Annotated in this window: 45 protein-coding genes and 1 tRNA gene (1 of these 46 only partly in view); 28 read left to right on the top strand and 18 right to left on the bottom strand. The window is 61.7% G+C overall.

Features of this window, described 5'->3' with window-relative positions:
• The first annotated feature begins 240 nt into the window (after positions 1-240).
• The 6 genes from ACLEJQ_RS23545 to pgaD all read left to right on the top strand — a co-directional run bounded on the left by ACLEJQ_RS23545 (position 241) and on the right by pgaD (position 9,120).
• The gene (locus tag ACLEJQ_RS23545) at positions 241-876 is read left to right on the top strand and encodes an NADH:ubiquinone oxidoreductase subunit N (protein WP_440798954.1); all 636 of its coding nucleotides are present in this window, start codon (positions 241-243) and stop codon (positions 874-876) included.
• Between the two features lie 156 nt (positions 877-1,032).
• Positions 1,033-2,538 carry a YdgA family protein gene (locus ACLEJQ_RS23550; RefSeq protein ID WP_440798956.1) on the top strand — a complete coding sequence of 502 codons (1,506 nt, stop codon included), beginning with the start codon at positions 1,033-1,035 and terminating at the stop codon, positions 2,536-2,538.
• Positions 2,539-2,778: 240 nt separating this feature from the next.
• Complete coding sequence (gene pgaA / locus ACLEJQ_RS23555; protein ID WP_440798958.1) at positions 2,779-5,259, top strand: poly-beta-1,6 N-acetyl-D-glucosamine export porin PgaA; 2,481 nt, start codon at positions 2,779-2,781, stop codon at positions 5,257-5,259.
• 12 nt (positions 5,260-5,271) lie between these two features.
• Positions 5,272-7,269: a poly-beta-1,6-N-acetyl-D-glucosamine N-deacetylase PgaB gene (gene pgaB / locus ACLEJQ_RS23560; RefSeq protein ID WP_440798960.1), complete on the top strand. Its 1,998-nt coding sequence runs from the start codon at positions 5,272-5,274 to the stop codon at positions 7,267-7,269.
• Between the two features lies 1 nt (position 7,270).
• Positions 7,271-8,626, top strand: a complete 1,356-nt coding sequence (gene pgaC, locus ACLEJQ_RS23565; protein WP_440798962.1) for a poly-beta-1,6-N-acetyl-D-glucosamine synthase — start codon at positions 7,271-7,273, stop codon at positions 8,624-8,626.
• Positions 8,623-9,120 (top strand): poly-beta-1,6-N-acetyl-D-glucosamine biosynthesis protein PgaD, encoded by a 498-nt coding sequence (gene pgaD / locus ACLEJQ_RS23570; protein WP_440798964.1) that lies wholly within the window; start codon positions 8,623-8,625, stop codon positions 9,118-9,120. Before pgaC ends, pgaD begins: the two co-directional genes overlap by 4 nt.
• A gap of 185 nt (positions 9,121-9,305) precedes the next feature.
• Here pgaD and ACLEJQ_RS23575 read toward each other — a convergent pair whose 3' ends face one another.
• Positions 9,306-10,838 carry an FAD-dependent oxidoreductase gene (locus tag ACLEJQ_RS23575; RefSeq protein ID WP_440798966.1) on the bottom strand — a complete coding sequence of 511 codons (1,533 nt, stop codon included), beginning with the start codon at positions 10,836-10,838 and terminating at the stop codon, positions 9,306-9,308.
• Between the two features lie 138 nt (positions 10,839-10,976).
• Between ACLEJQ_RS23575 and ACLEJQ_RS23580 the strand changes: the two genes are divergently transcribed.
• From ACLEJQ_RS23580 to ACLEJQ_RS23590, 3 genes are all read left to right on the top strand, one after another.
• Positions 10,977-11,537 carry a YbhB/YbcL family Raf kinase inhibitor-like protein gene (locus ACLEJQ_RS23580; protein ID WP_440798968.1) on the top strand — a complete coding sequence of 187 codons (561 nt, stop codon included), beginning with the start codon at positions 10,977-10,979 and terminating at the stop codon, positions 11,535-11,537.
• A 164-nt stretch (positions 11,538-11,701) separates the two neighbouring features.
• Complete coding sequence (locus tag ACLEJQ_RS23585) at positions 11,702-11,875, top strand: hypothetical protein (protein WP_440798970.1); 174 nt, start codon at positions 11,702-11,704, stop codon at positions 11,873-11,875.
• 38 nt (positions 11,876-11,913) lie between these two features.
• The gene (locus ACLEJQ_RS23590) at positions 11,914-13,227 is read left to right on the top strand and encodes an MFS transporter (protein WP_440798972.1); all 1,314 of its coding nucleotides are present in this window, start codon (positions 11,914-11,916) and stop codon (positions 13,225-13,227) included.
• 25 nt (positions 13,228-13,252) lie between these two features.
• Here ACLEJQ_RS23590 and ACLEJQ_RS23595 read toward each other — a convergent pair whose 3' ends face one another.
• Positions 13,253-14,143, bottom strand: a complete 891-nt coding sequence (locus ACLEJQ_RS23595; protein WP_440798974.1) for a LysR family transcriptional regulator — start codon at positions 14,141-14,143, stop codon at positions 13,253-13,255.
• A 107-nt stretch (positions 14,144-14,250) separates the two neighbouring features.
• Here ACLEJQ_RS23595 and ACLEJQ_RS23600 point away from each other — a divergent pair, with 107 nt between their 5' ends.
• The 4 genes from ACLEJQ_RS23600 to ACLEJQ_RS23615 all read left to right on the top strand — a co-directional run bounded on the left by ACLEJQ_RS23600 (position 14,251) and on the right by ACLEJQ_RS23615 (position 18,498).
• Positions 14,251-15,252 carry a zinc-dependent alcohol dehydrogenase family protein gene (locus ACLEJQ_RS23600; protein ID WP_440798976.1) on the top strand — a complete coding sequence of 334 codons (1,002 nt, stop codon included), beginning with the start codon at positions 14,251-14,253 and terminating at the stop codon, positions 15,250-15,252.
• 202 nt (positions 15,253-15,454) lie between these two features.
• Entirely contained in the window at positions 15,455-17,125 is a 1,671-nt protein-coding gene (locus tag ACLEJQ_RS23605) for a vWA domain-containing protein (RefSeq protein WP_440798978.1), read from the top strand.
• A gap of 168 nt (positions 17,126-17,293) precedes the next feature.
• On the top strand, positions 17,294-17,866 hold the full coding sequence (locus ACLEJQ_RS23610) for an RNA polymerase sigma factor (RefSeq protein WP_440798980.1): 573 nt from the start codon (positions 17,294-17,296) through the stop codon (positions 17,864-17,866).
• Positions 17,863-18,498, top strand: a complete 636-nt coding sequence (locus tag ACLEJQ_RS23615) for a hypothetical protein (RefSeq protein ID WP_440798982.1) — start codon at positions 17,863-17,865, stop codon at positions 18,496-18,498. The genes ACLEJQ_RS23610 and ACLEJQ_RS23615 overlap by 4 nt, the downstream gene beginning before the upstream one ends.
• Before the next feature lie 61 nt (positions 18,499-18,559).
• Here ACLEJQ_RS23615 and ACLEJQ_RS23620 read toward each other — a convergent pair.
• Positions 18,560-18,636, bottom strand: a tRNA-Arg gene (locus tag ACLEJQ_RS23620).
• A gap of 349 nt (positions 18,637-18,985) precedes the next feature.
• Between ACLEJQ_RS23620 and gabD the strand changes: the two genes are divergently transcribed.
• From gabD to ACLEJQ_RS23635, 3 genes are all read left to right on the top strand, one after another.
• Positions 18,986-20,428, top strand: a complete 1,443-nt coding sequence (gene gabD / locus ACLEJQ_RS23625) for an NADP-dependent succinate-semialdehyde dehydrogenase (protein ID WP_440798984.1) — start codon at positions 18,986-18,988, stop codon at positions 20,426-20,428.
• A 174-nt stretch (positions 20,429-20,602) separates the two neighbouring features.
• Positions 20,603-21,880, top strand: coding sequence for a 4-aminobutyrate--2-oxoglutarate transaminase (gene gabT / locus ACLEJQ_RS23630; protein WP_440798986.1), 1,278 nt, complete (start codon positions 20,603-20,605; stop codon positions 21,878-21,880).
• 133 nt (positions 21,881-22,013) lie between these two features.
• A complete protein-coding gene (locus ACLEJQ_RS23635) occupies positions 22,014-23,231 on the top strand; it encodes an HDOD domain-containing protein (protein ID WP_440798988.1) in 1,218 nt (405 codons plus the stop codon).
• Between the two features lie 138 nt (positions 23,232-23,369).
• Here ACLEJQ_RS23635 and ACLEJQ_RS23640 read toward each other — a convergent pair whose 3' ends face one another.
• Together ACLEJQ_RS23640 and desA are read right to left on the bottom strand one after the other, a co-directional pair.
• Positions 23,370-24,359 (bottom strand): GGDEF domain-containing protein, encoded by a 990-nt coding sequence (locus ACLEJQ_RS23640; protein ID WP_440798990.1) that lies wholly within the window; start codon positions 24,357-24,359, stop codon positions 23,370-23,372.
• A gap of 312 nt (positions 24,360-24,671) precedes the next feature.
• Positions 24,672-25,856 carry a delta-9 fatty acid desaturase DesA gene (gene desA, locus ACLEJQ_RS23645; RefSeq protein WP_440798992.1) on the bottom strand — a complete coding sequence of 395 codons (1,185 nt, stop codon included), beginning with the start codon at positions 25,854-25,856 and terminating at the stop codon, positions 24,672-24,674.
• Positions 25,857-26,002: 146 nt separating this feature from the next.
• Here desA and dibA point away from each other — a divergent pair, with 146 nt between their 5' ends.
• Positions 26,003-27,910 carry a phosphodiesterase DibA gene (gene dibA / locus ACLEJQ_RS23650; RefSeq protein ID WP_440798994.1) on the top strand — a complete coding sequence of 636 codons (1,908 nt, stop codon included), beginning with the start codon at positions 26,003-26,005 and terminating at the stop codon, positions 27,908-27,910.
• Between the two features lie 103 nt (positions 27,911-28,013).
• Here the strand turns inward: dibA and ACLEJQ_RS23655 are convergent, their stop codons facing one another.
• Genes ACLEJQ_RS23655 through ACLEJQ_RS23665 form a run of 3 tightly spaced genes read right to left on the bottom strand, consistent with a single transcriptional unit; the run spans position 28,014 to position 30,690 of the window.
• A complete protein-coding gene (locus ACLEJQ_RS23655; RefSeq protein WP_440798996.1) occupies positions 28,014-28,757 on the bottom strand; it encodes a hypothetical protein in 744 nt (247 codons plus the stop codon).
• Positions 28,754-30,160: a PAAR domain-containing protein gene (locus tag ACLEJQ_RS23660; RefSeq protein ID WP_440798998.1), complete on the bottom strand. Its 1,407-nt coding sequence runs from the start codon at positions 30,158-30,160 to the stop codon at positions 28,754-28,756. The genes ACLEJQ_RS23655 and ACLEJQ_RS23660 overlap by 4 nt, the downstream gene beginning before the upstream one ends.
• A complete protein-coding gene (locus tag ACLEJQ_RS23665; RefSeq protein WP_440799000.1) occupies positions 30,157-30,690 on the bottom strand; it encodes a hypothetical protein in 534 nt (177 codons plus the stop codon). Before ACLEJQ_RS23665 ends, ACLEJQ_RS23660 begins: the two co-directional genes overlap by 4 nt.
• A 410-nt stretch (positions 30,691-31,100) precedes the next feature.
• On the opposite strand from ACLEJQ_RS23665, the gene oscA reads away from it, so the two are divergent.
• The 8 genes from oscA (at position 31,101) to ACLEJQ_RS23705 (ending at position 39,728) form a co-directional block, all read left to right on the top strand.
• A complete protein-coding gene (gene oscA / locus ACLEJQ_RS23670) occupies positions 31,101-31,283 on the top strand; it encodes a sulfur starvation response protein OscA (protein WP_042732574.1) in 183 nt (60 codons plus the stop codon).
• Positions 31,284-31,453: 170 nt separating this feature from the next.
• Positions 31,454-32,467 carry a sulfate ABC transporter substrate-binding protein gene (locus ACLEJQ_RS23675; RefSeq protein ID WP_440799003.1) on the top strand — a complete coding sequence of 338 codons (1,014 nt, stop codon included), beginning with the start codon at positions 31,454-31,456 and terminating at the stop codon, positions 32,465-32,467.
• A 193-nt stretch (positions 32,468-32,660) separates the two neighbouring features.
• Positions 32,661-33,479, top strand: a complete 819-nt coding sequence (gene cysT, locus ACLEJQ_RS23680) for a sulfate ABC transporter permease subunit CysT (RefSeq protein ID WP_003186964.1) — start codon at positions 32,661-32,663, stop codon at positions 33,477-33,479.
• A gap of 13 nt (positions 33,480-33,492) precedes the next feature.
• A complete protein-coding gene (gene cysW, locus ACLEJQ_RS23685; RefSeq protein WP_440799005.1) occupies positions 33,493-34,362 on the top strand; it encodes a sulfate ABC transporter permease subunit CysW in 870 nt (289 codons plus the stop codon).
• Between the two features lie 3 nt (positions 34,363-34,365).
• The gene (locus tag ACLEJQ_RS23690; protein WP_440799007.1) at positions 34,366-35,355 is read left to right on the top strand and encodes a sulfate/molybdate ABC transporter ATP-binding protein; all 990 of its coding nucleotides are present in this window, start codon (positions 34,366-34,368) and stop codon (positions 35,353-35,355) included.
• A gap of 286 nt (positions 35,356-35,641) precedes the next feature.
• Complete coding sequence (locus ACLEJQ_RS23695) at positions 35,642-37,003, top strand: cytochrome C (protein ID WP_440799009.1); 1,362 nt, start codon at positions 35,642-35,644, stop codon at positions 37,001-37,003.
• Entirely contained in the window at positions 37,000-37,512 is a 513-nt protein-coding gene (locus ACLEJQ_RS23700; protein WP_440799011.1) for a sorbitol dehydrogenase, read from the top strand. The genes ACLEJQ_RS23695 and ACLEJQ_RS23700 overlap by 4 nt, the downstream gene beginning before the upstream one ends.
• Positions 37,509-39,728 (top strand): GMC family oxidoreductase, encoded by a 2,220-nt coding sequence (locus tag ACLEJQ_RS23705; RefSeq protein WP_440799013.1) that lies wholly within the window; start codon positions 37,509-37,511, stop codon positions 39,726-39,728. Before ACLEJQ_RS23700 ends, ACLEJQ_RS23705 begins: the two co-directional genes overlap by 4 nt.
• Positions 39,729-39,891: 163 nt before the next feature.
• On the opposite strand, the gene ACLEJQ_RS23710 is transcribed toward ACLEJQ_RS23705, so the two are convergent.
• Positions 39,892-40,416, bottom strand: a complete 525-nt coding sequence (locus ACLEJQ_RS23710; protein WP_440799015.1) for an Mpo1 family 2-hydroxy fatty acid dioxygenase — start codon at positions 40,414-40,416, stop codon at positions 39,892-39,894.
• A gap of 86 nt (positions 40,417-40,502) precedes the next feature.
• On the opposite strand from ACLEJQ_RS23710, the gene ACLEJQ_RS23715 reads away from it, so the two are divergent.
• Positions 40,503-41,189: a Crp/Fnr family transcriptional regulator gene (locus ACLEJQ_RS23715; protein ID WP_440799017.1), complete on the top strand. Its 687-nt coding sequence runs from the start codon at positions 40,503-40,505 to the stop codon at positions 41,187-41,189.
• Between the two features lie 232 nt (positions 41,190-41,421).
• Here the strand turns inward: ACLEJQ_RS23715 and ACLEJQ_RS23720 are convergent, their stop codons facing one another.
• The gene (locus tag ACLEJQ_RS23720; protein WP_440799019.1) at positions 41,422-42,426 is read right to left on the bottom strand and encodes an AraC family transcriptional regulator; all 1,005 of its coding nucleotides are present in this window, start codon (positions 42,424-42,426) and stop codon (positions 41,422-41,424) included.
• A gap of 100 nt (positions 42,427-42,526) precedes the next feature.
• On the opposite strand from ACLEJQ_RS23720, the gene ACLEJQ_RS23725 reads away from it, so the two are divergent.
• Positions 42,527-43,600, top strand: a complete 1,074-nt coding sequence (locus tag ACLEJQ_RS23725) for a fatty acid desaturase (RefSeq protein ID WP_440799021.1) — start codon at positions 42,527-42,529, stop codon at positions 43,598-43,600.
• Positions 43,601-43,726: 126 nt separating this feature from the next.
• On the opposite strand, the gene ACLEJQ_RS23730 is transcribed toward ACLEJQ_RS23725, so the two are convergent.
• The 3 genes from ACLEJQ_RS23730 to ACLEJQ_RS23740 all read right to left on the bottom strand — a co-directional run bounded on the left by ACLEJQ_RS23730 (position 43,727) and on the right by ACLEJQ_RS23740 (position 47,808).
• Positions 43,727-46,231 carry a TonB-dependent siderophore receptor gene (locus ACLEJQ_RS23730; RefSeq protein WP_440799023.1) on the bottom strand — a complete coding sequence of 835 codons (2,505 nt, stop codon included), beginning with the start codon at positions 46,229-46,231 and terminating at the stop codon, positions 43,727-43,729.
• Between the two features lie 85 nt (positions 46,232-46,316).
• Positions 46,317-47,318, bottom strand: coding sequence for a FecR domain-containing protein (locus tag ACLEJQ_RS23735; RefSeq protein ID WP_440799025.1), 1,002 nt, complete (start codon positions 47,316-47,318; stop codon positions 46,317-46,319).
• A complete protein-coding gene (locus ACLEJQ_RS23740; protein ID WP_440799027.1) occupies positions 47,308-47,808 on the bottom strand; it encodes a sigma-70 family RNA polymerase sigma factor in 501 nt (166 codons plus the stop codon). Before ACLEJQ_RS23740 ends, ACLEJQ_RS23735 begins: the two co-directional genes overlap by 11 nt.
• Before the next feature lie 250 nt (positions 47,809-48,058).
• Between ACLEJQ_RS23740 and ACLEJQ_RS23745 the strand changes: the two genes are divergently transcribed.
• Positions 48,059-49,939 carry a methyl-accepting chemotaxis protein gene (locus ACLEJQ_RS23745; protein WP_440799029.1) on the top strand — a complete coding sequence of 627 codons (1,881 nt, stop codon included), beginning with the start codon at positions 48,059-48,061 and terminating at the stop codon, positions 49,937-49,939.
• Positions 49,940-50,343: 404 nt separating this feature from the next.
• On the opposite strand, the gene ACLEJQ_RS23750 is transcribed toward ACLEJQ_RS23745, so the two are convergent.
• The 5 genes from ACLEJQ_RS23750 to ACLEJQ_RS23770 all read right to left on the bottom strand — a co-directional run.
• A complete protein-coding gene (locus ACLEJQ_RS23750; RefSeq protein ID WP_440799031.1) occupies positions 50,344-50,808 on the bottom strand; it encodes an SRPBCC family protein in 465 nt (154 codons plus the stop codon).
• 32 nt (positions 50,809-50,840) lie between these two features.
• Entirely contained in the window at positions 50,841-54,365 is a 3,525-nt protein-coding gene (locus ACLEJQ_RS23755; protein ID WP_440799033.1) for an amino acid adenylation domain-containing protein, read from the bottom strand.
• A 10-nt stretch (positions 54,366-54,375) separates the two neighbouring features.
• A complete protein-coding gene (locus ACLEJQ_RS23760; RefSeq protein ID WP_440799035.1) occupies positions 54,376-55,308 on the bottom strand; it encodes a diiron oxygenase in 933 nt (310 codons plus the stop codon).
• Entirely contained in the window at positions 55,305-56,081 is a 777-nt protein-coding gene (locus ACLEJQ_RS23765; RefSeq protein ID WP_440799037.1) for a DUF3050 domain-containing protein, read from the bottom strand. The genes ACLEJQ_RS23760 and ACLEJQ_RS23765 overlap by 4 nt, the downstream gene beginning before the upstream one ends.
• A 684-nt stretch (positions 56,082-56,765) precedes the next feature.
• On the bottom strand, positions 56,766-56,910 hold the end of the coding sequence (locus ACLEJQ_RS23770) for a GntR family transcriptional regulator (RefSeq protein WP_440799039.1). 548 nt of this gene lie beyond the right edge of the window; the window shows 145 of its 693 coding nt (coding positions 549-693); its start codon lies off the right edge, out of view; the stop codon is at positions 56,766-56,768.

The raw sequence follows: 56,910 nt of genomic DNA on the forward strand, positions 1-56,910 counted from the left end.
GCATCGCCGATGGTAGTGTGGGGTTTCCCCATGTGAGAGTAGGTCATCGTCAAGATTGAATTCCCAGAACCCCTGTCTGCCTCAGCAGACAGGGGTTTTGTCGTTTTGGGCCGGTAATCGGATCGCACCTCTGATTGATGGAACTCTGCGGCAAACCGTGACGCCATTGCTATGCTTTGGTAGTCGGGGCACTGGTGAACAGAGGAGCCTGCGACGTCACTGGTCATGGGGATTCCAATAATGAAAAACCCTTATGCTCCCGGCTTCTGGTGCGCCATTGCAGCGCTGATCTTGCTTTCGGCCACCTATTTCTACGGCGTGATGCTCACTCACCAGATCGACAGGGCATTGCTGTTCCTGGACAGCGCAGCCGCCTTGATCGGGGTGATATCCATCGCGGTCGTGGCTTGCGCGACACTTCAAGGCCAACGCATCAAGAAAAAACACCTCGAACAAGGCAAGACCCTGGTGCTGATCTGGGATACCAAGGTGGCTTTGCGGAGGGTCGAAACAGTCTTTGATCGTTATTTCTGGGGCAGTTATTGGCAGCCGGGTCGTACGTTCCAGGAAGTCATGGGGGAACTCACCGGTACGCCGTTAGAAAAAAGCCTTGAGGCCCTGAAAACCCAATGTGCAGCCTTGGACAAGCAAGTAACCCAGGATGGTTGGCACTGGCTGAACAACGCCCGTGAGCTATGCGATGTGGCTAATGCCATGGCCCGAGAGCGTTACCAACTGGACTTTTGCGATTCACGTGCGGATTCACCGGGTTCGGCGGTGATCAATCGTGATTTCGAGGTGCTGGTGTACACCTGGACCGCTCGACTCAAGACTTTCGACCACCAGCTCGATGAGATAGAAGTCGAATATTCGTAGACCACCTCTCAAGAAAACGTTTTCCCCCCTTTAAACATTGGGCGTGCGGGTGTGCCTGATGGTAATCTCGCCCCACTTTACGGCGTCGAGCCACACCCCTTGCGGGTCAGGGAAGACGACGGCTTTCTTCAACCATGGATATCAATCGGGTCACTCATGAATAAATCAGCAAGCGTACTCCTGGGAATCGTAGTGGCGGTCGGTGCAATCAGCGCGGGTGGCGCGTGGTACACCGGCACCAAACTCGAAGGAGTGTTGAAAGACGCTATTGCCGATAGCAACAAACAGATGCAAGTAGCCTTGGCCGGCTCCAACAGCACATCCAGCCTGGAGCTGATTTCCCTGGAGCGTGGCACATTCAGCAGTACTGCTCACTACCGCCTCAAAGGTGAAGGCGAGATGTTCGGTGGCGAGCCGGTTGAGCTGCTGCTCGTTGACCGCATCGAACACGGCCCGCTGCCATTCTCGCGCTTGGTAACGCTCAAGTGGCTGCCAGTCATGGCAACCAGTCACACCGAGCTTGAGCGCAACCCGCTGACCGATAAATGGTTTGCCGCCACCGATGGCAAATCGCCGCTCAAAGGTATCACCAACCTGGGTTATGACGAATCCATCAATGGTACCTACGAGCTGCTGCCGCTGGACACCAAGCTGGATGAGCAATCCCAACTGACGTTCTCCGGCTTGAAAGTCGACCTGGCCGCCAGCGCCCAAGGGCAGAAGGTCAAGGCCGACGGCTATATGGACAGCTTCAAGATCACCACCGTTTCGGAAGAACAGACTCCAGTGCAGGTTGAAGTCAATGGCCTGACCCTGGCCAGCAACCTGAGCAAGAGCACCTATGGTTACTACATGGGTGATAACACCGTGCTGCTGAGCAATACCAAGGCCACGTTTGGTGAGCCCAAGTCGGTATTGAGCCTGAAGAACTTCGAGATGAAGAACAACAGCTCCGAGAACGGTACTAGCGCTTCGGGACGTGCCGACTACAAGATCGGTGAATTGGCGTTCAACGACAAAGTGATCGGTTCTGCGCAGATGGCGGTAAGCCTGAAAAATCTCGATATCCCTGCCACGATGTCGTTGATGCAAATTTACCAGACCAAACTGCAACCTTACGAAAAAGCCGCAGCCGAGGCCGCTGCCGCCGGCGAGCCCGCTCCAGAGTTGAACCTGACCGAAGCCGAAGAAGCACAGGTCAAGGCTGATCTGGAAAAACTCCTGGCTGGCGCTCCTCAGATCGCCCTGGAAAATCTGTCGTTCAATACTGCCAACGGCGAAAGCCGCGCCAACCTGGTCGTTGACCTGGCCAAGCCGCAGTCCATGGACCTGCCGCCGGATGAGCTGGCCCGTCAGCTGCTCGCCCTGCTGGATTTCAACCTCAAGGTTTCCAAGCCGATGCTGGTGGACCTGATGACCGTGCAAGCACAGATGGAAGGCCAGACCGACGCCAAGCTGATCGCCGATCAGGCCACTGCCACCAGCGATATGTTCAGCGCCATGGCCGTCGGTACTCAACTGGCGACCCTGGAAGGCAATGATGTTGTCACCAAATTGCACTACGCCAACAATCAGGTCGACTTCAATGGCCAGAAAATGACCGTCGAGCAATTCTCGCAGTTTGTGATGAACAAACTGGGTGGGGGCGTCGCCATCCAGTAACTTGTCCAGGCAACACCCAAACCCGGTCCGTGCGATGCACTGGCCGGGTTTTTTTATGCCCGTCGTTTTCCCCCCACCAAATCTGAAGAGATTCTGAAGAATTATTGCGTTCCGAAAGATGACCTGTCCGAGAGTGCAAGACTAAGCCCATTAGAGCTTGGCCGGACTCCATGATCCGGCTTCCTGTTTGATGGGCAAGGCGGCACTGCGACCCGGCTGGCCATGTAAGGATACTGACGAATGCCGCGTACTGTGGGTCCCTTTATTCAACGTGGTCTGCGCCCGCTGTTTCGCGCCGCGCTGTGCAGCCAATTGTGCTGGCCGGCGCTGGCGATGGCGGACACTGCTTATGACCAGATGGTGCTTGATGCCCGCGCTGGCCATTACACGCCGGCCTTGAGCGCACTGCGCAAAGTGCCGAGCGCTCAGGCGAGCGCTGCGCAGACCAGCGACCATTTGCAGATCGCCAGCTGGGCCGGCCTCGATGCCGAGGTGGTCCAAGTTTATGAAACCCAAGGACGCCATCGCGACCTGCCGGTGCAGGCATTGGCAGCAACGGCCCGCGCCTATCGCAACCTCAAGCGCTGGGATTCGGCAGCCGAACTGTATCGCCAGGCATTGCTGATCGATTCGCGAAATCCAGACCTGCAACTGGGCCTCGCCTTGACCCAGGCCGATGCTGGCAAGCCCGACGAAGCCGTCAGCCGCGCCCGGGCCCTGGTAGCCGCCAAGCCGGCAGACCCGATGCGGCGTATGGCGCTAGGCTACGCCCTGACGCGCGCCAACAGCCCTCACGAAGCGCTGTTCGAATATGACCAGGCGTTTTACCGCGCCGGCAATCAGCCTGAGGTGGCACGCGAATATGTCATCGCTTTGCAACGGGCCAGGTTGCCCGAGCCAGCGCTGCGCCTGGCGCGTCTAAAGCCAGGGCTGATCGATCGTGGCGTACAACGACGATTGGAAGGCGACGTTGCCGCCGAACGAGTTCGTCTGTCGGACATGGCCAGCCGTAGCGAACAGGAGCGCTTCGTCATTGCCGACCGTGCCCTGGCCGATTACGACAAATTGCTCGCTACCTGGACGCCCGTGGAGGAGGCCCACGGCGACGTGCTGCGCTGGCGTATCGATCGCATGGGCGCCCTCAACGCCCGCGCGCGTCGGGCTGAGGTCATTGCCGAATACCAGAAACTGATCGCCGAAGGCGTGAGCATCCCGACCTATGCCCTGCGCTGGGTGGCGTCTTCCTACCTGGAGCAGCGGGAGCCGGAAATCGCTGTCGATCTGTACCGTCGGGTGTTGACGGCGCCGGATGCCGACCCGGCTGATCGCTTCGAAGACAACACCGCGCTCTACTACGCACTGCTGGAAAGCGAAAAGTCCGAAGAGGCACGAGCGCTGGCCGAAGACATGGCCAAGTCCCAGCGCCCGCGTATCGAACTCAAGGGCCTGCCGATCGGCAACCCCAACGATGAATGGATGGATGCCCAGCAGCTCGCCGCCCAAGCCGGTACCTATGGCGCCGATCTGCCTTCTGCCGAGACTCGCCTGCAAGCGCTCGTCGCTCAAGGCCCCGGCAACACCGGCATGCGCCTGGCCCAGGCCGATCTCTACCAGGCCCGGGACTGGCCGCGCCGCTCGGAAAGCCTGCTCAAGGAAGTCGAGGCCACGATCCCGCGCAACCGCGACCTGGAAATTGCCCAGGCCCGTGCCGCGATGGACTTGCAGGAATGGCGGCAACTGGATGCCCTGACCGATGACGTGGTCGCCCGTTACCCGGAAAATGCCCATGTCAAACGCCTGCAACGCCAGCGCGACGTACACGATATGGCCGAACTGCGCATCGAAGCCTACACCGGGAAAAGCTATGGCGGCGGCAACGGCGACGCCGGCGCGGTCACTGGCAGCCGGGATTTCGGTATCGAAACGTTGCTCTACAGCCCTCCCGTCGACGAGGACTGGCGGCTGTTCGGCGGCGCAGGCTACGCCACCGGTGACTTTGAAGAGGGCACTGGCCATCACCGCTGGCAGCGCCTCGGGGTGGAGCGCCGCACGCGGGACATGACGCTGGAGGCCGAGGTCTCCAATCACGCTTACGGTTCCGGCGACAAGCAAGGCGCCCGCGTGGCCGTGGCCCGGGACATCAACGACCACTGGCAGTACGGCGGCAGCCTGGATTACCTCTCGGCCAACACCCCGTTGCGGGCACTCAACAGCGGCATCCGGGCCAATGGCGGTAGCGGTTTCGTGCGCTGGCGCGCCAACGAAAGTCGCGAGTGGCGGCTGGCCGTCAGCCCGTCCCATTTCAGCGACGGCAACAACCGCCTCGAGACCCTGCTGACGGGCCGTGAAGGCCTTTACAGCGCGCCGCGCCTGCAAGTGGAACTGGGTCTGGAAGTGGGCGCCAGCCGCAACAGCGGGTCCGACGAGGTGCCCTACTTCAATCCCAAGTCGGACTTCAGTGTCATGCCCACGGTTAGCGCGAACCACGTACTGCATCGCCGCTACGAAACCACCTGGAGCCAGCAATTCCAGATCGGTGCCGGCAGCTACAGCCAGCGCGACCACGGTACTGGCGCCATGGGACTGCTCGGCTACGGGCAACGCGTCCTCTGGAACGACGTGCTCGAGGCCGGCGCCGCGCTGAGTTGGCTCAATCGCCCTTACGACGGCGATCGCGAAAGCGATCTGCGCTTGCTTGTCGACCTCACCTACCGCTTCTAGAAGAGTTTGAAGATGCCCGTCATTTCGCGATTCATTCTGCTGCTGGGGGTCTTGCTGATCAGCGCGTGCGCCCAGCAAGCCCCGGCGTTCACGCCGCCCTCGGAGCGTCCTGTAGCGGCTAACGAGGCACCGTGGCCGAAGAACCATGTACTCGGCATTGCCTACCACGATGTCGAAGATCTTGACCCGGACCAGGCACTGGTGGCCGTGCGCACCGAACGGCTGATCGAGCAATTGGCGTGGCTGCGGGAAAACCATTACCAGCCGGTCACCGTGGACCAGATCATCGCTGCCCGCAACGGTGGCCCGGATTTGCCGCCGCGCGCGGTGCTGTTGAGTTTCGACGACGGCTATTCAAGCTTTTACACCCGGGTGATGCCGATCTTGCGCGCCTATAACTGGCCGGCGATCCTGGCCCCGGTCGGCAGTTGGGTCGATACGCCGCAGAACCAGACCGTGGATTTCGCCGGTGTGCCGCGCAAACGCTCCGAGTTCCTGACCTGGGAGCAGGTTCGTGAGGTTGCCCACTCGGGCCTGGTGGAAATCGCCGCTCACACCGATGCCAACCACAAAGGCATACTCGCCAATCCCCAGGGCAACCAGCAGCCTGCGGCGACCACCCGGCGCTACGATCCGGCCACCGGCCGCTACGAAACCGAGGCGGATTTCCAAGCGCGCCTGCGCCAGGATGTCGCGGCCATTTCCGCGAAAATCCGCAAGGTCGCCGGATACAGTCCGCGTGTCTGGGTCTGGCCTTACGGCGAAGCCGACGGCACGGCGTTGCAGGTCATCGGCAGCGAAGGCTACCAGATGGCCCTCACCCTGGAGGACGGCCTCGACAGCCTCGATAACCTGATGAGTGGCCCACGCTTTCTGGTGGCTTCCGATCCGGATGGCGCGCACTTTGCCGAGAGCATCGTCTCCGTGCAGACGATGGACCCGATGCGCGTCGTCCACGTCGATCTGGATTACGTCTATGATCCGGATCCGGTGCAGCAGGAAGCCAACGTCGGCAAACTGATCCAGCGCATTTCCGACCTGGGCGCTAATACCGTGTTCCTGCAGGCCTTCGCTGATCCGCAAGGCGACGGCCTGGTGCATTCGCTGTACTTCCCCAACCGTCACCTGCCCGTACGGGCCGATCTGTTCGACCGGGTGGCGTGGCAATTGCGCACCCGGGCCAACGCCAAGGTCTATGCCTGGATGCCGGTGCTCAGTTTCGCCCTCGACGCCAAGCTTTCGCGGGTACAGCGTTGGGACCCGCGAACCGGCAAGATCGGTGTCGCCCCCGACCAGTACGTGCGCCTGTCGCCGTTCGATCCGAACGTGCGCAAGGTCATCGGCGAAATCTACGAAGACCTGGCGCGGATGAGCTCGTTGGACGGCGTTCTCTATCATGACGACGCGGTGTTTTCCGACTTCGAGGACGCCAGTCCCGCCGCCCTGAAAGTCTATGCCGCCCACGGTCTGCCCACGTCCATTGCGGCCCTGCGCGACGACCCGGCGACGATGCAGCGCTGGACCCGTTTCAAGAGTCGCTACCTGATCGACTTCACCCATGAGTTGACCGCCAAGGTCAGGGCGATTCGCGGCCCGCAAGTGCTGACGGCGCGCAATATCTTCGCCGAGCCGATGCTCAATCCCGAAAGCGAAGCCTGGTTCGCCCAGAATCTCGACGACTTCCTCGGTGCCTACGACTGGACGGCACCGATGGCCATGCCGTTGATGGAAAAACAGCCTCTGGAGCAATCCGGCCCTTGGCTTGAGCGCCTGGTGGACACCGTCAAGGCTCGTCCCGGTGCGCTCAAGCGCACGGTGTTCGAATTGCAGGCGCGGGATTGGGACAGCCAACCGGCCCGCGACATCGACGGCGAACGACTGGCCGATTGGATGGGGCGCCTCAAGCGTAAGGGCGTGACCAGTTTCGGCTACTACCCGGACAACTTCATCGACGACCAGCCTGCCGTCAAGACCGTGCGGCCGGCGCTCTCCAACAAGTGGAATCCTTGACATGCTCGACAGACTGCTCGCCCTGCTGGTGCTGGCGATCGTCCTTGGGGTGCCCCTGGGCCTGATCTTCCTGGTCACTGGGCAATTCCTGATGGACTTCGTGTTCTTTTACCCGCTGTTCATGTCCGGGCTGTGGATCGCCGGTGGCCTGTACTTCTGGCTGCACTGGGAACGCCACTGGCCGTGGAAGGACGACACGCTGCCGCCGTCCCTGGCCGGCGAGCCGCTGATCAGCATCCTGGTCCCGTGTTTCAACGAGGGCGACAACGTCGCCGACACCATCCATGCAGCGCTGGGCCAGCATTACCCGAATATCGAAGTCATTGCGATCAATGATGGCTCCAAGGACAACACCGCCCAGGTGCTCGACCAGTTGGCGGCCCATGACCCGCGCCTTCGCGTACTGCACCTCGCGGAAAATCAGGGCAAGGCGGTGGCCCTGCGCATGGGTGCCATCGCCGCACGCAGCGAATACCTGGTGTGCATCGACGGTGACGCGCTGCTGGCACCCAATACCTGCGCCTATCTGGTAGCCCCCATGCTCGACAACGCCCGCCTCGGCGCGGTGACCGGCAACCCGCGCATCCGCACCCGTTCGACGCTGGTGGGGCGGGTCCAGGTCGGCGAGTTTTCTTCGATCATCGGCCTGATCAAGCGCACCCAGCGGGTGTTCGGACGGATCTTCACCGTCTCCGGCGTGATCGTCGCGTTCCGCCGCACCGCCCTGCATCGGGTCGGCTACTGGAGCCCGGACATGATCACCGAAGACATCGACATCAGCTGGAAGCTGCAATTGGACCACTGGAGCATCTTCTACGAACCCCGGGCGTTGTGCTGGATCCTGATGCCCGAAACCCTGCGCGGCCTGTGGCGGCAGCGGCTGCGTTGGGCCCAGGGCGGCGCCGAAGTGTTGTTCAAGAACATCCGTGGCATCTGGCAATACCGCCATCGCTACCTGTGGCCGCTGTTGTTCGAGTACTGCTTGTCCACCGGCTGGGCGTTCACCTTCCTGTTGTCGGTGATTTTCTGGGGCACGGGCAAGTTCGTCGAGATGCCGGCGGCCATCGCGGTCGACCATCTGATGCCACCGGCCTTCACCGGATTGTTGTTGGCGGCGGTGTGCCTGATGCAGTTCGCGGTGAGCATCCTGATCGACCGTCGCTACGAAAAAGGCCTATGGCACATCATGTTCTGGGTGGTCTGGTATCCGCTGGTGTTCTGGCTGATCAGTCTGTTCACCACCCTGGTGAGTTTTCCCAAAGTGCTGTTCGGGCAGCATCAGAAACGGGCGCGTTGGATCAGCCCGGATCGCGGCATCAAGCCGATCGATGATCAGGAAGAGGAAGTGATCGGATGAAAATTATCAGGACCCGCCAACGACCTTTTCTGGTGGTCATCGATGTGCTGTTCACCGTGTTCGCATGGATCGGCCTGTTGTACCTGCTGATCAACGGCTTGTGGCCGTTGTTCGATAGCCATGCCGGCCCGCGGCTCGGCGGCTCGGCGTTCGAGACCCTCGGCACCTTGCAGATCTACGGCTGGGTGGCACTGGTCAACGCAGTGGTACTGATCGCCTGGGCGCGTTATCAGCAACGCAAGAGCCGCAGCTTCGCCCAGCGCCGACTGCCCGCGCCGGTAGTGGATGATCAAGGCTTGAGCGAAAGCTTTAAATTGACCGATGGGCGCCTGGACACCTTGCGCCAACCCGGCTCGAAGATTATCCACAACAATCAGGAGGGTGACATCAGCCACGTGGTGCCGCATTTCCATGTGCTCAGTCCTGAAATGCAGCCCCCGCCGCTGGCGCCGTTAGAGCGTCCACGAGTCATTCACCTGCCCGCGGATGTGTAGGTGCGATCTTCGCGAGCAAGCCCGCTCCCACATTTTGATCTGCATCGAACATGATATCTGCAACAGCCCCTATCCCCTGTGGGAGCGAGCTTGCTCGCGAAGGCGTCCTGTTGGCCACATTGAAAGTGACTGACCCACCGCTATCGCGAGCAAGCTCGCTCCCACAGGGGATTTGGGGGACAGATCTACGATGAGAAATCCCGAACCAAACGCCAGGCCTGATCCATCGGCAACGGCTGTTTCATGCGCTGGGCCAGTGCCGCCATGGCCCGGCCTTCATCGCAGGCCACGGCGGCCGCGACCAGGCCTTCTTTGCCCAACAGGGCGATAAAGGGCGGATGCTCCGGCGTGCCCTTGAACTGCACCTCGTCCCAATGCTCGGCGTGACCGAGGTAGTCGTAGCGTTTGCCGAAGTGATAGGTCCAGAAAAACGGCACGTCCAGGTAATGCTCATCACCCCCGAGCATGTTCGCGGCGGCGATGCGCGCTTGCTGCTGGGCCAGGCGCCAGTGCTCGATTCGCCGGGGCTGGCCGTTGAGCGGGAAGGTCGCGATATCACCGACGGCCCATACACCATCGGTCACGCGCATGCCGGCGTCGGTCGCCAGCGATTCGTCCTGCTCCCGTGGCAAGTCCGCAAACGGCTCGGTGGCCGGGCGCACGCCAATGCCGACGATGACAAGGTCCGCAGCAAAGCGTTGGCCGTTATCCAGCACCACCGCTTCGACCTTGCCGGTGCCCTCGATCCGCGCCGCTTCACCGTCGGTGTGATAAACCACACCGTTGGCCCGATGCCGAGCCAGAATGGCCTGACCGACGTTCTCACCGAACTGGGCGGCGAACGGTACCGGATGGCGGGCCAGGACGGTCACGCTCAGATCGCGTTTGCGCAAGGCCGAGGCTGCCTCCATGGCGATGAAGCTGTCGCCGATGAGGACTGCCCGCTGCCCCGGTCGGGCCTTGGCAAGGATCCGCCGGGTGTGGGCGATCGAGCGCAGCACGAAGACCTGCGGCAAATCGATGCCAGGCAGGTCCGGCATCCTGGGCACTGCGCCGGTGGCGATGAGCAGTGCGTTGTAGCTCAGGTCCTGGCCGTCGGCGAGTCGGATTCGCCGGGCGTTGGGGTCCAGCCGCGTGACTTCGCCACGGACCCTTTCGATGCGTTGTCGGGTGAAATAACTTTCATCGCGCAGCGGCGGCGTCTCGTCGACCGCCATGTCGCCGGCCAACACATATTTGCTCAGCACCGTGCGGTCGTACCCGGCCTCGGTTTCGCGGTCGATCAGCTGGACCCGCCCGCCGAAGCCTTTATCGCGCAACGCCGCGGCACACGCGGTGCCGGCCGCGCCCGCCCCGATGATGACAAACGTGCGCGGATCGTCGGCCTGGGGGATTTTCTGCGCTGGTAGTGGTTGGTCATCGACCCAGACATCCTCGCCGCGCACCTCGACGTGATAGCGCTGCAGACTGTCGAGGGCCGGGGGCTCGCACAGGGCGCCGTCTTCGGCGCGGAAGCCGGCCTTGTGCCAAGGGCAGATCAGCCGTCCGTGACACACCGCGCCCTTGGCCAGTGGCGCGCCGGCATGTGGGCACTTACCCTGGAAGGCCCGCACTTGACCGCCTGCACGCAGCAGTACGATGGAGGTGTCGTTGATGCTCACTTCAAGGCCGCGGTCCTCGCGCACATCAGCGAAGCGGGCGACGTTATGCATAGGCATGGTCGATCTCCGTCAGGCGTTTCCCGTTGGAGTCGATGGTTCGGAACGAGGTTCAGCGTAATTGTCACTGCAACCGGGTGGGCGCTGCGGCTATAGTTCGCAGGCCGTCCATGGCCTGATCCACATAAGGTGCCCGGTATGACCCGATTGAACTCTCTCGTCCCCTGGCTGGCAGCCGTTGCCCTGGTGCTCTGTGCACAAGGGGCCGCCCGGGCCGAGGACCGTTTCACCCTCAACATTCCTGGCGTGTCGGACGACCGCCTGTTCACCGCGGCGGCTGCCAGTGACGCCAACAATTGTGGCGGCAAGAATATTTCCCCGGCGCTGAGTTGGAACGCCGGCCCGCCCGGTACGCTCAGTTATGCCATCGTCATGCTCGACCCGGACGGCCAGCGCGGTCAGGGTGTCGATCACTGGGTGCATTATGGGATCAAGGCCAGCACTCGGCAGATTCCGGCGGGGGCGGGCACTAAGTCCTCCCTGGAAGGCATGAGCGGTATCAATAGCAAGGACACCCACGGCTACATCGGTCCATGTCCGCCTATTGGTGACAGCGCCCATCACTACCTGATCCAGCTTTTCGCCCTGGACTTGCCGCCGGAAGCCTTGCCGGCCGGCCTGACCCGCGCCCAGCTGATGGAAAAGATCAAAGGCCACGTATTGCGCAACAGCAGCGTTGTTCGCCGCTACCACCGTTGAGAAACCGGTGGGCAAGGGCTGGCGCGGACTCCTGCCCCCACAAATCCCCGTGGCGAGGGAGCTTGCTCCCGCCAGGTTGTCCGGCAACCCCAACCACACCATTGGCATCACGCGTCAAAAGCGAGCACTATCGAGCCCCTGTTCACTCATGCCGGAGGATGACGATGACGCAGAAACCCGACGGCATTGCCCGCCTCCTGAACTGCCCCACCAAGGGTGACGAGATCCGCCGGGCCATTGCCCGAAGCCGTAAGGATTACCTGCCTGCCGACGCGGCCGAAGATGCCGAGCCAGGCCAACCACCGGCCGAGCCTGTGGATAACGACCGCGACGGCTGAGTCGTGGCCCTCCTTCAACTTCATCTGCCCATCTGCCCATGACTGCCAAAACCCATCTGCCAGGCGACCGATTCAGCCGCTCCGATTACAAAACCCTGGGCCTCGCTGCCCTGGGCGGCGCGCTGGAGATCTACGATTTCATCATCTTCGTCTTCTTTGCCCTGACCCTCAGTCAGTTGTTCTTCCCTCCGGAAATGCCCGATTGGCTGCGCTTGCTGCAAAGCTTCGGGATTTTCGCCACCGGTTACCTGGCCCGGCCACTGGGCGGCATCCTCATGGCGCACTTCGCCGATCGCCTGGGGCGCAAGCGAGTGTTCAGCCTGAGTATCCTGATGATGGCCTTGCCCTGCCTGCTCATCGGTGTGATGCCGACCTATGCCCAGATCGGCTATTTCGCCCCGCTGCTGCTTTTGGCGTTGCGCATCCTCCAGGGCGCGGCGGTAGGCGGCGAGGTGCCCAGCGCCTGGGTATTCGTGGCTGAACATGCACCGTTGCATCACCGGGGCTACGCCCTGGGTTTTCTCCAGGCTGGCCTGACCTTTGGTTATTTGCTGGGCGCCTTGACCGCAACCGCGCTGGCGCGGATCTACACGCCTGGGGAAATCCTCGATTACGCCTGGCGCCTGCCGTTCCTGCTGGGCGGGGTGTTTGGTGTGATCGGCGTCTGGTTGCGCCGCTGGCTGAGCGAAACTCCGATTTTCATGGCGCTGCACGCCAATCGCGAAGGCGCCGCCGAGCTGCCGCTGCGCACCGTCCTGCGAGATTACCGACACGCCTTGCTGCCTGCCGTCATCCTGACCTGCGTACTGACCTCCGCCGTGGTGGTATTCGTGGTCATCACCCCGACCGTGATGCAGAAAAGCTTCGGCATGAGCCCCGGCCACACCTTCGCCCTGAGCAGCCTGGGCATTGTCTTCTTGAACATTGGCTGCGTCCTGGCCGGCCTGATTGTCGACCGTATCGGCGCATGGCGCACCGTCCTGCTCTACAGCCTGCTGCTGCCGGTGGGCATTGCGCTGCTCTATGCCAGCCTGATCAGCGGCGGCGCCTGGCTGGGCCTGGCCTACGCCGTGGCCGGCCTGGGCTGCGGCGTGGTCGGCGCGGTGCCGTCGGTGATGGTCAACCTGTTCCCGCCAAAGATCCGCGTGTCCGGCATCTCGTTCACCTACAACATTGCCTATGCACTGTGGGCGAGCATGACGCCGCTGGTGTTGATTGCGCTGGTGCCTTGGAGTCCGTGGGTGTGCGTGGGGTACTGCGTGGTGATGGGGGCAGTCGGGGTAGGGGCGGCGCTGTATTTTCCAGTCCGCCACACAAAAGCAGCGCAGCCTTCATTGGCCTGCGAGTCTTGACCTGGCTGTATAGCCTCGTACCCGGTCAGGTCTGATGGGCCAGGCGTTCGCGCAGGAAGTCGACAAACGCACGGGTTCGGGCCGAGCGCCTTCGGTCGTGGTTGAACACCGCGCTGATGGGCAGGGCCGCCGGCTGGTAATCGAGCAGCAGGGCGGATACGGCTCCCTGGCGCAGATCGGCGGCGAACAACCACTGCGGCGAGAGTGAAATCCCCAGCCCGCTGAGCACCATCTCCCGGATGGCCTCGCTGCTGTTGCTGGTGACATTACCCTTGATGTTCACCCGATGCTGGGCGCCCTCGCGCTCAAATCGCCAGACGTCGTAATGCTCCAACAACGTGAAGCCCAGGCAGTTATGCCCGGCCAGATCGGCCGGCTCAAGCGGCGTGCCGTGTTGTTGCAGGTAAACCGGGGAGGCATATACCTGGCGAGGGCTGTCGCCGAGGGAAACAGCCACCAGCCCTTCGTTTTTCACCGCGCCGATACGAATGGCGACGTCGATGTTTTCCTTGAGTAGATCCTCATTGTGATCGCTCAGCCTCAGGTCGATCAGGACCTTCGGGTGGCGCGCCAGGAAATCACCGATCAACGGTGCGATGCACAATCGCCCGAAACTCACGGGCGCCGCAACGCGCAGGGGCCCGGCAATCGCTTCCTGGCCGCTGGCAAAATTGAGCCGGGCGCTGTCCAGGCTGGCGAGGATTTCCTTGCTTTCGACGTAGAAGCGCTGGCCTTGGTCGGTCAACGCGAGTTGCCGGGTGCTACGGGCAAGCAATGCTCCGCCAAGTTGTCGCTCCAATGCGCGGATCTGCTTGCTCACCGCCGGTTGGCCCAGGTTCATCTCCCTGGCGACAGCCGAGAACGAGCCACGCTCGACCACCCGCACGAATACCTGCATTGCCTCGAACAGATCCATAGGGATTTGGCCTTCGTTTGGAATAAATCCTATCCATTGTTGCTTACTTATCGGAATGCGCCATGACTCGCAATATGAACCTACCCACTCATTGGAGGTTTGCCGTCATGACCCACACTATGTTCGCCGCCGTTGCCGAGACCGCCCAGGCTCCGCTGGTTATCCGCCATCTCTCAAGACCTGTTCCCGGTCAAGGGCAGGTCCTGATCAAGGTGCATGCCGCTGGCATCAATCCGCTTGATACCAAGATCGCGACCGGAGGCGGCGCCCATGCCCGCCAGCCGCTACCGGCAGTGCTGGGTATCGATCTGGCCGGGACGGTGGTCGAGTTGGGCAAAGGGGTAGACGACTTCGCCCCAGGCGATGAGGTATTTGGCATGGCCGGCGGGATCGGCGGGGCTCAAGGCGCCCTGGCCGAATACATCGCCGTCGATGCGCGTTTGATCGCGCTCAAGCCCCGCTCCTTGAGCATGCGCGAAGCAGCGGCGTTGCCGCTGGTGTTCATTACGGCCTGGGAAGGTTTGGTGGATCGCGCCAACGTACGAGCTGGCCAGCGAGTGCTGATCCACGGCGGCGCCGGCGGTGTCGGCCAGATGGCCGTGCAGATCGCCAAGGCTCGTAGTGCCGATGTGTATGCCACGGGTTCGGCCACCAGCCTGGACTTCATCCGTGAACTGGGGGCGATCGCCATCGATTACCGGGCCCAGGATGTCGAGAGCTACGTGCGCCTGCACACCGCTGGCGAGGGTTTCGACATTGTCTATGACACCGTAGGCGGTTCGACCCTGGATGCTTCATTCAATGCGGTGAAGACCTATACCGGTCACGTCTTGAGTTGCCTTGGCTGGGGCCAGCACAGCCTGGCGCCATTGTCGTTCCGGGGCGCGAGTTATTCCGGGGTGTTTACCTTGATGCCACTGTTGACCGGCAAGGGCCGCGAGCACCACGGCCAGATCTTGCGGGAGGCGGCGACTCTGGTCGAAGCCGGGCAATTACGGATCAAGGTCGACCGGCACCGGTTTGGTCTGGCAGACGTCAACGAGGCGTTCGACCTGGTAGCCAAGGGGCGTGGCGAAGGAAAAACGGTGGTGGAAATCGTTGGGTCGTGAGTTGCGATGATTGCCTGGCCATTGCCGATGATCTGCGGGCCATTCCGTCCCGCTAGTCTATCTGCCTGAACCGCCTGGCCTCCTTGAGTGGCCAGGCTCGGTTTTTTAAGTCCATGAAAAAAAAGTTCCGGTCGTTAACCCGAACCATGAAAGTCTCTCGTCGAAGCTTGTGAACGGATCATCCACTCACGAGGTTCAGCCCATGTCCCGCCCGCTTCCATTCCTACGCCCCGCTGCCCAGGGCTTCGCCGTGACCCTGCTGGTGGCGCTGGCCGGTTGTAGCCAGCCGTACGGGGAAACCGCCAAGCCGGGCGAGCCGGTAGCTGCGGCGCCCAGCTCTGAGCTCAAGGGCGAGGTAGCTTATATGGCCCAGCCTGCGGTACAGCGCATGAGTGCGCCGGCACCGATGGCCTCGTCGAAGGTGATGAACGACTCGATCGTTGGGGACTACCGCTCCGAGCCGCGGGAGCAATACGAAAAACTACCGGACAACCCCATCCACAGCGTGGCCGAAACGCCGGTCTCCACCTTCAGCGTCGATGTCGACACCGGCAGCTACGCCAATGTGCGACGTTTCCTCAACCAGGGTAGCCTGCCGCCCGAAGGCGCTGTACGACTGGAGGAAATGGTCAATTACTTTCCTTACAGCTACGCGTTGCCCACCGACGGATCGTCGTTCGGCGTGACCACCGAACTGGCTCCGTCGCCATGGAACCCGCACACCCGTCTGCTGCGCATCGGTATCAAGGCGTCCGACCGTGCGGTGGCGGACCTGGCGCCGGCCAACCTGGTTTTCCTGGTGGACGTGTCCGGGTCCATGAATCGCCGTGAAGGCTTGCCGCTGGTCCAAAGCACGCTGAAGTTGTTAGTGGACCAATTGCGCGACCAGGACCGGGTGTCCCTGGTGGTTTATGCCGGCGAATCACGGGTAGTGCTCAAGCCCACCTCGGGTCGTGACAAGGAGAAGATCCGCAACGCCATCGATCAACTGACCGCTGGGGGGGCTACGGCCGGTGCCTCGGGCATCGAGCTGGCGTACCAGATGGCCCGGGAAAGCTATATCGACAAGGGCATCAACCGCATCCTGCTGGCCACCGACGGCGATTTCAACGTCGGCATCAGTGACTTCGACAGCCTCAAGCAAATGGCAGCGGACCAACGTAAAAGCGGCGTGTCGCTGACGACGTTAGGCTTCGGTGTGGACAACTACAATGAACACCTGATGGAACAACTGGCCGACGCAGGCGACGGCAACTATGCCTACATCGATAATCTGCTCGAAGCGCGCAAGGTGCTGGTCGACCAACTCAGCTCGACCCTGGCGGTGGTGGCGCGGGATGTGAAGTTGCAAGTGGAGTTCAATCCCGCCGAAGTCAGTGAGTATCGCCTGCTGGGATACGAAAATCGTGCGCTGAAGCGGGAGGATTTCAACAACGACAAGGTCGACGCGGGCGAAATCGGCGCCGGGCATACGGTGACGGCGTTGTACGAAGTTGTTCCCAAGGGAGAAAAAGGTTGGCTGGAGCCGTTGCGCTACGCCAGCACGCCCAAGCAGGACGGCAAGGCCGGGGAGCTGGCGATGTTGCGGGTGCGCTACAAGCCTGCCGAGGGCGGCAGCAGCCGGCTGATCGAGCATCCGATCAGCAGCGCGCAGAGCGAAGGCAAGGCCAGCGACGACCTGCGCTTCTCGGCTGCCGTCGCCGCGTTCGCCCAGCAGCTCAAGGGCGATGGACGCTACACTGGCGAGATGACCCTGAAGGACACTGCCCAATTGGCCCGCTCCGCCTGCGGCGAAGACCCGTTCGGGCTGCGCGCCGAGTTTGTGCAGATGGTCGAGCTGGCCCAGAGCCTCAAGCCTGTGGCCAGGCACTGATCCCAAGCACAACGGGGATCAACTGTGGGAGCGAGCCTGCTCGCGATAGCGTCGGATCAGTCGACGACACTGTTGGCTGATCCGACGCCATCGCGAGCAGGCTCGCTCCCACAGTGGGCCCTTGTTGTTTGCAAGACCGTGTTCACACGAAAGGAGTTCGTTCCCCCAATGCCCGCGCCGATGGATCCCCCCAGCGACGAATCATTGCTGGCCCGTTATCGCCACGGCGACGGTGCTGCCTTTGAAGCCCTGTACGCCCGTCATCGGCAGGGGCTTTACCGCTTCCTGCTGTCGCTGAGCAACAAGGCTGAGCTGGCTGAGGAAATCTTCCAGGACACCTGGCTCAGCCTGATCCGAAGCGCCAGCCAGCCACAAGGACGGGCGAGTTTTCGTACGTGGCTGTTCCAGATTGCCCGCAATCGTTTGATCGATCACTGGCGCAAACACCGTGTCCACAACCCGTTGCATGACAGCTACGACGAGCAGCTTCACGTCCAGCCCGATGACCGTGGCAGCCCCGAGCAGCAGTTGAGCCTGAGTCGCGACCAGGCGCGCCTGGACGCTGCGTTGCAGGCGTTGCCCGAGGACCAGCGGGAGGTTTTCCTGCTGCGCCTGCACGGCGATCTTGAGCTGCCGCAGATCGCTGCCCTGACTGGCGTCCCACTGGAAACAGTGAAAAGCCGCTTGCGTTACGCCCAGCAAAAATTGCACCGCCTGCTGGCCGAGGAGGTACCCGCATGATCGACTCCCAACACAATTCGGATCCGGCGGGCGACGCGCTGATCGAACATTTCCGTCAACATGCCCATGGCGAACCGCCCGCGTCGCTGGACGCCTTCATCCTGGCCGCCGCACAGCGCGAAGCCCCGGCGCCCGAACCAAGTCTGTGGCAACGCTGGCTTCAGGCCTGCCAACGGCCGCGTTGGCAAGTGGCATTCGCTACGGTGGCGGGTGTGGCGCTGATGATCGGCCTGGTGCTGCGCTCACCACTGCCCCACGATGAGTCGCCCCGCGACGAGCTGGCCGCGCCGGCCTCACTGGATTATTCCGCCGACCGCCGGGCGCCGGTCATTGTCGCCGCGCCAGCACCCGCCATGCCGGCGCCCGCGCCAATGGCCCGCATGGCGCCCCAGGCTGAGATGGCCTTTGCTCCGGATAACCTCGCCGGCCAACTTCAGGCGGATAAGCCTGCTGCGAAAATGAGCAAACGCACACCCGTCGCGCAGCCGTCGTTGGAGGAAGAATTATCGGATGTCCTGCGCCTGCGCCAAGCGGGGGAGGCCCGGGCGGCAGATGAAAAGCTGCTGGCGCTGCACAAGCGTTTTCCCATGGAGGATTTGCCAGCGCGGTTGGAGGCGTTGCGCAAGCGTTGAGAAAAAACATCGCCCACAAAAAAGCCCCGGGTCTTACGACTCGGGGCTTTTCGACTGTATATGGCGCACCAGGCGGGATTCGAACCCACGACCCCTGCCTTCGGAGGGCAGTACTCTATCCAGCTGAGCTACTGGTGCAACGCGGGCGCCATGATACTCATAAGCATAGCGGGCGTCCATGCTGCTGATTCGCCGGTGTTTTCCTGACCTTCGGCGGGCATGGGCTACGCTGATCAGGAAAAACGGGCAAATCCGGGTTTTTCGTTCTTTTTTTCGAACAGCCTATTGTCCTTCACCCCCATCGGCCCTAGCATTCGTTTGAGATTTCAAACGCTCTTGTCTGGGTGCTGAACCGCACGTCTATGCTTATGTGCGTTATTTCTGTGCTTCAGCCCGGTGAATGATTTCCCTGACGGCAGCCCATAAGGCGCCTTTCTACAACTCTAATTCGCTCCGCGTGCGCGCGGTGCTGTTAAGGAAAGCCGACATGCAGCTTAAAGACACCCAGTTGTTCCGCCAGCAAGCCTTTATCGATGGCGCTTGGGTCGATGCGGACAACGGTCAGACGATCAAGGTCACCAACCCGGCAACGGGCGAAGTGCTGGGCACCGTGCCGAAAATGGGCGCTGCCGAAACCCGTCGTGCAATCGAAGCCGCTGACAAGGCGCTGCCGGCCTGGCGTGCGTTGACCGCCAAGGAGCGCGCCAACAAGCTGCGCCGCTGGTACGAACTGCTGATCGAGAACCAGGACGACCTGGGTCGCCTGATGACCCTGGAACAGGGCAAGCCGCTGGCCGAAGCCAAGGGCGAGATCGCCTACGCCGCATCGTTCATCGAGTGGTTCGCCGAAGAAGCCAAGCGCATCTACGGCGACGTGATTCCCGGCCACCAGCCCGACAAGCGCCTGATCGTGATCAAGCAGCCGATCGGCGTGACCGCAGCCATTACCCCATGGAACTTCCCGGCGGCGATGATTACTCGCAAGGCCGGCCCGGCCCTGGCCGCCGGTTGCACCATGGTCATCAAGCCGGCGTCGCAAACCCCCTTCTCGGCCCTGGCCCTGGTGGAATTGGCGCACCGTGCCGGTATTCCTCAAGGCGTGCTGAGCGTGGTCACCGGCAGCGCCGGCGATATCGGCGGCGAGCTGACCAGCAACCCGATCGTGCGCAAGTTGTCGTTCACCGGCTCCACCGAGATCGGTCGCCAGTTGATGGCCGAATGCGCCAAGGACATCAAGAAAGTCTCTCTGGAACTGGGCGGCAACGCGCCGTTCATCGTGTTCGACGACGCGGACCTGGATAAGGCCGTCGAGGGTGCGATCATCTCCAAGTACCGTAATAACGGCCAGACCTGCGTCTGTGCCAACCGCCTGTACATCCAGGATTCGGTGTATGACGCCTTCGCCGAGAAACTCAAGGCGGCGGTGGCCAAGCTCAAGATCGGCAACGGTCTGGAAGAGGGCACCACCACCGGTCCGCTGATCGATGAGAAAGCCGTGGCCAAGGTCCAGGAGCACATCGCCGATGCGGTCGGCAAAGGGGCGACCGTGCTGACCGGTGGCAAGCCGATGGAAGGCAACTTCTTCGAGCCGACCATCCTGACCAACGTGCCGAAAGACGCCGCTGTGGCGAAGGAAGAAACCTTCGGCCCGCTGGCGCCGCTGTTCCGCTTCAAAGACGAAGCCGAAGTGATCGCGATGTCCAACGACACCGAGTTCGGCCTGGCCTCGTACTTCTATGCCCGCGATCTGGGCCGTGTGTTCCGCGTGGCCGAAGCCCTGGAATACGGCATGGTCGGCGTCAACACCGGGTTGATTTCCAACGAGGTCGCGCCGTTCGGCGGCATTAAGGCTTCGGGCCTGGGCCGTGAGGGCTCCAAGTACGGCATCGAGGATTACCTGGAAATCAAATACCTCTGCCTGGGTATCTGATCCTGCTGCAAGCGCGAAGGGCACGAGAGCGCTGTCCCTTTGCGCCGTTTGAAAATGTAATTTCTCTGCGGTCGGGAACGCCGTGGCAGTCGATCATCGCATGCTGCCGCCGTTGACTTCCCGCCGTGTAATCCTTGACCCACGCCGACCGATGAGCGGCGAATGAGGACTGTAATGAGCAAGACTAACGCTGACCTGATGGCCCGCCGTACCGCCGCTGTTCCACGCGGTGTTGGCCAGATTCACCCGATCTTCGCCGAGTCGGCGAAGAACGCCACGGTAACCGACGTCGAAGGTCGTGAATTCATCGACTTCGCGGGCGGCATCGCCGTGCTGAACACCGGCCACGTACATCCAAAAATCATCGCCGCCGTGACCGAACAGTTGAACAAGCTGACTCACACCTGCTTCCAGGTCCTGGCTTATGAGCCCTACGTGGAACTGTGCGAAAAAATCAACGCCAAGGTGCCGGGCGATTTCGCCAAGAAAACCCTGCTGGTCACCACCGGTTCCGAAGCGGTGGAAAACGCCGTGAAGATCGCTCGCGCCGCCACTGGCCGTGCTGGTGTGATTGCCTTCACCGGTGCCTACCACGGCCGCACCATGATGACCCTGGGCCTGACCGGCAAGGTCGTGCCGTACTCGGCGGGCATGGGCCTGATGCCGGGTGGCATCTTCCGTGCGCTGTACCCGAACGAACTGCATGGCGTGAGCATCGATGATTCGATCGCCAGCATCGAGCGCATCTTCAAGAACGACGCCGAGCCGCGTGACATCGCCGCGATCATCATCGAGCCGGTGCAGGGCGAGGGTGGTTTCTACGTAGCACCGAAGGAGTTCATGAAACGCCTGCGTGCCCTGTGCGACCAGCACGGGATTCTGCTGATCGCTGACGAAGTACAGACCGGCGCCGGCCGTACCGGCACCTTCTTCGCCATGGAGCAGATGGGTGTCGCCCCCGACCTGACCACGTTCGCCAAGTCCATTGCCGGCGGCTTCCCGCTGGCTGGTGTGTGCGGCAAGGCCGAGTACATGGACGCTATCGCGCCGGGTGGCCTGGGCGGCACCTACGCCGGCAGCCCGATCGCTTGCGCTGCTGCGCTGGCGGTAATGGAAGTGTTCGAAGAAGAACACCTGCTGGATCGTTGCAAGGCCGTCGGCGAGCGGCTGGTCACGGGCCTCAAGGCCATCCAGAAGAAATACCCGGTGATCGGTGAAGTCCGTGCCCTGGGGGCGATGATCGCCGTGGAGTTGTTCGAGAATGGCGATTCCCATAAGCCGAACGCCGCTGCGGTCGCTCAGGTCGTGGCCAAGGCGCGTGACAAGGGCTTGATCCTGTTGTCCTGCGGCACCTACGGCAACGTCTTGCGGGTGCTGGTGCCGCTGACCTCTCCGGACGAGCAACTGGACAAAGGCCTGGCGATCATCGAAGAGTGCTTCTCCGAACTCTGATACGGCGAGCTGATTCACAGAAAACCCGCTTCGGCGGGTTTTTTGTTGTTCGCCTGTTTTTCTCGTCGGTTTTGAACTGTCTGGATCGGCCCGCATTGTCTAAGGTGCAAGTATGGCAAGGGAGTGATGCTGTATGACCGCTGTGGATTTACCCGCTGTACCCCGTGTGTTGATCGCCGAGTCCGACCCGGCATCCCGAGAGTTGCTTGAACAGGTGGTGTCGAGCCTGCGCTGTGACGCCCGGGTGGACAGCTGTGGCGAGGGCCGACAGGCTCTGGATCTGCTTGCACAAAATTCCTACGACCTGGTGATTGCCGATTGGGAGCTGCCGGGAGTCAATGGCTTGAGCATCCTGCGAGGCCTGCGCCAGCAGTCTCGGACCCCGGCTTTGCCGTTCATCCTGGTGAGTCGACGCAACGACAGTGCCAGCGTGCGTGAGGTCTTGCCGTTGGCGCCGACGGCCTATCTGACCAAGCCGCTGGACCGTGAAAACCTCATCCAGCGTCTGCAAGGTTTATTGCTGGGTACCGTTGAGGAAGCCACCAACGATGCGCCGGTTCCAGCGCCGGGGTTGAGCCTGTCGGCGTTTCTCGAGCGTCGGCGTAATGTGTCCGAGGGCGCACCGTTGATGACCGATGTGCAAGTGGCGGTTAAACGGGCTCTCAACCCCGGTGGCCTGGACCTGAAACTGCTGGAAGAAGAATTGCGTACCGACCCGCAGGTCACCGCCGTGCTGATCGCGGCGGCCAACAGCGCCGCTCAGCATCAGGGTGGCGGGCGCGTGCAGACCGTGGCTCAGGCCCTTCATCATCTCGGCGCGGGGCAGAGCATGAACCTGATCCTCGGCCTGACACTCAAGCGCTGCGCCCGGCTGAGCGTCCCGTGCCTGGCGGACTATGCCGAACGTTACTGGGAGTTGTCGCTGCACACGGCTGAATACGCCCGGACCATGGCGCGTTTGCTGGATCTGGAGCAGGAGCGTTGCTACTGCGCCGGGCTCCTGCATCGCCTGGGCGACCTGGCTTTGCTACGGTGCCTGGAAGAGTGGAAGCAGGCCGGCGGTGAACTGGATGAACCAGAGGAGGTGGGCAATTCGCTTGAGCGGTACGGCGCTGGTTTCGGCTCGGCATTGCGCACGCGCTGGCGGTTGCCGCTGGAGTTGCGCGAGCTGATTGCGGCGGTCTATAGCCTGGGTGGTGGGGTTTATTCCCGTGAAGCGCTGGTGATGAACATGGCCGCGCAAATGGCACACCTGCCCGCTTATGAAGGTCTGGAGGAACTGGCGCGTGGGCGCACGGCGCGCTTGTTGAAGATCGGGTTGCCGGAATTGACGCGCTTGCGCAGGAAGTGAAGCGACCACCCAGCCCCCTGTGGGAGCGGGCTTGCTCGCGAAGGCGGTGCGCCAGTCTACTCAGCTGTTGAATGTAAGACCGCTTTCGCGAGCAAGCCCGCTCCCACAGGGGGGCGGTGTGTCTCCAGTGCTGATTTTTCAAGCCGCAATAATACGATTCTTACCTTGGCGCTTGGCTTCATACATCGCGGCATCGGCGCGGGCGAACAGGCTGTCGAGGTTCTGGTCGTCGGCGGTGATGCCGGTCAGGCCTTGGCTGACTGTAATGCCGTAGCCCTGCTCGCCGCAGCGGAACGCCAGGCGCTGGATTTCCCGCTGCAACCGTTCGGCCACCTGTAGGGCCATGTCCGGGGCGCAGCCGGGGAAAACCGCCGCGAATTCCTCGCCACCAATCCGCCCGAACAGATCACCACGCCTGAGTACCGAACGGCCGCTTTCGGCGATTTTCTGCAACACGTTATCGCCTTCCTGATGACCGTAGGTGTCGTTGATTACCTTGAAATCATCGATGTCCAGCAATAGGAACGCCATGGGCGTGCCCTGTAAACGTGCCTGTTCGAATTCACGATGGGCGCATTCGAAAAAGTGCCGGCGGTTGCTGCTCTGGGTGAGCACGTCCGTGGTCGCCAGCCGCTGCAGTTCGCTTTCCAGGCGCTTCTTTTCAGTGATGTCCTCGGCAATGCCGACCACGATCACCGGTTGCCCTGGCTCGTCCTTGCGGTTGATGAAGCATTTGTCGCTCAGCCAGCGGATCTGCCCGTCGGCGGCGATGATGCGGTATTCACGGTCCTCGACCGCGCCTTTGACCAACACTTCGGCCAGGCTGCGTTCGGCGTATTCCAGGTCGTCAGGATAGATTGCGTCGCGCCACTCGTTGAAGTCGGCCAGGACCAGACCGGCCGGGCGACCGAAGATTCGCTCATAGGCGGGGCTGACATACAGCACCTGCCGGGTTTCCCAGTTGAATGCCCACAGCACCGCATTGACGCTGACCAGTAAGGAACTGAACAACTGCTCGCGTTCGCTCAGGCGCGCCACTTCGCCTTGGGCGTGCATCAGCGCCATGAGCGTCTGGGCCGCTTCAGGCCAGTGAGGTTGGGATGAATCCTGTAGGTTCTTGTCGACCATCGGCACAAATCTCAAAGAGCGTGCGCTGTTGTGGGTTCGCACGCGCTTTCTCCAAAAACCGCCTGGATGGCGAAGTGCTCTTTGAGATAAAGGATCGCGGGCGAAGTTCCTTTCCAGGCGACGAAGGGCGGGGTCGGATAGTTCCTCAGGGGGAGGCCCGGTCGATGAACCCAGTGGCGAGGGAGCTTGCTCCCGCTGGGCCGCGAAGCGGCTCCAGGATTTTGCGGTTGCTGCGCAACCGAGCGGGAGCAAGCTCCCTCGCCACAAAAAATGCCACTCCATAGCAAGTTGGTTTGCCATGGAGTTCTGCTGTCAGGCAGTAGCAGGCCGCAGCGAGTAGGTCTTGAGCTGATCAGCGAAGTCGCGCAGGGACTGGATGCCGCTGGCCTCGGCTTCGTGGACCCATTCCTTGATGGCGGCGAGCATGTCGTGGCCGTTGCTGCTGGTCTTGACCCAGATCTGTTGCAACGCCAGGCGTTTTTCGTAGATAACTTTCAGGGCCTGGCTGTGTTCCAACATGTTTTGGATGCGCAGGTGATGCCGGTCGTCCAGCAGGCTGGTTTCCCGTGACAGCAGGCGTTTGGCCCGGTGGAACTGGTGGCGCACCGAGTGATCGACCTTTTCCAGCTCCTGCTTGACCAGCGGCGCGATGACCAGCCGGCGATACTGGGCCATGATCTGGAAACGGTTGTTGAGGATCGCCATGGCGGTGTCCATGTCCAGGTGGCCCTTGCCGGCGACCCGGTGGGCAATCGGTGCGACGCGCTGGACCTTGGCCAGGCGCAGGAAGCTGAACACCCGGATCCAGGCCCAGCCCAGGTCGAACTCCCACTTGCGCACCGACAGCTTGGCCGAGTTGGGATAGGTGTGGTGATTGTTGTGCAGCTCTTCGCCGCCGATCAGGATGCCCCAGGGCACCAGGTTGGTCGCCGCGTCGCGGCATTCGAAGTTGCGATAGCCCACGGCATGGCCCAGGCCGTTGACCACGCCGGCGGCCCAGACCGGGATCCACATCATCTGGATGGCCCAGATGGTGATGCCGATGGTGCCGAACAGCAGCAGGTCGACCACGCCCATGATCGCTACGCCCAGCAGCGGGAAGCGGCTGTAGAGGTTGCGTTCGATCCAGTCTTCTGGGCAGTTCTTGCCATAGATGCGCAGGGTTTCCGGGTTTTCCGCTTCGGCGCGATACAGCTCGGCGCCTTTGCGCAGCACGGTGGACAAGCCCTTGATGACCGGGCTGTGGGGGTCATCCACGGTTTCGCACTTGGCGTGGTGCTTGCGGTGGATGGCGGTCCACTCGCGGGTATTCTGCGCCGTGGTCAGCCACAGCCAGAAACGGAAGAAATGCTTGAGGCTGGCGTTGAGCTCCAGGGAGCGGTGGGCCGAGTAACGGTGTAGGTAGACTGTGACGGCAATGATCGTGACGTGGGTCATCAGCAGGGTGACTGCCACCAGCGACCAGGCTGACAAGCCAAGAAAACCTTCGTACCACATAGGCTGTTGGGCCCTCGATAAAGATAGAAACTGCCGTTGCATTATCACCGGCCCCACAGATAAAACCAGTCGGCCTTTCAGATAAGAGTGGCAGGATGTTTCTTCCTCTATAATCCCGGCCTCTCTGTAGGGACATGGAAGACCGAATGACTGCCCATCAACGCGGCGCGCTGCGTGCGGCGCTGCTTTATCTCTTGTTTTCAGTCATCTGGTTGCAGCTGGTTGGTTATTTATTGAGCAGTTTCTTCGATAAATTCATCGACCAGCAGCACTGGCTCCTGATCAACGGTTACGCCTGGGTGCTGGTCAGCGCCGGGTTGATGTTCCTGGCGCGGGTGCGCATTGCGCGCTGTTTTGCAAAGACCGGGCACGGTGCCGACCGCGAACGTTTGCGCCAGGCCGCCGCGGTATTCGATTGCACCCGCGAAGGGGTGCTGGTAACGGACCGTAACGGCCTGATCGTGCACGTGAACCGCGCCTTCATGACGATTACCGGCTATGAAGAGCACGAGGTGCTGGGTCAGCGTCCCAATCTGTTCAAGTCCGGGCGCCATGGCATCGATTTCTACCGCGCCATGTTCACTGCCTTGGCCGAGCTGGGCGAATGGAGCGGTGAGATCTGGAATCGGCGCAAAAGCGGCGAAATCTACCCACAATGGCAGACAATCCGCGTCATTCGCGACGACGATGCAAAGGTCAGCCATTACGTAGCGGTATTTTCGGACATCAGTGCGATCAAGGATTCCGAACACGAACTGGCGCACCTGGCCCATCACGACCCGCTGACCGGCTTGCCCAACCGCCTGTTGTTTTCCGATCGCGCGGAACAGGCCCTGGCCTCGGCGCAGCTCCACAAGCGCGGTTGCGCCCTGCTTTTGGTGGACCTGGATCACTTCAAGAACATCAACGACAGCCTGGGTCACAACGTCGGCGATGACTTGCTCAAAAGCGTGGCCGAGCGCTTTCGCGGGCTCTTCGCGCCGGGCGTGACCCTGGCCCGGCTCGGCGGTGACGAGTTTGCAGTGCTGGTGGAAAACTGCTCCCAGCCGGGCCAGGCGGCGGTGCTGGCGCAGCGTATCCTTGATGCGTTGAAAGAGCCGTTGCGCCTGGACGGCCATGCGCTGTTCATCAATGCCAGCATCGGCATCAGTCTGTTCCCCGGCGACGCCCGCAGCGCCGGGCAACTGCTGCGCAACGCCGACTCGGCCCTGTTCAAGGCCAAGAGCACCGGCCGCGACGGCTACGCGTTGTACACCGAAGAACTCACTGCCCACGCCCAGCAGCGGGTCGAGATTGCCTTTGAATTACGCCAGGCCCTCCAGCAACAGGAATTGCGCGTCCATTACCAGCCGGTACACGACCTGGCGACCAGCCGCCTGATCGGTGTCGAGGCGCTGGTGCGCTGGGAGCACCCCACGCGCGGGCTGGTTTCACCGGCCGAGTTCATTCCCATTGCCGAGCGCACCGGGCTGATCGCCCAGATCGATGCCTGGGTCATGGACCAGGCGTGCCGCCAGATGTGCCGATGGCAAGAGGCCGGCGTGTCGTTGTCGTTCGTCGCGGTCAATGTCTCCAGCCGGCTGTTCGCCCATCGCGAGTTATACGATCAGGTCGCCCGTGTGCTGCACGACACCGGCCTGGCCCCGGCATGCCTGGAACTGGAAGTCACCGAAAGCGCGGTGATGGAAGACCCGGAGGTGGCGCTGGAACAGATGCATCGCCTGCGAGAATTGGGCGTGCGCCTGGCCATCGACGATTTCGGCACCGGCTATTCCTCACTGCTGCGGCTCAAGCGCCTGCCGGTGCAAAAACTCAAGATCGACCAGGGCTTCGTCGCCGGCCTGCCGTGGGACGAGGACGACGTGGCGATCGTCCGCGTGATCGTAGCCCTGGCCCGCAGCATGAGCATGCAGGTACATGCCGAGGGTATCGAACAGCGGGAGCAGGCGGCGTTTTTGCGGGAGCAGGGTTGTGAGTTAGGGCAGGGGTATTGGTTTGGGCGGCCGGTTGCGGCGGGGCAGTTGGACTGGAATTGTGCGCCGGCTATTGTTTGATGTCGGAACGTCTAACAGATTCTTGAGTCTCGTGGTATTGGTTGATACCTAACGCCCCCGGCATTCAAAGCGCAGCATCACGTCCCCTCCGTGACCGAACCGTTCAATGGGACAAATAAAGTAGAAGCAAACTCAAAATCAAGATGCACCCCGCCCAGAACATAAGGGAGAGTTTAACTTTCAGCGAGTTGGACAGGTTGTTTAGCTCCGTAGGGTCGAGGGTGCCGCGCCTTACAAAAAATCGGCCGCATGTGACGATAATAAGTATGGCCATCATGAAGGTCAGCTTCCCGAAGCGACCACCCTTACTGAGCCTTGCCCTAATGTTTATGGCTGAGCTGTTTTTAAAGTTGCTGATTATGGTGTCAGTGTTTCCTTGTGCTAACCACAAGCATAGAGCCACCCACCCGGGTATCGCAGCGGTTAATAGCAAGGCGGTTGTGAGACGCGCAAGCCCCATGGCCCACCAGTCGATACAGAAAATGAACCAGCAGAGTATAAGAATCCAAGAGAAGTAACCGCCGAACCGGTAAAGGGCGATTAATTTTTTCTTTAACGATTCGGGAAAACTCACCAAGTCTTGGTTGCTGGCGCCGCCATCAGATGTATATAGTCCAGGGGACTTTATTACACTGACAATACTGCCCAAAAGAAATAGTTTACCCCATGGACCTCCATGTCTGAATGAAGCTCGATTCATAACGAAAGGGCTATTCTTTAAATGGCTCAATATTTCATCCATCTTGGTATAAGCGATGTACAGCGCGAGCGCAAGAAAAACGAGCACACCACCGAAACCAGTCAAGCTAACACTGAGGAATATCTTTTCAACGACACTCAAACTCATTTCATACCCTCATACATTAGTTCTCCGATTTTTTCGCCGGCTTTACCAAGGGCTGCCCCAGCGGTCATAGAACCCACTCCTACTACCACCAGGCCACAAACCAGGGTGCCTGTACCAGCGGTCGGAACACCCAATGCGAGGCAAATGGCTCCAGCAGTTGAGGTGGTCAGTACTGACCCAACAACCGCCCCACCCGCCACGCCTCCAATAAAGCCTCCTCCTTCAGTAAATTTCACTTTTTTGCAGGCTTCTGTCTTACCCGCCGCGCAAACACCCTGAACTTTCATATACGAAGCGCCGCCACCAACAGCCGTACCAACCCAGCCCCCGTATTTCACAATTTTGGCCGCTTTGGAAACACCCTCGATGTGGGTCGCATAGCCAGGAATCTGGCCGGCGCCACCGGCCTTGGTCCAGCGGTGGACCAGACTGCGACTCGATATGCCCAAGGCGCTTTTCAAGTTTGGATGATCCGGCAGTCCTATGCCTTTTCGCGTCATGCTGGTCAGGTGGATGTCGAGCTTTGAGAGCAGCTGTTTCCGTTCGGCAAAAAACATCGGCGAGCGCAGGTGTCCGTCGCGCTGGAAAGTTCGTTGGTGTAGGGCCTCTATGTCATTTAGAAGGTTTTTAACGTCCTTCAGGTTTTTGGAGAAAATGGCCTCGCCGACCCCGATAGCAACTGAGCCATGGGTCAGGAAGGTTTGGATTTCGTCGCGATGCCGGGCCATGAAGTCGGCCTCGTCGACGCTAAGGGGGTCAAGGGCGGCATTGATCCAGCTCGCGGTTTCCATCAGCAGCGCCTCCTCCCGGCTGCATTGCAGATTGTTCGGATCGCTCAACACGATCATCGACCCCGCCTTGACCACATCCTGATGCGGGTTCAATGCCCGGAATTTACGCATCACCGCCAGGTCGGGCGTGGGGAATAGCGTGGCCTCCAGCGCTTCGCGGCTCACGCTTTTAGGAACGACATAGAAGCCAGGCTCCTGAGGTTCCACGCGATTGAATACCACCGGCGGCGGGCTGTTCGCTGGAGCAAAGCCGGATGGGCGTGGCGTCGCGGGTGCGCGGGTTGCCGGCGCGGAGGTTGGCGGGACCGCTCGGGTGGTTGGCACGGCGGGGGCCGTATTCCTGTAGGTGGCCGAGAACACCGAAGGGAGCAACTGGGCGTTACAGGGGCATCCGCTGCGACTGTCCAGCGTACCCGCCATCAGCCGGCCGTTGCTGATCATGTGGGAAATGCCGCCCAGGATCCGGTAGGTTTCCCCGTCTTTTCCACAAGTGACGCGATCACCTTCGCAGGCGTGAAGGAGGCCATCCAGGCTGATCCCCGGATCGCCATCGATGACTGTTCCGCCGCAAGTGGTTCCGTCGCCCAGGCCGATGTAGTAACCCACGCTCATCCTGCGTTCTCCTTGCGCGCAACCAGGCGCAGGCGGCGGCCTTCTACGGGCTCGATGGCGGGCAGGAAATCCTCCGCCATCGGCACGCCTTCTCGCTGGACGACAATCAAGGTTTTCTGCAGCGTGTTGATGATCTCGTCACCATTGCTGAGACGGCTGCCGACCAGGGCAAAATGGTTATTGCGTTTACCGGCCCCGGTGACGATGCGCGCCATGCTGCCGTCGGGATACACGACCTTGTCGCCTCTCAGTGCGGCGCGTAGCTTGCGGCCCTCCAAGGTGAGTTCCAGCCCTGATGAAGCCTGCTGGATGGTTCCGCCGTCACGGGTCTGGCTACCCTCGGTGGCCACTCGGTAGAGGGCGATAGGTGGATGGGCTTTGGCGTAGGCCTGGTGCCGTTTGAGCAGTTCCGCGATTTCTTCGTCACACCCCTCCAGCAGGCGCTCCGGCTCGAAGTAAAGATCGTCCATGTGGCTCAGGCGTTCAGCGCTGGCTTCGTTGGTGTAGCGGGGCAGTGAGGGTTCGGTCATTTTCATGGCTCTTATTCAGGGAAGTCGTCCGCAGGGTCCGGGCTGCGTTGCCCTGTTCCCGGGATGCGATGAATAAAACGATGAGCCGCTGATGGGGAGCAATCCCGGCGCGGGAGCCTTTGCAACGAATAGGAAAGTTCGTAGGTCGAGTTGCGCTTTTTCCTACGCCACAATGCATTTGTTGGGCGATTTTTCGGGCGTCGGTGTCAGGAGTGCATCAGCCGACATCACTGACAACCTCAAGACCGTGCACCGACGACTCCTCGCGTGTTCATAATCCAGGCTTATGTTTTTGGTTATATAAAAATTCTCAAATAGTCTTTTTAAGAATATCTCGCTTTATCTAGTATGGCTCCCACGCCGCAAGCAGTGCCGCCCACTGCCAGGCATTCATCCAAAGGAGCAACAGCATGAGCGCATCCCTACGAAGCGTTGACGGCCAGGACGAAGCAACCATCTTGCGCGAGATCCAGAGCGCGTTACGCGATCTACGTTTCGGGGCAGTGGAAATCACCGTGCACAACGCGCAAGTGGTCCAGATTGAACGCAAGGAAAAATTCCGTTTGCAGCAGCCGAGTCATAAGCCGGGCTGAAACAGTCTGGTTGTGGGAGCAAAGCCTGCTTGCGAAAACAGGCGCCTCGATTTCTGGGGAACTGCGGCGCGCCTTCATCTCGAACAAGCTTTGCTCCCACAGCGTTCGGTCTTCAAACCACACGATTTATAAGCCATAAGAAAAAACCAGAATTCCAGGAGCTTTCACCCATGTCGTCAATTCGTCGTTATGCCCTGGCCGCCCTGGCCAGCGCTGTTTTTGCCGGTTCCGCCGTCGCCAAGGATTACGAGCTGCTCAACGTGTCCTACGACCCGACCCGCGAGTTGTATCAGGACTACAACGCCGAATTCGCCAGTTTCTGGAAGAAAGCGCACCCGGATGACAGCGTGAAGATCCAGCAGTCCCACGGTGGCTCGGGCAAGCAAGGTCGGGCGGTGATCGATGGGCTGCGGGCCGATGTGGTGACCCTGGCGCTGGCCGGTGACATCGACGAAATCGCCAAGTTGGGTAAAACCCTGCCGGCCGATTGGCAGACACGCCTGCCGCAGGCCAGCACGCCCTACACCTCGACCATCGTGTTCCTGGTGCGCAAGGGCAATCCAAAAGGCATCAAGGATTGGGGCGACCTGATCAAGAACGATGTGTCGGTCATCACCCCCAACCCCAAGACCTCCGGCGGTGCGCGCTGGAACTTCCTCGCGGCCTGGGCCTATGGCTTGAAAGCCAACGGCGGTGACGAAGGCAAGGCCAAGGAATATGTGCAGACATTGTTCAAGCACGTGCCGATCCTCGACACCGGCGCCCGCGGTTCGACCATTACCTTCGTCAACAACGGCCAGGGCGACGTGTTGCTGGCCTGGGAAAACGAAGCGTTCCTGGCCCTGAAGGAAGACGGTGGCGCTGACAAGTTCGACATCGTCGTGCCGTCGCTGTCGATCCTCGCCGAGCCGCCGGTAGCGGTGGTGGATAAGAACGCCGAGAAAAAGGGCAACCTCGAAATCGCCGAAGCGTACCTCAAGCACCTGTACAGCCCGGCCGGCCAGGAAATCGCTGCCAAGAACTTCTATCGTCCACGGGATAAGGACGTGGCGGCCAAGTACGCCCAGCAATTCCCGAAACTGGAGCTGGTGACCATCGATAAAGACTTCGGCGGCTGGAAAACTGCCCAACCGAAATTCTTCAACGATGGTGGGGTGTTCGACCAGATCTATCAGGCGCAGTAAGCTGCTCCGATCAAGCCTCAACAGGATTTATCGTGGCGAGCGAGCTTGTTGTGGTGAGGGAGCTTGCTCCCGCTGGAGCGGGCTGGCGCACCAGTGCGAAGCGCTCCCAGAATTCCTGGGGCTACTTCGTAGCCCAGCGGGAGCAAGCTCCCTCGCCACAACAGCTCGCTCTCACAGTTAACCAAGGACTCTTATGTCGCGTCGCATCTCACCCGTCATACCCGGCTTCGGGCTGACGCTGGGCTACACCCTGGTGTATCTCAGTCTGATTGTGCTCATACCGCTGGCGGCGATGTTCGTGCATGCCGCTCAACTCACCTGGGAACAGTTCTGGGCGATCATTTCGGCGCCACGGGTACTGGCTGCCTTGAAGCTCAGCTTTGGTACCGCGCTGTACGCCGCGGTCATCAATGGCGTGATCGGTACGCTGCTGGCTTGGGTGTTGGTGCGCTACACCTTTCCCGGACGCAAGATCATCGACGCGATGATCGACCTGCCGTTTGCCCTGCCCACCGCCGTCGCCGGTATCGCCCTGACGGCCCTGTATGCGCCGACCGGCCTGGTCGGCCAGTTCGCCACCGACCTGGGTTTCAAGATCGCCTACACTCCGCTGGGTATCACCCTGGCGCTGACCTTCGTGACGCTGCCGTTCGTGGTGCGCACAGTGCAGCCGGTGCTGGCCGACATTCCTCGTGAAGTCGAAGAGGCCGCTGCCTGTCTCGGTGCCAAGCCGTGGCAAGTGTTCCGCCACATCCTCGTCCCGGCACTGCTGCCGGCGTGGCTGACCGGCTTCGCCCTGGCGTTTGCCCGTGGCGTCGGTGAATACGGCTCGGTGATTTTCATCGCTGGCAACATGCCGATGAAAACCGAGATCCTGCCGCTGCTGATCATGGTCAAGCTCGACCAATACGACTACACCGGCGCCACCTCCATCGGTGTGCTGATGCTGGTGGTTTCCTTCGTCCTGTTGCTGCTGATCAACTTGCTGCAGCGGCGCATCGAAACCCCATAAGGAGGCGCGAAAAATGTCCCAATCGTCTATTTCCGCAGCCTCCACCAATGCGGCCCGGCGTGGCAGCGCAGCGTCGCGGCGGGTGCTGATCGGCCTCGGCTGGCTGATTTTCGCGCTGTTCTTGCTGCTGCCCTTGTTCATCGTCGTGTCCCAGGGCCTGAAGCTTGGCCTGGGGGCGTTCTTCAGCGCGATCTTCGAACCCGATGCGTTGTCGGCCCTCAAGCTCACGGTAATCGCGGTGCTGATCTCGGTGCCGCTGAACCTGGTGTTCGGGGTCAGCGCGGCATGGTGCGTGAGCAAATATTCATTCCGTGGCAAGAGCATGCTGGTGACGCTGATCGACCTGCCGTTCTCGGTCTCGCCGGTGATCGCCGGTCTGGTCTATGTGCTGATGTTCGGCGCCCAGGGCTTGTTCGGGCCGTGGCTGTCGGACCATGACATCCAGATCGTCTTCGCGCTGCCCGGCATCGTGCTGGCGACGATTTTCGTCACCGTACCGTTCGTGGCCCGGGAGTTGATCCCGTTGATGCAGGAACAGGGCACCCAGGAAGAAGAAGCCGCACGCCTGCTGGGCGCCAATGGCTGGCAGATGTTTTGGCATGTCACCGTGCCGAACATCAAGTGGGGGCTGATCTATGGCGTGGTGCTGTGTACCGCCCGGGCCATGGGCGAGTTCGGCGCGGTGTCGGTGGTGTCCGGGCACATTCGCGGGGTGACCAACACCCTGCCGCTGCACGTCGAGATTCTCTACAACGAATACAACCATGTGGCCGCGTTCGCCGTGGCGAGCCTGTTGCTGATCCTTGCGCTCTTGATCCTGCTGCTCAAGCAGTGGAGCGAAAACCGAATCAACCGCCTGCGCGCCAGCGCCGCGGAGGAATGAGTCATGTCGATCGAAGTCCGTAACGTCAGCAAGAACTTCAACGCCTTCAAGGCCCTGGACAACATCAGCCTGGACATCCAGAGCGGCGAACTGGTGGCGCTGCTGGGCCCGTCGGGTTGCGGCAAGACTACGTTGCTGCGGATCATCGCCGGCCTCGAAACGCCGGATCAGGGCAATATCGTGTTCCACGGCGAGGACGTGTCCGGCCATGACGTGCGCGACCGCAACGTCGGTTTCGTGTTCCAGCACTACGCCTTGTTCCGCCACATGACGGTGTTTGACAACGTCGCCTTCGGCCTGCGCATGAAGCCCAAGGGCCAGCGCCCGAACGAAAGCCAGATCGCGACCAAGGTCCATGAGCTGCTGAACATGGTGCAACTGGACTGGCTCGCCGACCGCTACCCCGAGCAGCTTTCCGGCGGCCAGCGCCAGCGTATCGCCCTGGCCCGTGCGCTGGCCGTGGAGCCCAAGGTGCTGCTGCTGGACGAACCTTTCGGCGCCCTCGACGCCAAGGTGCGCAAGGAGCTGCGTCGCTGGCTGGCAAGGCTGCACGAGGACATCAACCTGACGTCGGTGTTCGTCACCCACGACCAGGAAGAGGCGATGGAGGTCGCCGACCGGATCGTGGTGATGAACAAGGGCGTGATCGAGCAGATCGGCTCGCCGGGCGATGTCTACGAAAACCCGGCCAGCGACTTCGTGTACCACTTCCTCGGCGACTCGAACCGTCTGCACCTGGGCGAAGACCGGCATGTGCTGTTCCGTCCCCATGAAGTTTCGCTATCACGCGCGGAGCTCGAAGACCACCATGCCGCCGAAGTGCGGGACATTCGCCCATTGGGCGCCACCACCCGGGTCACTTTGAAGGTGGAAGGCCAGAGCGAGTTGATCGAGGCCGAAGTGGTGAAGGACCACGACAGCCTGGTGGGCTTGGCGAAGGGCGAGACGCTGTTCTTCAAGCCGAAGGTCTGGCAGAAGGTCTCCAGTCTCTAAGGGCAAAAGCATCGCGAGCAGGCTCGCTCCCACAGTGGTCTGGTGGTGGCCGCCTACTCCCAGGCATACCTCGAACCCTGTGGGAGCGAGCCTGCTCGCGATGACGTCTTTACTGCCCAACGCTGTCCAAATCCGAATAACACCGCCTCACCTTGCTTCGATCGGTTCTACGCGTTCGCCTTTTACCAGCCAAAACTCTACCTAGACTCTGAGTTGCCAGGAGGCGAGTAAGAGTCCAATGACGGACCGGTGGTCTCTCCTGCGCCTGATGCCAAGGAGAGAAAGCATGAGAATGGAAGTCAGCCGGCATGGCCCGTGGGGCTGTGCGTTGTTAGGCGTGCTGCTGGCGCCGTCCGCCGGTGCCGCCCCTTCGTTGTCACCGCAGATACCCTTCGATGTCACTGTCACCCAACCGGTCTCCCTGTCCAGTCTGCAAGCCAATTTCGATGACTTGTCGTGGCAGACCTTCATTGCCCTGAGCTGGCCGGCGACGGACACCGGCAACCCAGACACCGGCACCTCGATCGGCAAGCAGGACGCGGCGACCGTATGGGAAAGCTGGAAGGAGAGCTACCAGATTTTCCGTGCCAAGGGCCAGGCGCCGCTGCCTTGGGGCGCCCCGGCGACCCTTCCCGAGGCCTGCAAGTCGCTCAAGCCTGGCCGTCTGTTGCAGCAGATGGGCAAGGTGCCCGATGTGCTGGATGAATTCATCCAGCCCTTCGAAAGCGGTCCGCTGGTGGATCAGAACGGCAGCTACACGCGCAACGAAATCGTGGTCAACCAATCGATGTTCAACGACATCGTCGACAACGGCTTGTACAGCATCGAAGGCCAGCAGGCGTTCTTTGCCGCGAAGCCGACCAACGCCGTGGCGTTCAGTTGTGGCATCGCCGAAAAGAAACAGGTTGGTGCGCTGATGGTCAAGGCGTCGTGGAAAGTGCTCGGCCCCAATGACCGGGCGCAGGATTTCCACACCGTCGATGCGCTGGTCTACACCCCGGGCAACAACGATCCGAGCCATGGGCCGATTGTCGAGCAATCGTGCAGGGCCGAGCCGGTGGGGCTGGTGGGCCTGCACATCGTGCATAAGACCAACAGTGCGGCACAGTGGGTCTGGTCGACTTTCGAGCATGTGAACAATGTGCCGGAAAAAACCACGCCCCTGGCCCAGCGCACGGGCCCGTATCTGTTCTACAACGCGGCCAGCAAAAGCGACATCAACCAACCGCCGCCACGCCCATGGAACCCGGCCGTGAAGGCGACGCCCTCGCAAATCGTGCGGGACATACCGCTGACCGACGCGACCAAAACCTTGAACGCCAGCTATCAGGCGCTGTTGCGTACGGTCAATCCTAAGAGCGTGTGGGCGAACTATCAGTTGATCAGCACTCAATGGCCGTCGGACCCACAACCGAGCTGCCAGATTTCGGCCGCCAATCCCCTGGGCAACCCGGCGCCCCCGTTCCTGGCCAACGCCACCCTGGAAACCTACATCCAGGGCACCACGCCGCAGGCGTCGTCCAGTTGCATGGCCTGTCACGGCAACGCCGCCACCCATGTCACCGAGTCCCCGCGTACCAGTTTCGCGGATTTCACCTATTTGCTCGAACGCGCACAGTCCACAGGCGCGACAAGGAGTCAGCCATGAGCAGTGATCTGGATAATTTCGTTGGCCTGTCATCGGCCCTGACTGGCATTCCCGCTGATCGGCTGGCGCCAGCCATCGACCAGGTGGGGTTGCCGCCAATCTTCCTCGAATTCATCACCCCGCGGATCACGCCTGATGTACTCAACGCGCTGCTGACCCAGTACGCCACGTTGGCGGCCGACCACGTACCGCCGGACCAGATTGCCCAGGCGGTGCTGATGAACGGGTCAAGGCCTGCCGTCACCCAGGCTGCCCAGGCGGCGCGCTCGATCATGAAACTCTGGCTGCTGGGTGTCTGGTATCAGCCTTATGCCACTGGGAATTTCAAGTCGACCGATTCGACGGTGGTGTCCGACCAGGCGTATATCCAGAGTTGGGCCTGGAAAATCGCCCAGGCTCACCCCATGGGCTACAGCGAGATGTTCTTCGGCTACTGGAACAGCCCGCCGCCCAGTCTTGAGGATTACACCGGGGTGCCCGCGAACACGCAGCAAGGAGCCTCGTCATGAGCACTGAACAAGCCGAGGTGATCATCGTTGGCGCGGGGCTGGCCGGCAGCATCATCGCTTATCAATTGGGCATGGCCGGGATCGACGTGCTGGTGCTCGAATCCGGACCGGAAATCCCGGCCAACCGCGCCCAGTACCTGGAGCGTTTCTACACGACCACGTTGAAAACCCCGGAATCGCCGTATCCGCCGGTTTCGACCCTGGACACGCCGCGGGACCCGAGCCAGGAAAATGCCCCTCGGGCAACCATCGCCGACCTGATCCTCGGCTGGAACGATCCCAAGGTCAGCTACCTGGTCCAAAAAGGTCCGCTGCCCTTCAACAGCACCTACGAGCGGGTGGGCGGCGGGACGACCTGGCATTGGGTCGGGACATGCCTGCGCATGGTGCCGAACGACTTTCGCCTGAAGTCCAAGTATGGCGTCGGCGTGGACTGGCCCATCGGCTATGACGACCTGCAAAGCGCCTACTGCCGGGCCGAGGCGGAAATCGGTGTGTCGGCCAATGTCGCCGACCAGGCCTATCTGGGCATGACCTTTCCTGAGGGCTATGCCTTCCCGATGCACAGCATTCCCTTGTCGCTGGTCGATGGCAGTTTCGTCACGGCGGTGGCGGGGCAGACCTTCGACGGTCTGCCGCTGGTGGTCAGCCCGACGCCGGCCGGGCGCAACTCGCAACCTTATGCGGGGCGCCGGGTGTGCGCCGGCAATACCAACTGCACGCCGATCTGCCCGATCCAGGCCAAGTACGACGCGACCGTGACCATGAACAAGGCGTTGGCGACGGGCAAGGTCCGAGTGCTGTACCGGACGGTCGCCAGCAAGGTGACCGTCGGGGCGGACAGCAACATCAGTGGGGTGCAATTCATTCAGTATCAGCTGGGCGACGGCCCGGCCACCGGCACCGGCGTGGCCGTGGGGCAGCGATATGTGATCGCCGCCCATGCCATCGAAACTCCCAAGCTATTGCTCAATTCCACTTCTACGGCCTGGCCCAAGGGTGTTGCCAATAGCAGCGGGCAGGTGGGGCGCGGGCTGTCCGATCACCCGATTTACCTGGCCTGGGGATTGATGCCCGAAGGCAAGACGATATTCCCCTACCGCGGCCCTCTGTCCACTGCGGGCATCGAGAGCCTGCGCGACGGTGACTTTCGTCACCAGCGGGCGGCGTGGCGCATCGAAATCGGCAACGAGGGCTGGAACTGGCCGGTGGGCGATCCCTATGTCACGGTGGCCGATTTCATCGACGGCGCGAATAACAGCAGCACTAATCCACTGCCCTCGAAACAGACGCCCCCGCCGCCCAATCAGGTTCTTTACGGAACGGCGCTGATTCAAAAACTCAATCTGTTGTTCACCCGCCAGTTCAGGATTGCGTTTCTGGTGGAGCAGGTGGAGGACGATCCTGATAACGCCACGTGCTACATCGTGCCGTCGGCCGATTACAAGGATCGGCTGGGCATTGCCCGGCCGGAAATCCACTATGACCTGTCCGAATACACCAAGAAGGGATTCCAGCAGGCCAAACGCTTGGCTACCCACATCATCGAGGATCTGCTCGGCGCGGCGGAACTGACCAAACCCCTCCCGCCCGGAACGTTCACCTATGACAATGAGCCCTACAGTTTCCAGGGTGCCGGGCACCTGATGGGCACCTATCGCATGGGGGACGATCCGACGAAATCGGTGGTCGACAAGTTCCAGCGCAGTTGGGACCACAAGAACCTGTTCCTGGTGGGCGACGGTGTTTTCCCCAGCACCGGGACCTCGAACCCGAGCCTGACGATTGCGGCGTTGTCGTTCCAGGCCGGGGATACACTGTCCAATGACCTGCGGGCCGTGACGATGCAAGTCGCGGCGAACAAGGCTTGGCAGGGCACCGGCGTGCAGCTCGGCGGGCCGGTGCCGCGCCTGGTGCGCTACGTCAGTGGGCTGTGGTGCGCCAGCCCGCAGGGCGGCGATGTGGATGGCAACGGTGGTTCGAGGCACATCGACTATGCCTCTTACGCGCTGCCCGGTGCTGCGGAAGGTGCGCTGGTGGGTCGTATCGGCAACAGTGGCACGCCGTTTTTGGTCGGCGATCTGCGCCAGCTTCCGGAAAACCAGTCAGGGGAACTGCAACTGTGCATCAACGATGACCTGACCGGCGCTTATGGGAAGGGGCTGACCGACAACACCGGGGCGCTGACGGTGCGGGTCGAGTTCGGCACCGTTTGAAGCCCGGAAGGTAAGGGGCGAGCTCTTGTGGGATGTATGTGAGGCTGGCGACTGGCACCTGCCCTGTGGGAGCGGGCTTGCCCGCGAAGGCGTCTGATCGGCCGACATCGATGTTGACTGATCCACCGCTTTCGCGAGCAAGCCCGCTCCCACAAATGTGCCCTCAGACCGCCGAACGCACCCCGCGCAACGCCACCGGTCCGGCACGCTCTTCGATGGCGCGCTTGAGCTCGCCTCGCAGTCCCAGCAGGAATCCGGCTTCGACCACCACGAACAACGGCCCGACAATCAGCCCGGTGAGGTCATCGACAAACGCCGGTTTGCGGCCTTCGTAATAGTGCCCGACGAACTGGATCACCCAACCCACCACAAACATCCCCAGGCCACTGCCCAGCCACATCGAGGTGCTTTGCGCCGCCAGTACCTGGCCCAGCCACACTGCCAGGCCCAGCAGCACCGTCATCAGAACGCCCAGGCGCAGCTCCAGGCGCAGGTAGAACCAGGCACTGGCCACCGCCGCCAGCAGCGCCGGCGAGACCAGGACCGCGCCCACTGGCCAGCCCGGGCGGGACAGCAATACCGCGACCGCGACGAAGATCAGCGGAATACCAATGAAATGGCTGGCGATGTTGCGGGGGTCGCGATGGTAGGCCGCGTATTGACTGAGATGATCAACGAGGTTTTTCATTGTTGTTCCTCCTGAGGTGATACCTGCATGATGCCCAGGTTCCACCAGGCGCTCTGTCAGTTAGCCGACACTTGTCCGGAGTTTCCATGAATTCTCATCCCTGGCAGGCACACTTGATGGCCGGTCACTGGTTCAGCCATCTGCCTGCCGAGCTACAGGATAGCCTGCTGGCAATGTCGCGGGTGCGCCGCCTGTTGCCCGGGCATCGGCTGTTCCAGCGCGGCGATCAACCCTGTGGGATGTATGCCGTGCTGGAGGGCGCGGTGCGGATCGGCGCGGTGAGCGAACAAGGCAAGGAGGCGCTGCTGAGTGTGGTGGAGGCGCCCCACTGGTTCGGCGAGATCTGCCTGTTCGATGGGCAACCGCGTACCCACGATGCAGTGGGTGTCGGCCAGTGCACACTGTTGCATCTGCCCCAGGCGCCGTTGTTGCAATTGCTGGAAACACAACCGGTGTACTGGCGGCACCTGGCGTTGCTGATGAGCCAGAAACTGCGCCTGGCCTTCATCAACCTCGAACACCAGAGCCTGATGCCCGCCCCGGCCCGCGTCGCCCACCGCCTGCTGCTGATTGCCGAAGGCTACGGCGAAATCGAACCGGCCCGGCGTGTCCTGCAACTGCCCCAGGAACAACTGGCGCTGATGCTTTCGCTGTCACGCCAGACCACCAACCAGATCCTCAAGGATTTCCAGGCCCAGGGCATTGTCCACCTGGGGTATGGCGAGATCGAAATCCTCGACATCAAGCGGTTGCGGGCGTTGAGCACGGCTTGAACCAGACAACCCAAAACCCGTGGCGAGGGAGCTTGCTCCCGCTCGGCTGCGTAGCAGTCGCAAAACCGACACATGCGGTCTGCCTGGAAAAATGCAGGGGCGTGCTTCGCAGGCCAGCGGGAGCGAGCTCCCTCGCCACGGTGGGGTTGTGTGGCACCGAATAGGGATCGACCCTGGTTTCCTGTGGGAGCGAGCCTGCTCCGGGCGGCGATCCGACAATGAAACGGTCCAGCTAGCGCACCCCATCGCGAAACTGCCCCGGCGTCATGCCGGTCCAGCGCTTGAATGCACGGCTGAAGCTGCTGGTGTCGGCAAAACCCAGCAGGTAGCTGACTTCGCTCAGCGAGCAATTCGGGTCGCGCAGGTGCAGCAGCGCCAGGTTTTCCCTGCACTCATTGAGCAGCGCGTCGAAGCGGCAGCCTTCGTCGGCCAGGTGCCGTTGCAGGCTGCGCAGGCTCAGGTGCATGGCCTTGGCGATGTGCTCGGCGCTGGGTTCGCCTTCCGGTAGCTGGGCCTCGATGGCCGCACGCACCTTGCGCTCCCAGGTCAGCGGCTGGAGCTGGGCGAGGGTGCGCTTGAGCACCGTTTCGTTGTGTTCGGCCAGTTCCGGGTTGGCGTCGTCCAAATGCCGGTCGAAGTCATCGAGACCGAACTCCAGGTAATCCTGCTCGGCTGCAAAGTGCACCGGCGAACGGAACACTTTGTGCCACGGGCTGGGGTCCGCCGGCTCCGGGCGTCGCAGGTACACCGCCAATGGCGCATAGTCGCGGCCCAGCCGATTGCGACAGGTGCGCACGTAGATCGCGGCGAAGGCGTCGATGGCTTCGAAGGCTGGCGCCGGCCGGTCCTTGGGTGCGTCGAGCATGAAGCGGTAGCGGTCTTTGCCACGGCTCAATTGCAGCGTCAGCGCGTCACTGACCACCGGGTGATAACGCACGATCCGCTCGAACACTTCCCGCAGGCTTCCGCTGGCGACCAGGGCATAACCCAGCGCATGAAAGGTGGTGGGGCTGACGAAGCGCGAGACCCGCAATCCGATCGCCGGATCGCCGCTGGCCTGCACTGCCAGAGTCCACAGGCGCGTAGTGGCCGAGAGCGGATAGCGGGCGTTCGGGTCGTCCATCAACTGCGGGTCGAGGCCGGCCTCCACGCACAGGGCATGGCTGTCCACGCCCAGCGCATCCAGCTGTTTGCGCAGGGCTCGGGTCCAGCTGGCGAGAGAGGTCGGTTCCGTCATGACGATTGGCGCTTGCGGTCAACAGGTTGGCGTTTACGGCTACCACCCTGGGAGATCAGGCCCGGCAGGATGAGCGCATCGATAACAGAGGATTTAAGCCATGCACGGCACTTGCGCAAGCCCCGAGCGATTGAATGCACAACAGCGATCCGCCCATATTCGCCAAGTGGTCCTGGCCCGGGGCGAACAATTGCGCCAGCGGTATCCGATCCTCAGGCACCAGGACGCCTTGGGGGCGGGCATCCTGGCGTTCGCCCTGGCCGGGATGATCGGTTCGGCGCTGCTCTACATCAATGGTCATCTGGCCGGTTGGGCGTGCCTGCTGCTCAACGCTTTCTTTGCGTCCCTGACCCATGAACTGGAACATGACCTGATCCACAGCATGTACTTTCGCAAGCGACGCCTGCCCCATAACCTGATGATGGGCCTGGTGTGGCTGGCGCGGCCGAGCACCATCAACCCGTGGATCCGCCGTCACTTGCACCTCAACCATCACAAGGTCTCCGGCAGCGAGGCCGACCTGGAGGAACGCGCCATTACCAACGGCGAGCCCTGGGGACTGGCGCGGTTGCTGATGGTCGGCGACAACGTGATGTCGGCGCTCATCCGGTTGTTGCGGGCCGGGACCTGGGCGCACAAGCGCAGCATTCTCAAGCGCACCCTCAAGGTGTATTTCCCGCTGGCGTTGCTGCACTGGGGCGCCTGGTATGTGTTCCTCGGTTTTCACGGTGCCAATGGCATCGCCGGGTTGCTCGGCACGTCGATTGATTGGTCGACGAACACCCTGGCGGTGATGCAGGTGATCGACATCGCCGTGGTGGTGATCATCGGCCCGAACGTGCTGCGGACCTTCTGCCTGCATTTCATCAGCTCGAACATGCACTACTACGGCGACATCGAACCGGGCAATGTCATTCAGCAGACCCAGGTGCTCAACCCATGGTGGTTATGGCCGTTGCAGGCGTTCTGCTTCAACTTCGGCAGCAGCCACGGGATCCATCATTTCGTGGTGAAGGAGCCGTTCTACATTCGTCAATTGACGGTACCTGTGGCCCACAAGGTGATGCGTGAGATGGGCGTGCGCTTCAATGATTTCGGCACTTTTGGCCGGGCGAACCGATTCGTGCGCCAGGAGAGCGTCGTCAGGGAGGGTGGGGATACTGTCCGGGCGTGAGGCGGCCCGTGCGAAGAACCTGTGGCGAGGGAGCTTGCTCCCGCTGGGCTGCGCAGCAGTCCCAAAAAACAGGGCCGCTACGCGCCCCAGCGGGAGCAAGCTCCCTCGCCACAGGAATGGGTATGACTAGAACTGATAGCTCACGGTCGCCGCCACATTGCGCTCTTCGCCCATATAGCAATAACTCAAGCTGGCGCACGAGGCGATGTAGCTTTCGTTCGTCAGGTTGTTCGCGTTCAGGCGAACGTCGACGCCTTTCAAGCCGACCTTGCCCAGGTCATACCCCACCGAGGCATCGAACAGTGTGTAGGACGGCACCTTCATGGTGTTCTCCGCGTCCGCCCAGCTATAGCCGACGTAACGCACGCCGCCGCCCAGGCGCAGACCATCGAGCGCGCCGCTGTCGAACTTGTAGTCGGCCCAGACCGAGGCCATGTGACGCGGCGCCTGGGTCGGTGAGTTGCCCTTGTTTTCAATGATATCGGTGGTGGTGCTCAGGGTGCTGATCATCGATTTCGAATACTCGATATCGGTGAAGGTGTAGCTGCCCAGTAATTTCAACTGTTCGGTCAGTTGCAGGTGCGCCTCCAGTTCCAGGCCTTGGGAGCGCACGGCCCCGACGGCGCGGTAGAAGTTTTCCTGGGGCAGCTTGGTCGCCAGGTTCTCCTGGTCGATGCGGAACAGCGAGGCCGTGTACAGGTCGTCGGTGCCCGGTGGCTGGTACTTCAGGCCCAGTTCCCACTGCTTGCCGTCGGTGGGTGCCAGCGGGTTGCCGGCGGCGTCGGCGTAGGAGTTGGGGTTGAACGACTCGGAGTAGCTGATGTACGGCGCCAGGCCGTTGTCGAACAGGTACAGGGCGCCGGCGCGACCGGTGAGCTTGGTGCGCTTGTCGCTGATCTCGGTGCCTTGCGGGCGACCGGCTTCGGCGATGCGGTTTTCGTCGGACGTTTCGACCCAGTCCTGCCGCAGGCCCAGAGAGAAGCGCCATTGGTCCATCTCGATCAGGTCTTGCAGGTAGACGCCGGTCTGCTCCAGGCGCCGCAGGTAGCTGGTGGGGCTGTAATAGGTGATGGCCGAGTTGCCGTAGACCGGGTCGAAGGCATTGATCGGCGCAAGGCTGCCACTGGTCCAATCGACCACCGTCTTACGCCGTTGATAGTCGGCGCCCATCAGCACGGTGTGCTTGGTCGCGCCGGTAAAGAACTCGGCTTGCAGCATGTTATCGACAATGAAGGCGTGGAGCTTTTCTTCGGCGCTGGTGTAATAGCGGTTCAGCTCATTGCTGGTGGGGGTGGTCCAATCGTAGGCATAGACCTGGTCGTTCTTGACCGCCGAATCCAGGTAGCGGAAGTTCTGTCGGGCTGTGAAGACATCGTTGAAGCGGTGTTCGAACTGGTAGCCGAACGACTGCTGGTCTCGTTCATACCCGTCGATGCCGGGCTCGCCTTCGAAGAAGTGTTCGGAAATGCGCCGGCCATTGCGCGAGTGCAACGTGCCGGCCGCCGGCATGCCACCGTGATAGCCGCCATCGGGGTCATGTTGCAGATAAGCCTGGAGCGTCAGCGAGGTGTCTTCGCTGAAGTCGATGTTCACCGTGGGCGCGAGGGCGAAGCGCTTTTCCTTGTTGTGGTCGAACTGGGTGTCCGAGGTGTCCGCCAGGCCGATCAAGCGATAGGTGATGCGTTTGTCATCATCCACCGGCCCTGTGAAGTCGAAACCCATGCCGCGCTGGCCTTGGGTGCCGACCGTGGCCTGGGTCTGGCGATAGGCCTCGTACAAGGGTTTTTTGCTGGTGAGCGCCACCAGGCCGCCCGGAGAACTGCGGCCATAGAGCACCGACGACGGACCCTTGAGGATATCGACCCGCTCCAGGAAGTACGGGTCGACCTGAATCGAGCTGTAGGTCCCGCTGTCCCCCATGGACTTGAGGCCGTCGAGGTAGATGTTGTCCACCGAGCCGTCGTTGAAGCCGCGCATCGCCACGTAGTCGTAGCGGTGGGTCGCGCCGTAGGGGTTGGTCAGTACACCAGGGGTATAGCGCATGGCCTGGGACACGGTTTGCGCGCCTTGGTCATCCATTTGCTCGCGGGTGACCACGGACACGCTTTGCGAGGTTTCCCGTAGCGCGGTGCTGGTTTTGGTGGCGACCTGGCTGTGGGTGGCGTTGTAGCCCTCCATGCTGCCCAGGGCGTTACCGAGTGCGAAACCCCGGATGTCGGTGGCCGCCAGCTCCAGGCTGTTGCTCGCGGGTGCGGTTTGCAGCACGTAACTGTTGCCGTCCTGGCTCACGGCTTCCAGTCCCGAGCCGCTGAGCAGGTGGCTCAGGGCCTGGTCGGGTGAATAATCGCCCTTGAGCCCCGGTGACTGGACACCGCTGGTTTGTTCCGGAGTGCTGGCCAGGGTGATGCCGGCCTGGCGGGCGAATTGATTGAGGACCTCGCTCAGCGGGCCGGCGGCGATGTTGTAGCTCTGACGGCTGGCCGTTACGCCATTGTCTGCGGCAATCACCCACGCCGGGATGGCGCCGACACCCAGCACGGTGGAGAACAGCGCCGCGTGGACCGCCTGGCGCAGCCGGCCCGGTTGCGCGGATGTGATGCGGGAATTGTTGTGAGGTAAGCGCTCAGTCATTGTAGGTTCCGTTGGAGTCGCTGAAGGCAGATAAGCGTTGCTTACTGTCCTAGCCGGACATCGGCCTGAAACCCGCCAAAAAAAATCACGCCAGGCGTTCCACCGTGACCCACCATCGGGTGCGATAGCGAATCCGCACCGCGAGCGTGCGAGGCAGGATGGCCAGCAATTTGTCGGTGTCCTCCAGGCGAAACACCCCCGACAAGCGCAGGTCGGCGATGGCTGCCGCGCATTTCAGATAACCCTGACGGTAGCGGCCTACCTCATTGAGGAAGTCCTGCAGACGCATGTTGCGGGTGACGATCAGCCCGTCCACCCAGGCGTCGGCATCCATGTCCAGGGAGGGCGACAGCGTCGCGGTCGACGAAGTGACCCGATAGCTTTGCCCCGCCGTCACCTGGATGGGCGCGCCGTTGCTGCCGGGATGGGAGCGGATCGCCACGCTGCCACTGGTAACGCTCAAGCGCGTGCAGTCGCTGTCCTGGCGCACGACAAAACGTCCTTCGAGCCCTTCGAACAGGCCATGTCGGCTTTGGACCCGCAGCGGGCGCCCCGGGTCGCGGTGGCAGGTGAGCATGATTTCACCCCGGACCAAGGTAATCAGACGCTGTTCGGCGCTGAAGTCCAGATCGGCGGCGCTGTGAGTATTGAGTTCAAGCCGCGTGCCATCCGGCAGTTGGAAGCCGCGTCGTTCACCCGTGGCAGTGGCGAAATCGGCGTTCCACGTTTGCCAGCCCAGATCTTTGCCCAGCCAGGCGGCACCGCCCATCAAAACAACGCCCGACAAGAGTTTCAGGGCCTGGCGACGACCGAGGCGCTGGGCACTGTTTTCCAAGGTGTCGAGGGCGATGTGGGCACCGGGCACGGCCCGCAGGTTCGCACTCAGTTCGCTGTGCAGCGATTGCACTCGCTGCCAGGCCAGTTCGTGCTCAGGGTGCGCCGCGCGCCATAGGTCGCACTGTCGCCGCAGCGTCGGGGCGCTGGCATGATTGCGCAAGCGCAGCAACCAGTGGATCGCTTGCCTGACCACCTGCTGCGACGGGCGACTGGGATGGGCCTGAGGGTTTTCCAACGGCTCAGCTTTCATAGCGCAGCACATAACAGTGGTACAGCGCATCGGCGACATAGCGTTCCACCGACCGCAACGAGATGCCCATCTGTTCGGCAATCTGTTTATAGGTCAGTCCTTCGCACTGGGCCAGCAGGAAGGCTTTGCGTACTTTCGGCTTGAGGCCTTCGAGCATCCGCGCAATGGCTTCGAGCAATTCCAGAATCAGGGCCTGTGCTTCCGCCCCTGGGGTTTCGGCCTCCGGGAGATGAGCGATGGTTTCCAGATAAGCGCGTTCGATTTCTTCGCGCCGCCAGTGATCGATCACCAGGCCTTGGGCGATGGTCCGCAGAAAAGCCCGTGGGGCCTTGAGCTCCAGGCGTTCGCTGCGCTGCAGCAATCGGACAAAGGTGTCCTGCGCGAGGTCTGCGGCATCGGCGGCATTGCCCAATCGGGTGCGCAGCCAGGTGTTGAGCCAGCCGTGGTGATTGCTGTAGAGCGTCTGTACTGCTAGCTGGGGAGATGACATGAACACGACGGCCTGGGTATCACAAATGATAATAGGTCGCATTGTCATCATGCCCCGGTGAATTTGCAACCACCGTCGGACTGCCGTGTCCTCTTGTCGCCTGTTTCTTTTAACGACTAATTTTTTTCAGTGGCTTGCCGACAGCTTGGTGAGCGTGCACCAAAGTGGAGCGAGGTCAAAAGCCCCGTCTACGCTTTACCTGCAACCGCAACCGGAATGCACCCCCACTCCTGCATAAGAAGCCCCATCGATGAATCTGAAGTTCAGTCACAAAATCCTCCTGGCCGCCTCTGGTGTCGTGGTCCTGGCGTTTGCCCTGTTCACGCTCTACAACGACTATTTGCAGCGCAGCACCATCGGCAGCAGCCTCGAATCTTCCATCGAGCAGTCCGGTGACCTGACAGCCAGCAGTATCCAGAACTGGATGAGTGGCCGCGTGCTGGTGCTGGAAAACCTTGGCCAGAACATCGCACACCAGGGCGCCAATGCGGATCTGGCGGGGCTGGTGGATCAGCCGGCGCTGACTTCTAACTTTCAATTCACCTATGTGGGCCAGGCCAACGGGACGTTCACCCAGCGCCCGGACGCCAAGATGCCTGACGGCTACGACCCGCGTCAGCGGCCCTGGTACAAACAGGCCGTGAGCATTGACAAGACTATGCTGACCCCGCCCTATTCGGCGGCCGTCGGCGGTCTGGTGGTGACCATTGCCTTGCCGGTCAAGAAGAACGGCGAACTGCTCGGTGTCGTGGGCGGTGACCTGAGCCTGGAAACCCTGGTGAAAATCATCAACTCGGTGGACTTCGGTGGGATTGGCCATGCGTTCCTGGTCAGCGGCGACGGTCAGGTGATCGTCAGCCCGGACAAAGACCAGGTGATGAAGAACCTCAAGGACATCTACCCCAACACGCCGGTGCGCATCGCCAAGGGCATCCAGGAAGTCGAGCTGAACGGGCAGGATCGGATCCTTTCGTTCACCCCGGTGACCGGCCTGCCGAACGCCGAATGGTATATCGGCCTGTCCATCGACAAGGCCAGGGCCTACGCGCCGCTGAGCCAGTTCCGTACGTCCGCGCTGATCGCGATGTTCATTGCGGTGGCTGCCATTGCATTGCTGTTGAGTATGCTGATTCAGGTGCTGATGCGTCCGCTGACCACCATGGGCCGCGCCATGCAGGACATCGCCCAGGGCGAAGGCGACCTGACCCGGCGCCTGGTGGTGCAGGGCAAGGACGAGTTCGCGGTGCTGGGCGGCTCGTTCAACCAGTTCGTGGAGCGGATCCACGCGTCGATTTGCGAAGTGTCTTCCGCCACCCGGCAGGTGCATGACCTGTCGCAGCGGGTGATGACCTCATCCAACGCTTCGCTGGTCGATTCGGATGAGCAGAGCGCGCGGACCAACAGCGTGGCGGCGGCCATCAACCAACTGGGCGCCGCGACCCAGGAAATCGCCCGCAATGCCGCCGACGCCTCGCAACACGCCAGTGGCGCCAGCGAGCAGGCCGATGACGGTCGTCAGGTGGTGGAGAAAACCATCCAGGCCATGACCGAGCTGTCGCAGAAGATCAGCCTGTCGTGCACCCAGATCGAAACCCTGAACGCCAGCACCGACAACATCGGGCATATCCTGGACGTGATCAAGGGCATCTCCCAGCAGACCAATTTGCTGGCCCTCAACGCGGCGATCGAAGCGGCCCGCGCCGGTGAGGCCGGGCGTGGTTTTGCGGTGGTGGCCGACGAAGTGCGCAACCTGGCGCATCGTACCCAGGAGTCGGCGGAAGAAATCCACAAGATGATCACCTCGCTGCAGGTCGGTTCGCGCGAGGCGGTGACCACCATGAACGCCAGCCAGGTTTCCAGCGAAGAAAGCGTGGAAGTGGCGAACCAGGCCGGCCTGCGGCTGGTCAGCGTGACCCAGCGCATCGGCGAGATCGACGGCATGAACCAGTCCGTGGCGGCGGCGACCGAAGAACAGACCGCCGTGGTGGAAACCCTCAACATGGACGTCAGCCACATCAACCTGCTGAACCAGCAAAGCGTCGCCAACCTCAATGAAACCTTGAAGGATTGCGACGCCCTGTCACAACAGGCCAAACGGCTGAAGCAGTTGGTGGATAGCTTCAAGATCTGAACCTCACGAAAGCGGTCAGCCAGCCAGCATCACTGCAAGCTGAACGACCGCTTTCGCGAGCAAGCCCGCTCCCACAGGGGACTGGTGGTGCTCCCGGATCTCGAGTCCAACCTGGAACCCATTGTGGGAGCGGGCTTGCTCGCGAAGGCGTCCGTCCAGCCACCATCACCATCAACTGACCCACCGCCATCGCGAGCAGGCTCGCTCCCACAGGGGACTGGTGGTGAATCCGGATCTCGAGTCCACCGGTGAACTTTTCGTGGGAGCGAGCCTGCTCGCGATGGCGTCAGTCCAGCCACCATCACCGTCAACTGACCCACCGCCATCGCGAGCAAGCCCGCTCCCACAGGGGACTGGTGGTGCTGCCGGATCTCGAGTCCAACCTGGAACCCATTGTGGGATGGTCAGGTGAACATCGCCTGTACGTTCCCCATCGCCTCGTCGGCGAAGCCTTGCAGGAAGTCTCTGAAGCCCGACGGGGTGTGGGCGTCGGTGTGGTCGGCGATGATGGTCCAGGTGGCGCGGCAGCGGTTGGCGGCCAGGGGTTCGACGCGCATGGCCGCCCACAAGTTGTCGATGCCCAGGGTGTTATAGATCAGGGTCCAGGTCATGTGCATGGCCTGGTCGTCACGGCTGTTGAGCTGTTCCACCACCAAGTTTTGTCCATCGGCGAAGAATTTCTTGCGCAGCGACCGCACGCCCTCTCCGGTCATTTCGATGCGCTCAAGGGCCGGGATGAAGCGGTTGAATCCGCCAAAGTCGCCCACCAGTTCCCAGGCACGAGCAGCATCGGTCGATATTTCCACCGAGGTTTCGACCTGGCAGGCGTGGGGGTTCTTGATCAGGGTATCGGGTTGAAAGGTACTCATGGTCTTGCTCCTTGCTTTGCGGTTGAGGTGCTTCAAATGAAGTCGATGGCTTTGAGGTAGTCGGCGCCGCGACGCAGCAGGGCCGGGGATTTTTCCGGGTAGCGGGCACCCATCTGCCGGACCCCGGTGCGGGCGTTGTCGTGGCGGATCAGCGAGATATCGCCGATGTCCTCCTCGAACCCGTTGAGGTAAAACCCCAGCACGCCAAACAGCGCGTTGTCGGCATCGACCCGGCCCAACTGCCGTTGCCAGTCGGCGACGCTCACCAGGGAAAACTCCCGGCCGCTTTCACGGAACGACGCGACATAGGCGTCCCAACTCAAGGGTTCGGGGTTGTGCAGGTTGAACACCGCCTGTGTCGGCTGGTAGCGGCTGGCATGGAAGGCAATGAAACGGGCGAGGAAATCCACCGGCATCAGGTCGAAATTGAGCGACAGGTCCGGCACCTGGCCGAGCTGGATCGAGCCCTTGAGCATCAGCATCAAACGGTTCTTGTGGGGCTGGCAGACCCCGGTCAGGCTGTTGAAACTGATGTTGCCCGGGCGGAACAGGTTGACCCACACCCCACGTTCCCGTGCCCGCTGCAGGATCCGCTCGCCCACCCATTTGGACAGGTTGTAGCCGTTCTTGATGTAGATCGGCGGCGTTGGCGCGGCGGGTTGTTCCAGCACCTGCCCATTGGCATCCAGGGCACTGGACGCCGACAACGTGGAGACGAAGTTGAAGATTTTCTTGGTGCGCCCTTCACACAAACGCAGGCATTCGAAGATCGGCTCCACGTTATCCCGCGCCAGGGACTCGTAGTCGAGCACGTGGTTGACGTGGGCGGCGTTGTGCACCAGTGCGCCGAAGGTACTGTCGATGCGGACGTAGATCTCGTCCGGCAAACCCAGTTGAGGCTGGGTGATATCGGCGGCATAGACGCTGACCCGATTCAGGTCCAGGTGAGTCAGGCGGTTGTCCTGCAGGGCCTGGGAAAACCGCTCTGCCGCGCTTTGCCCGCCGGATGCGCGTACCAGGCATGCGACTTCGGTGGCCCCCCAGGCCAGCAGCGCTTCGACGATGTGCACCCCGAGAAAACTGTTCGCACCGGTCACCACCACTTTGTGCACATCGCCGCACTGGCTGATGGGCAGCGGCTCGATATTGAGCGGCGCCTGCGCATCGATAAAGGCTTGGGGGCTCAACACCGGGGCATTGTCTTGCTCCGGGCCGTCGAGCAACTTCGCCAGGGTCAGCAACGTGGGTGCCTCGATGAAGCGATTGATCGACAGGCTGCGCCCGAAGCTCTGGCGCAGGCTCAGCAGCAGTTGCGACAGCAGGATCGAATGCCCACCGAGATTGAAAAAACTTTCGTCGGTGGCGATGTCTTCCGGCGGCAACTCCAGCAGCTCCGCCCAGAGGCTTTGCAGTTGGGTTTCCAGCGGGGTTTGCGGCTGGCGTCGCTGGCTGGCGCTGTGCATCTGCACCGCAGTCGCCAGCAAAGCCCGGCGATCGACTTTGCCATTGCTGGTGTAAGGCAGGCTGGGCAACTCGACGTAGGCCGCGGGGTGCATGTAGCTGGGCAGGGTCTTCTGCACGTGCTCGCGCAGGGCCTGAAGGGCAGCCTGTTGCTGCGGATGAACCAGGAACGCCAGGATCCGCCGGCGTTCGTCCACACCCACCGCCACCTGGCGAAACAATTGGCTTTCGCGCAGGCAATGCTCGATCTCTTCGGGCTCGACCCGGAAACCACGGATCTTCACCTGGTTGTCGCGCCGCCCGCTCAGCTCGATGCCGTTATCCGTCCACTGGCCGATGTCGCCGGTGCGATAGACCCGCAACGCCTGCCCGTCGGGTAGCGTCAGGTCGAGGTAGCGGCGGGCGCTGAGCAACGGGTCGTTCAGATAACCCAGGCCAACACCCGGCCCAGCGATGTACAACTCGCCGGGTATGCCCTGGGGCACCGGTTGCAGTTGTTCGTCGAGGATGAGCACCCGGCAATTGGCAATGGGCACGCCGAGGTTGCGGTTGTTGTCGCCGACGCCGAACTGCCGGGTGGTCGCCAGCACTGTGGTTTCGGTCGGGCCGTAGATGTTGTGGAACTGGCACTGTGGCGCGAGCCGCTCGATCACGAATGGCTCGCAGACATCGCCGCCGGTGATCAGGTGCGTCAGGCCCAGCGGTTTTTTCAGCGGCATGACGCTCAGCAGCGCCGGCGGCAGAAAGGCGTGGGTGATCTGCTGCTGGTGAATCAGCGCGACCAATTGCTGTGGATCGCGGCGCTGGTCTTCATCGGGCGCCACCAGCAGGGCGCCGTGGATGAAGGTCGGCAGGATATCCAGCAGCGACGCGTCAAAGTTGATGGTGGAAAACTGCAGTGCCCGGCTGTCGCGCCGCAAGCCGACGTAGTCGCCGTACCAGGCGCAGAAATGACTCAGGTTGCGATGGCTGAGCAGCACGCCTTTGGGCTGGCCGGTAGTGCCGGAGGTGTAGATCGCCACCGCCGGCTCGTCGATCTCCACGGTGCGGCGGATCAACGAGGCCGGAATATCCGGTGTGGTTGCAGGCAGTCGACGCACATCCAGGGTCGGCAGCGAAAGAGTGCCCAAGTCGCTGGTGCCATCGTGCACCAACAGGCTGGCCTTGGCGTTCTCCAGGATAAAGCGCCGGCGTTGCGCCGGATGTTGCGGGTCCAGCGGCAGGTACACCGCCCCGCAACCCAGTACCGCCAGGATAGCCGCATACAACGGCGCGGATTTGGGCAGGCACACCGCAATCACCGGTCGAGAACTGGGCCTGTGGGAGTCGGGCTCGCCCGCGATGAACGATGACTCGGTCTGGTTGGGTAGCGCTGTGTCTGCATCGCGGGCGAGCCTTGCTCCCACCAGCGTCGCTTCCACTGAGCCGACGCGTTCCAGCTGCCCCAACACCGCTTGCTGCACCCTGAGCGCCAGGCGGCGCAGGGATTTGTAATCGACCAATTGCCCATCGACCCACAGGGCCGGGCGCTTCGCGTCATCGAGCATGCGCTGTTCGATGCTGTGCATCACCGGTACCTGGGCGGCGGCCAGCAGCCAGGGCACGGCTGGCCGATTGAGACGATGCTCGAACGCCAGCGGCTCCAGCGCATCGAGCGCCAGCAACGGGGTATCGACAGGCTCGGCTTGCATCGCAAGCGCTTGATCGAAGCAGCTATCGTCCCGTGACAACTGGCTGACCAGCCGCGCGCCGCTCTCGACCACCGCGGCCACGACCCGCAGGCGCAACGACTGACCATTGCCGTCGTTTTGGGTGGCGATGAGCTCTTGGGCCAGCAGGTGCTGTGCGGCGTTGCGCAAAATCACTATCGGTTGTGGCAAACGCTCGCCAGGCACGCTGCGCAGTGCCACGCGTATCTCAAGGCGGGAACGGGCTTCAATGGCGCAGGCAACCGTGCCGTCATCGATCACCAGGTCGACGGCCGGGTTGATCGGCGATTGGAGGCCCACGACAACGTGGCCATGCAGTTCAAGCTCCCGGGCCAGTTCGGCGATCGCCTGGCTGGTGCCAGGCACTGCAATTTCGAGGCGTCTCATTGAAAGCTCCTCATGGGGTCAGGTAGTCGGCGAGGGCGTCGCGTACGCAAGGGGAGGCGAGCATTGAGCTGCCGCGGAAGAAACGCATGATGTTGCCCACCAGGGGATGGAAGCGATTGATCGGGTAGGCCAGCGCACTGGCGTCTTCACGCAGCGCCTGGCGCACCGATTCGTCGACCGGCAGGTGGGCGATCAACTCGAAGTCGAACGCCTGTTGCAGATCGCTCGCCAGGTATTGGGCGATGAATCCGGGCATCAAGCGCGCAATCGCCTCACGATCCGCTTCGGGCGCGCTGCGCCAGTACATCTGCACCAGCCGCGTCCAGAATCCGGAGTGCCGCCCTTCGTCGAGCAGATGGTCGGCCATCAGGCCCTTGATCGACGCCTTGACCGAGTCGTCCCGAGCGAAGGCCGCCACTTCGTTGGTCACGGTGTTCTCGGCGATGGCGATGCAGATCAGCTCCACCGCACTGAGCAAATGCTCTGGCGTGCGTGCCAGGGTCGCCGGTATCGCCCGGCTGAGTTCGATCTGTTGCGGCAACGGGATTGGCTCGACGCCGGTCATGTCGATGGTCTGCTGCATGAAATCCATCGCCACCAGCGCGTGATAATCCTCGTCCACCACCACCGTCATTGCGTCGTAGCGGCAGGCGAACGGGAACTCGATGCCGAAGCGGTTCTTGGCGATGCGGCGGGCGGTGTGGTCCACCAGTTCGGTCTCGAAAATCACCACGTCGTTGATGAACTTGTAGAGGCTTTGCACCAGGGCAAAATCGCGCAGCTGCGGGCAGTGCGTGAGGAACGTCTGGCTGTGCACCATGGGCTGGCGGCTCATGGGGAAGATCAGCTTGTCGTCATCCTCGACCCGGCGCCGTGGCCGGGTGCGGATGGTGGCGCGGCTTTCCCATGTGTCGGCGAAAGACTGGTAGGGGATGGCGTTCATGGCATCACCTGCGCGACGGGTTGAGTCATGCTCTGACGCAGGCCATCCCACAGCGCTGCGCGGCTGTGCACGGCAGCGAGGGCCGCAGCGAGTACTTCGGCTTCGCGCTGCGGGTCGCCATCGATCAGCCGGGCCAGCAGTTTCTCCGCCGCCGGGCCGTGGTCTTCGGAATCGACCTCGATGTGCCGCTGCAGGTAGTAGCGAAAGGTCGGCGCCTGGTCCAGGCCAATGCCCCAGGCGTCCAGCATGCGCTGGAACATCTGCGGGATGACGCTCTCGCGACCGTGCACGAATGCGGCGGCGACGCTGTGGGCCGGTGCGTGCAGGGCGGTGTGCAGGGTCTGGCGAACGAAGCGCGCCGCGGCTGGCTCGACCTCGACACTGTCCAGCGCGGTCTCGGGGCTGACGCCCTCTTGCTGTAAGGTGATGAACTGCTCGATGGCACGGGTGTCCGCACCCACCTCGCGCATCGCGTCCAGGTACAGTTCGAAGTGGCTGCAATAGCCTGCGCCGGGACGATCATCGGACTCTTCGCCGAGCACGATTTCATTGATCAGGCGTGCCGCATGCGGGTCGGCTGGCGGCAGCCAGGGCAGGTGCACACAGGTGAGTTCGCGTTGCAGGCGCTTGGTCAGGGACATGAAGTCCCATACGGCAAACACGTGGCTTTCCATGAAACGGCGTAACAGATCAATTGATGTTATTTCGGAAAAAACCGGGTGTTGGCCTAGTTCGTGTTTTTTCAAAAATAGTTGTTCTTTGGTTGGCTGCATTGGAACGTCCTCATCAATGATTTTTTGTTCGGAAAGTTGCCCGTTCTTGATCGGGGCGAACGGGCGCCTGAACCGAAGTCCATAAATTTTCCAGAATGAATCAGCTGTTCGCTTGGGTAGCGGGTGTCGGTCTGTAGCGCTTGGATACAGGGCTTCATCGGCGGCGAGTGCGCTCGATAACAATTCGACGCATAAAAAACTAATACACAAAACAAGTAGGCGGCAAGTGGATTTTTAATTATTTAAATCGCAACTTTTATTAGGTGCGAAGTTGCTTATTAAAACTTGTCTGATAAGTTTTATTCGGGCGAAGAAGCTCCTTCCGATTTATAAGTATCAGAATCGAACAGTACGAGTGAATGCCTCACTCGGAGCACTTCAAGGGACTGGGGAATCAGGACATTTATGTTTTAGGGGAGACGTCGGTCGGACCTCCGAACATCCCGCCGGTTGGACGACGCTCCTTGCGTGTTGGCTTCGATTCGCCTGGTAGCTTCCAGGCGCTGACTTCTTCAGGTCTGTTTTTTTATCGACAAACGCAAGAGTGAGCCCAAATCGATGGCAGTGCCATGGACCTGAGTGAACGCCGAATCGCGGTCACGGCCGGGCCGCGCCAGGGAGGCGAGAAAGGGCTGGGAAGGATGTGTAAGAAGTTTTTACGCCGACCGGATCGTCGGCGTGCGCTCAACGATTCGATTGCTGTTCCAGATACCGGCGCATGGTGACCGAGGCTTTTTCCAGATGCAGTTCCAACAAGCCAACGGCCTTGTCGATGTCTTTGTCCGCAGTAGCCTGGAGCAGGGCGCGATGATCGTCTTGACTCAACTTG

The organism is Pseudomonas sp. SMV71 (assembly GCF_052042015.1).
Lineage (GTDB): Bacteria > Pseudomonadota > Gammaproteobacteria > Pseudomonadales > Pseudomonadaceae > Aquipseudomonas.

What these genes read in the sequence shown, in the direction of transcription:
- ACLEJQ_RS23545 (WP_440798954.1), top strand. Translation starts at nt 241, where the DNA reads ATGAAAAACCCTTATGCTCCCGGCTTCTGGTGCGCCATTGCAGCGCTG.
- ACLEJQ_RS23550 (WP_440798956.1), top strand. Translation starts at nt 1,033, where the DNA reads ATGAATAAATCAGCAAGCGTACTCCTGGGAATCGTAGTGGCGGTCGGT.
- pgaA (WP_440798958.1), top strand. Translation starts at nt 2,779, where the DNA reads ATGCCGCGTACTGTGGGTCCCTTTATTCAACGTGGTCTGCGCCCGCTG.
- pgaB (WP_440798960.1), top strand. Translation starts at nt 5,272, where the DNA reads ATGCCCGTCATTTCGCGATTCATTCTGCTGCTGGGGGTCTTGCTGATC.
- pgaC (WP_440798962.1), top strand. Translation starts at nt 7,271, where the DNA reads ATGCTCGACAGACTGCTCGCCCTGCTGGTGCTGGCGATCGTCCTTGGG.
- pgaD (WP_440798964.1), top strand. Translation starts at nt 8,623, where the DNA reads ATGAAAATTATCAGGACCCGCCAACGACCTTTTCTGGTGGTCATCGAT.
- ACLEJQ_RS23575 (WP_440798966.1), bottom strand. Translation starts at nt 10,838, where the DNA reads ATGCCTATGCATAACGTCGCCCGCTTCGCTGATGTGCGCGAGGACCGC.
- ACLEJQ_RS23580 (WP_440798968.1), top strand. Translation starts at nt 10,977, where the DNA reads ATGACCCGATTGAACTCTCTCGTCCCCTGGCTGGCAGCCGTTGCCCTG.
- ACLEJQ_RS23585 (WP_440798970.1), top strand. Translation starts at nt 11,702, where the DNA reads ATGACGCAGAAACCCGACGGCATTGCCCGCCTCCTGAACTGCCCCACC.
- ACLEJQ_RS23590 (WP_440798972.1), top strand. Translation starts at nt 11,914, where the DNA reads ATGACTGCCAAAACCCATCTGCCAGGCGACCGATTCAGCCGCTCCGAT.
- ACLEJQ_RS23595 (WP_440798974.1), bottom strand. Translation starts at nt 14,143, where the DNA reads ATGGATCTGTTCGAGGCAATGCAGGTATTCGTGCGGGTGGTCGAGCGT.
- ACLEJQ_RS23600 (WP_440798976.1), top strand. Translation starts at nt 14,251, where the DNA reads ATGACCCACACTATGTTCGCCGCCGTTGCCGAGACCGCCCAGGCTCCG.
- ACLEJQ_RS23605 (WP_440798978.1), top strand. Translation starts at nt 15,455, where the DNA reads ATGTCCCGCCCGCTTCCATTCCTACGCCCCGCTGCCCAGGGCTTCGCC.
- ACLEJQ_RS23610 (WP_440798980.1), top strand. Translation starts at nt 17,294, where the DNA reads ATGCCCGCGCCGATGGATCCCCCCAGCGACGAATCATTGCTGGCCCGT.
- ACLEJQ_RS23615 (WP_440798982.1), top strand. Translation starts at nt 17,863, where the DNA reads ATGATCGACTCCCAACACAATTCGGATCCGGCGGGCGACGCGCTGATC.
- gabD (WP_440798984.1), top strand. Translation starts at nt 18,986, where the DNA reads ATGCAGCTTAAAGACACCCAGTTGTTCCGCCAGCAAGCCTTTATCGAT.
- gabT (WP_440798986.1), top strand. Translation starts at nt 20,603, where the DNA reads ATGAGCAAGACTAACGCTGACCTGATGGCCCGCCGTACCGCCGCTGTT.
- ACLEJQ_RS23635 (WP_440798988.1), top strand. Translation starts at nt 22,014, where the DNA reads ATGACCGCTGTGGATTTACCCGCTGTACCCCGTGTGTTGATCGCCGAG.
- ACLEJQ_RS23640 (WP_440798990.1), bottom strand. Translation starts at nt 24,359, where the DNA reads ATGGTCGACAAGAACCTACAGGATTCATCCCAACCTCACTGGCCTGAA.
- desA (WP_440798992.1), bottom strand. Translation starts at nt 25,856, where the DNA reads ATGTGGTACGAAGGTTTTCTTGGCTTGTCAGCCTGGTCGCTGGTGGCA.
- dibA (WP_440798994.1), top strand. Translation starts at nt 26,003, where the DNA reads ATGACTGCCCATCAACGCGGCGCGCTGCGTGCGGCGCTGCTTTATCTC.
- ACLEJQ_RS23655 (WP_440798996.1), bottom strand. Translation starts at nt 28,757, where the DNA reads ATGAGTTTGAGTGTCGTTGAAAAGATATTCCTCAGTGTTAGCTTGACT.
- ACLEJQ_RS23660 (WP_440798998.1), bottom strand. Translation starts at nt 30,160, where the DNA reads ATGAGCGTGGGTTACTACATCGGCCTGGGCGACGGAACCACTTGCGGC.
- ACLEJQ_RS23665 (WP_440799000.1), bottom strand. Translation starts at nt 30,690, where the DNA reads ATGACCGAACCCTCACTGCCCCGCTACACCAACGAAGCCAGCGCTGAA.
- oscA (WP_042732574.1), top strand. Translation starts at nt 31,101, where the DNA reads ATGAGCGCATCCCTACGAAGCGTTGACGGCCAGGACGAAGCAACCATC.
- ACLEJQ_RS23675 (WP_440799003.1), top strand. Translation starts at nt 31,454, where the DNA reads ATGTCGTCAATTCGTCGTTATGCCCTGGCCGCCCTGGCCAGCGCTGTT.
- cysT (WP_003186964.1), top strand. Translation starts at nt 32,661, where the DNA reads ATGTCGCGTCGCATCTCACCCGTCATACCCGGCTTCGGGCTGACGCTG.
- cysW (WP_440799005.1), top strand. Translation starts at nt 33,493, where the DNA reads ATGTCCCAATCGTCTATTTCCGCAGCCTCCACCAATGCGGCCCGGCGT.
- ACLEJQ_RS23690 (WP_440799007.1), top strand. Translation starts at nt 34,366, where the DNA reads ATGTCGATCGAAGTCCGTAACGTCAGCAAGAACTTCAACGCCTTCAAG.
- ACLEJQ_RS23695 (WP_440799009.1), top strand. Translation starts at nt 35,642, where the DNA reads ATGAGAATGGAAGTCAGCCGGCATGGCCCGTGGGGCTGTGCGTTGTTA.
- ACLEJQ_RS23700 (WP_440799011.1), top strand. Translation starts at nt 37,000, where the DNA reads ATGAGCAGTGATCTGGATAATTTCGTTGGCCTGTCATCGGCCCTGACT.
- ACLEJQ_RS23705 (WP_440799013.1), top strand. Translation starts at nt 37,509, where the DNA reads ATGAGCACTGAACAAGCCGAGGTGATCATCGTTGGCGCGGGGCTGGCC.
- ACLEJQ_RS23710 (WP_440799015.1), bottom strand. Translation starts at nt 40,416, where the DNA reads ATGAAAAACCTCGTTGATCATCTCAGTCAATACGCGGCCTACCATCGC.
- ACLEJQ_RS23715 (WP_440799017.1), top strand. Translation starts at nt 40,503, where the DNA reads ATGAATTCTCATCCCTGGCAGGCACACTTGATGGCCGGTCACTGGTTC.
- ACLEJQ_RS23720 (WP_440799019.1), bottom strand. Translation starts at nt 42,426, where the DNA reads ATGACGGAACCGACCTCTCTCGCCAGCTGGACCCGAGCCCTGCGCAAA.
- ACLEJQ_RS23725 (WP_440799021.1), top strand. Translation starts at nt 42,527, where the DNA reads ATGCACGGCACTTGCGCAAGCCCCGAGCGATTGAATGCACAACAGCGA.
- ACLEJQ_RS23730 (WP_440799023.1), bottom strand. Translation starts at nt 46,231, where the DNA reads ATGACTGAGCGCTTACCTCACAACAATTCCCGCATCACATCCGCGCAA.
- ACLEJQ_RS23735 (WP_440799025.1), bottom strand. Translation starts at nt 47,318, where the DNA reads ATGAAAGCTGAGCCGTTGGAAAACCCTCAGGCCCATCCCAGTCGCCCG.
- ACLEJQ_RS23740 (WP_440799027.1), bottom strand. Translation starts at nt 47,808, where the DNA reads ATGTCATCTCCCCAGCTAGCAGTACAGACGCTCTACAGCAATCACCAC.
- ACLEJQ_RS23745 (WP_440799029.1), top strand. Translation starts at nt 48,059, where the DNA reads ATGAATCTGAAGTTCAGTCACAAAATCCTCCTGGCCGCCTCTGGTGTC.
- ACLEJQ_RS23750 (WP_440799031.1), bottom strand. Translation starts at nt 50,808, where the DNA reads ATGAGTACCTTTCAACCCGATACCCTGATCAAGAACCCCCACGCCTGC.
- ACLEJQ_RS23755 (WP_440799033.1), bottom strand. Translation starts at nt 54,365, where the DNA reads ATGAGACGCCTCGAAATTGCAGTGCCTGGCACCAGCCAGGCGATCGCC.
- ACLEJQ_RS23760 (WP_440799035.1), bottom strand. Translation starts at nt 55,308, where the DNA reads ATGAACGCCATCCCCTACCAGTCTTTCGCCGACACATGGGAAAGCCGC.
- ACLEJQ_RS23765 (WP_440799037.1), bottom strand. Translation starts at nt 56,081, where the DNA reads ATGCAGCCAACCAAAGAACAACTATTTTTGAAAAAACACGAACTAGGC.